At 42.2% G+C, this 57,671-nt stretch carries 49 protein-coding genes and 1 pseudogene (1 of these 50 running past the window's edge); 38 read left to right on the top strand and 12 right to left on the bottom strand.

Features of this window, described 5'->3' with window-relative positions:
- The 18 genes from G630_RS0103390 to G630_RS0103305 form a co-directional block, all read left to right on the top strand.
- Positions 1-967, top strand: the 3' portion of a protein-coding gene (locus tag G630_RS0103390; RefSeq protein ID WP_026497754.1) for an amidohydrolase. 365 nt of this gene lie to the left of the window's left edge; 967 of the gene's 1,332 nt are visible here — the last part of the coding sequence; the start codon falls outside the window, past its left edge; it ends in the stop codon at positions 965-967.
- A gap of 148 nt (positions 968-1,115) precedes the next feature.
- Positions 1,116-2,051, top strand: coding sequence for a cysteine synthase A (gene cysK, locus G630_RS0103385; RefSeq protein WP_022761468.1), 936 nt, complete (start codon positions 1,116-1,118; stop codon positions 2,049-2,051).
- Between the two features lie 264 nt (positions 2,052-2,315).
- Positions 2,316-3,506: a MalY/PatB family protein gene (locus G630_RS0103380; RefSeq protein ID WP_022761469.1), complete on the top strand. Its 1,191-nt coding sequence runs from the start codon at positions 2,316-2,318 to the stop codon at positions 3,504-3,506.
- Between the two features lie 86 nt (positions 3,507-3,592).
- Positions 3,593-3,745, top strand: coding sequence for a YezD family protein (locus G630_RS24105; RefSeq protein ID WP_022761470.1), 153 nt, complete (start codon positions 3,593-3,595; stop codon positions 3,743-3,745).
- A 20-nt stretch (positions 3,746-3,765) separates the two neighbouring features.
- Positions 3,766-4,959 carry a trans-sulfuration enzyme family protein gene (locus G630_RS0103370; protein ID WP_081667775.1) on the top strand — a complete coding sequence of 398 codons (1,194 nt, stop codon included), beginning with the start codon at positions 3,766-3,768 and terminating at the stop codon, positions 4,957-4,959.
- Positions 4,960-5,035: 76 nt separating this feature from the next.
- Positions 5,036-8,290 carry a carbamoyl-phosphate synthase large subunit gene (gene carB, locus G630_RS0103365; RefSeq protein WP_026497752.1) on the top strand — a complete coding sequence of 1,085 codons (3,255 nt, stop codon included), beginning with the start codon at positions 5,036-5,038 and terminating at the stop codon, positions 8,288-8,290.
- 289 nt (positions 8,291-8,579) lie between these two features.
- On the top strand, positions 8,580-9,125 hold the full coding sequence (locus G630_RS20530; RefSeq protein WP_196805209.1) for a hypothetical protein: 546 nt from the start codon (positions 8,580-8,582) through the stop codon (positions 9,123-9,125).
- Between the two features lie 33 nt (positions 9,126-9,158).
- Positions 9,159-10,067, top strand: a complete 909-nt coding sequence (locus G630_RS0103355; RefSeq protein ID WP_022761474.1) for a radical SAM protein — start codon at positions 9,159-9,161, stop codon at positions 10,065-10,067.
- Positions 10,068-10,077: 10 nt separating this feature from the next.
- A complete protein-coding gene (locus G630_RS0103350; RefSeq protein WP_022761475.1) occupies positions 10,078-10,440 on the top strand; it encodes a NifB/NifX family molybdenum-iron cluster-binding protein in 363 nt (120 codons plus the stop codon).
- A 22-nt stretch (positions 10,441-10,462) separates the two neighbouring features.
- Positions 10,463-11,305: a nitrogenase iron protein gene (gene nifH, locus G630_RS0103345; RefSeq protein WP_022761476.1), complete on the top strand. Its 843-nt coding sequence runs from the start codon at positions 10,463-10,465 to the stop codon at positions 11,303-11,305.
- A gap of 47 nt (positions 11,306-11,352) precedes the next feature.
- Complete coding sequence (locus tag G630_RS0103340) at positions 11,353-12,309, top strand: transporter substrate-binding domain-containing protein (RefSeq protein ID WP_022761477.1); 957 nt, start codon at positions 11,353-11,355, stop codon at positions 12,307-12,309.
- Positions 12,310-12,333: 24 nt separating this feature from the next.
- The gene (locus G630_RS0103335) at positions 12,334-13,803 is read left to right on the top strand and encodes a nitrogenase component 1 (RefSeq protein WP_022761478.1); all 1,470 of its coding nucleotides are present in this window, start codon (positions 12,334-12,336) and stop codon (positions 13,801-13,803) included.
- Positions 13,804-13,805: 2 nt separating this feature from the next.
- Positions 13,806-15,158 (top strand): nitrogenase component 1, encoded by a 1,353-nt coding sequence (locus G630_RS0103330; RefSeq protein WP_022761479.1) that lies wholly within the window; start codon positions 13,806-13,808, stop codon positions 15,156-15,158.
- 4 nt (positions 15,159-15,162) lie between these two features.
- On the top strand, positions 15,163-15,858 hold the full coding sequence (locus G630_RS0103325) for an amino acid ABC transporter permease (RefSeq protein WP_022761480.1): 696 nt from the start codon (positions 15,163-15,165) through the stop codon (positions 15,856-15,858).
- A gap of 3 nt (positions 15,859-15,861) precedes the next feature.
- Positions 15,862-16,563, top strand: a complete 702-nt coding sequence (locus tag G630_RS0103320; RefSeq protein WP_022761481.1) for an amino acid ABC transporter permease — start codon at positions 15,862-15,864, stop codon at positions 16,561-16,563.
- A gap of 37 nt (positions 16,564-16,600) precedes the next feature.
- A complete protein-coding gene (locus tag G630_RS0103315) occupies positions 16,601-17,353 on the top strand; it encodes an amino acid ABC transporter ATP-binding protein (protein ID WP_022761482.1) in 753 nt (250 codons plus the stop codon).
- Positions 17,354-17,459: 106 nt separating this feature from the next.
- Entirely contained in the window at positions 17,460-17,855 is a 396-nt protein-coding gene (locus G630_RS0103310) for a NifB/NifX family molybdenum-iron cluster-binding protein (protein ID WP_022761483.1), read from the top strand.
- A gap of 193 nt (positions 17,856-18,048) precedes the next feature.
- Positions 18,049-18,672, top strand: a complete 624-nt coding sequence (locus G630_RS0103305; RefSeq protein WP_026497750.1) for a GDSL-type esterase/lipase family protein — start codon at positions 18,049-18,051, stop codon at positions 18,670-18,672.
- An 18-nt stretch (positions 18,673-18,690) separates the two neighbouring features.
- Here G630_RS0103305 and G630_RS20525 read toward each other — a convergent pair whose 3' ends face one another.
- From G630_RS20525 to G630_RS0103280, 5 genes are read right to left on the bottom strand one after another with little or no spacing between them, the layout of a single operon-like run.
- Positions 18,691-19,479: an ATP-binding cassette domain-containing protein gene (locus G630_RS20525; protein ID WP_049946067.1), complete on the bottom strand. Its 789-nt coding sequence runs from the start codon at positions 19,477-19,479 to the stop codon at positions 18,691-18,693.
- Positions 19,480-19,486: 7 nt separating this feature from the next.
- Positions 19,487-20,476: an ABC transporter ATP-binding protein gene (locus tag G630_RS0103295; protein WP_026497749.1), complete on the bottom strand. Its 990-nt coding sequence runs from the start codon at positions 20,474-20,476 to the stop codon at positions 19,487-19,489.
- Positions 20,469-21,296: an ABC transporter permease gene (locus G630_RS20520; protein WP_022761487.1), complete on the bottom strand. Its 828-nt coding sequence runs from the start codon at positions 21,294-21,296 to the stop codon at positions 20,469-20,471. The genes G630_RS0103295 and G630_RS20520 overlap by 8 nt, the downstream gene beginning before the upstream one ends.
- Positions 21,293-22,210, bottom strand: a complete 918-nt coding sequence (locus G630_RS0103285) for an ABC transporter permease (protein WP_026497748.1) — start codon at positions 22,208-22,210, stop codon at positions 21,293-21,295. Before G630_RS0103285 ends, G630_RS20520 begins: the two co-directional genes overlap by 4 nt.
- 15 nt (positions 22,211-22,225) lie before the next feature.
- Positions 22,226-23,821 (bottom strand): ABC transporter substrate-binding protein, encoded by a 1,596-nt coding sequence (locus tag G630_RS0103280; protein ID WP_026497747.1) that lies wholly within the window; start codon positions 23,819-23,821, stop codon positions 22,226-22,228.
- Positions 23,822-24,021: 200 nt separating this feature from the next.
- Between G630_RS0103280 and G630_RS0103275 the strand changes: the two genes are divergently transcribed.
- The 6 genes from G630_RS0103275 to G630_RS0103250 all read left to right on the top strand — a co-directional run bounded on the left by G630_RS0103275 (position 24,022) and on the right by G630_RS0103250 (position 33,057).
- A complete protein-coding gene (locus G630_RS0103275; RefSeq protein ID WP_026497746.1) occupies positions 24,022-25,788 on the top strand; it encodes a hypothetical protein in 1,767 nt (588 codons plus the stop codon).
- Between the two features lie 67 nt (positions 25,789-25,855).
- On the top strand, positions 25,856-27,169 hold the full coding sequence (locus G630_RS0103270; RefSeq protein ID WP_026497745.1) for a hypothetical protein: 1,314 nt from the start codon (positions 25,856-25,858) through the stop codon (positions 27,167-27,169).
- Complete coding sequence (locus tag G630_RS0103265; RefSeq protein ID WP_026497744.1) at positions 27,162-28,892, top strand: hypothetical protein; 1,731 nt, start codon at positions 27,162-27,164, stop codon at positions 28,890-28,892. Before G630_RS0103270 ends, G630_RS0103265 begins: the two co-directional genes overlap by 8 nt.
- 37 nt (positions 28,893-28,929) lie before the next feature.
- Positions 28,930-29,928 carry a hypothetical protein gene (locus G630_RS0103260; RefSeq protein WP_155831923.1) on the top strand — a complete coding sequence of 333 codons (999 nt, stop codon included), beginning with the start codon at positions 28,930-28,932 and terminating at the stop codon, positions 29,926-29,928.
- A 23-nt stretch (positions 29,929-29,951) separates the two neighbouring features.
- The gene (locus tag G630_RS0103255; protein WP_044958633.1) at positions 29,952-31,445 is read left to right on the top strand and encodes a bifunctional metallophosphatase/5'-nucleotidase; all 1,494 of its coding nucleotides are present in this window, start codon (positions 29,952-29,954) and stop codon (positions 31,443-31,445) included.
- A gap of 118 nt (positions 31,446-31,563) precedes the next feature.
- Positions 31,564-33,057 carry a bifunctional metallophosphatase/5'-nucleotidase gene (locus G630_RS0103250; protein WP_026497741.1) on the top strand — a complete coding sequence of 498 codons (1,494 nt, stop codon included), beginning with the start codon at positions 31,564-31,566 and terminating at the stop codon, positions 33,055-33,057.
- 204 nt (positions 33,058-33,261) lie between these two features.
- Here the strand turns inward: G630_RS0103250 and amrS are convergent, their stop codons facing one another.
- Positions 33,262-34,101 carry an AmmeMemoRadiSam system radical SAM enzyme gene (amrS, locus tag G630_RS0103245; protein WP_155831922.1) on the bottom strand — a complete coding sequence of 280 codons (840 nt, stop codon included), beginning with the start codon at positions 34,099-34,101 and terminating at the stop codon, positions 33,262-33,264.
- A 2-nt stretch (positions 34,102-34,103) separates the two neighbouring features.
- On the bottom strand, positions 34,104-35,003 hold the full coding sequence (locus tag G630_RS0103240) for a LysR family transcriptional regulator (protein WP_022761497.1): 900 nt from the start codon (positions 35,001-35,003) through the stop codon (positions 34,104-34,106).
- Between the two features lie 150 nt (positions 35,004-35,153).
- Between G630_RS0103240 and G630_RS0103235 the strand changes: the two genes are divergently transcribed.
- The 6 genes from G630_RS0103235 to G630_RS0103210 all read left to right on the top strand — a co-directional run bounded on the left by G630_RS0103235 (position 35,154) and on the right by G630_RS0103210 (position 42,758).
- The gene (locus G630_RS0103235) at positions 35,154-36,827 is read left to right on the top strand and encodes an ion channel (RefSeq protein WP_026497739.1); all 1,674 of its coding nucleotides are present in this window, start codon (positions 35,154-35,156) and stop codon (positions 36,825-36,827) included.
- Between the two features lie 129 nt (positions 36,828-36,956).
- Positions 36,957-38,918, top strand: a complete 1,962-nt coding sequence (locus G630_RS0103230) for a leucine-rich repeat protein (RefSeq protein ID WP_026497738.1) — start codon at positions 36,957-36,959, stop codon at positions 38,916-38,918.
- Positions 38,919-39,120: 202 nt separating this feature from the next.
- Positions 39,121-39,678, top strand: coding sequence for a CAP domain-containing protein (locus tag G630_RS0103225; protein ID WP_155831921.1), 558 nt, complete (start codon positions 39,121-39,123; stop codon positions 39,676-39,678).
- Positions 39,679-39,899: 221 nt separating this feature from the next.
- Positions 39,900-41,075, top strand: coding sequence for an ABC transporter substrate-binding protein (locus G630_RS0103220; RefSeq protein WP_026497736.1), 1,176 nt, complete (start codon positions 39,900-39,902; stop codon positions 41,073-41,075).
- A gap of 23 nt (positions 41,076-41,098) precedes the next feature.
- A complete protein-coding gene (locus G630_RS0103215) occupies positions 41,099-41,983 on the top strand; it encodes an ABC transporter permease (RefSeq protein ID WP_026497735.1) in 885 nt (294 codons plus the stop codon).
- 1 nt (position 41,984) lies between these two features.
- Positions 41,985-42,758, top strand: a complete 774-nt coding sequence (locus G630_RS0103210; protein WP_026497734.1) for an ABC transporter ATP-binding protein — start codon at positions 41,985-41,987, stop codon at positions 42,756-42,758.
- A gap of 26 nt (positions 42,759-42,784) precedes the next feature.
- On the opposite strand, the gene G630_RS0103205 is transcribed toward G630_RS0103210, so the two are convergent.
- From G630_RS0103205 to G630_RS0103195, 3 genes are all read right to left on the bottom strand, one after another.
- On the bottom strand, positions 42,785-43,222 hold the full coding sequence (locus G630_RS0103205) for an aspartate carbamoyltransferase regulatory subunit (RefSeq protein ID WP_022761504.1): 438 nt from the start codon (positions 43,220-43,222) through the stop codon (positions 42,785-42,787).
- 108 nt (positions 43,223-43,330) lie between these two features.
- A complete protein-coding gene (gene pyrB / locus G630_RS0103200; protein WP_026497733.1) occupies positions 43,331-44,287 on the bottom strand; it encodes an aspartate carbamoyltransferase in 957 nt (318 codons plus the stop codon).
- 86 nt (positions 44,288-44,373) lie between these two features.
- A complete protein-coding gene (locus tag G630_RS0103195; RefSeq protein ID WP_022761506.1) occupies positions 44,374-45,402 on the bottom strand; it encodes a DUF5050 domain-containing protein in 1,029 nt (342 codons plus the stop codon).
- A gap of 146 nt (positions 45,403-45,548) precedes the next feature.
- On the opposite strand from G630_RS0103195, the gene G630_RS0103190 reads away from it, so the two are divergent.
- The 6 genes from G630_RS0103190 to G630_RS0103165 all read left to right on the top strand — a co-directional run bounded on the left by G630_RS0103190 (position 45,549) and on the right by G630_RS0103165 (position 53,317).
- A complete protein-coding gene (locus tag G630_RS0103190; protein ID WP_196805744.1) occupies positions 45,549-47,168 on the top strand; it encodes a DUF815 domain-containing protein in 1,620 nt (539 codons plus the stop codon).
- Positions 47,169-47,202: 34 nt separating this feature from the next.
- Complete coding sequence (locus G630_RS0103185) at positions 47,203-48,747, top strand: Ppx/GppA phosphatase family protein (protein WP_022761508.1); 1,545 nt, start codon at positions 47,203-47,205, stop codon at positions 48,745-48,747.
- Positions 48,748-48,807: 60 nt separating this feature from the next.
- Positions 48,808-50,976: an RNA degradosome polyphosphate kinase gene (locus tag G630_RS0103180; RefSeq protein ID WP_026497731.1), complete on the top strand. Its 2,169-nt coding sequence runs from the start codon at positions 48,808-48,810 to the stop codon at positions 50,974-50,976.
- Positions 50,977-51,030: 54 nt separating this feature from the next.
- Positions 51,031-51,615, top strand: coding sequence for a Maf family protein (locus tag G630_RS0103175; RefSeq protein ID WP_022761510.1), 585 nt, complete (start codon positions 51,031-51,033; stop codon positions 51,613-51,615).
- Positions 51,616-51,665: 50 nt separating this feature from the next.
- Complete coding sequence (locus G630_RS0103170) at positions 51,666-51,920, top strand: hypothetical protein (protein ID WP_022761511.1); 255 nt, start codon at positions 51,666-51,668, stop codon at positions 51,918-51,920.
- A 164-nt stretch (positions 51,921-52,084) separates the two neighbouring features.
- Entirely contained in the window at positions 52,085-53,317 is a 1,233-nt protein-coding gene (locus G630_RS0103165; protein WP_026497730.1) for a leucine-rich repeat domain-containing protein, read from the top strand.
- An 82-nt stretch (positions 53,318-53,399) separates the two neighbouring features.
- Here G630_RS0103165 and G630_RS24530 read toward each other — a convergent pair whose 3' ends face one another.
- Positions 53,400-53,564 (bottom strand): hypothetical protein, encoded by a 165-nt coding sequence (locus G630_RS24530; protein ID WP_022761513.1) that lies wholly within the window; start codon positions 53,562-53,564, stop codon positions 53,400-53,402.
- Positions 53,565-53,809: 245 nt separating this feature from the next.
- Here G630_RS24530 and G630_RS20515 point away from each other — a divergent pair, with 245 nt between their 5' ends.
- A complete protein-coding gene (locus G630_RS20515; RefSeq protein WP_049946066.1) occupies positions 53,810-55,921 on the top strand; it encodes a helicase-related protein in 2,112 nt (703 codons plus the stop codon).
- Between the two features lie 2 nt (positions 55,922-55,923).
- Positions 55,924-56,862, top strand: a complete 939-nt coding sequence (locus G630_RS0103145; protein ID WP_330363747.1) for a DMT family transporter — start codon at positions 55,924-55,926, stop codon at positions 56,860-56,862.
- A gap of 653 nt (positions 56,863-57,515) precedes the next feature.
- On the opposite strand, the pseudogene G630_RS25300 reads toward G630_RS0103145, so the two are convergent.
- Positions 57,516-57,671 (bottom strand): annotated as a pseudogene (locus G630_RS25300) (IS110 family transposase); the annotation flags it as partial.

Below are 57,671 nucleotides of genomic sequence, written 5' to 3'. Positions count from 1 at the left end.
CAAAGAGATAGCACAGTCGCTCGACGGACAGGTTGTATTCTTTGCGGTACCTGCGGAGGAATATGGGGAGGTAGAATTCAAGAACAAATTGAAGGATGAAGGAAAAATCAAATATGGCGGAGGAAAATGTGAACTTATTAGGATTGGTGCATTTGATGATGTCGATCTTTCGATAGCTCATCACAGCTCAAACGGAGATAAGATCAGCTTTAGCAGCAGAACCAATAATGGCTTTGTAAGTAAGGTAATAAAGGTTCATGGAAAAGCTTCTCATGCTGCCGCTGCTCCAGAGCTTGGAGTGAATGCTCTTAATGCTGCTTCACTAGGACTTGCAGCACTTGGTTATCACAGAGAGACCTTCAAGGATACAGATCATGTAAGGATACATCCGATTATGACAAAGGGTGGAGATCTCGTAAATGTAATCCCCGATGAGGTTGTTATAGAGACTCTCGTAAGAGCAGGAAACAACGAAGCCATAATTGATGCATCAAACAAAACTGACAGAGCGTTTTTTGCAGGCGGAGCGGCGCTTGGAGCAACTGTTGAGATTGAGACGATGCCGGGATACCTGCCAACGCTGCCGGTGGTTCCGGAGGAAGATCTTGTTGAGGCAGCAAAAATAGCAGCCGGCGATAAGTATAACGTGGAAGTGGCAGATGATAAAGGAGAGTTCAGCGGTGGCTCCACGGACGTTGGAGATCTCCAGCATATCCAACCGGTTTATACATTTAATACAGGTGGTATAGAAGGAAAATTCCATGGCGCTGACTTTGAAGTAGTGGACGAAGAACTGGCGTATATCGAGACAGCAAAAGTGTTTGCTCTGGGGGCATATAGGTTCCTTAGAGACAATGCCAAAACCGCGAAGAAGATAGTTGATGAATATGAGCCTAAGCTAACCAAAGAGAAATACGTAGAGCTTTTGGATTCCTTTATAAAAACAGAGATTAAGGAGTATAACTGATAGTTATCGAAGCAATAAGTAAAGTTTATTTCTGCCGATAATTATTACTTCATTTTACAAAGATGAGTGCCGTGTTATTATCCTTATATCAACAAACGACACATAAAAACGAAAGAAAAAAATATATTAAAAACGGAGGAGAAATATCATGGCATACATTAACCAGAGCGCACTTGATCTTATTGGGGGAACACCAATCTTACAGCTTAACGGCTACAGCAAAAAGGCAGGAGTTACAGATGCAACACTTCTTGCAAAACTTGAATATCTCAATCCTGCAGGATCCGTAAAGGACAGAGTAGCACTTAGTATGATAGAGGATGCTGAAAAGAGCGGAAAGCTTAAACCCGGCGCAACAATCATCGAGCCTACATCAGGTAACACAGGAATCGGTCTTGCAGCAGTTGCAGCTGCAAAGGGCTACAGAGCAATACTTACACTTCCTGATACCATGAGTGTTGAGAGAAGAAATCTTCTTAAGGCATACGGCGCAGAGATCGTTCTTACAGAGGGCGCCAAGGGAATGAAGGGAGCAATTGCCAAGGCAGAAGAACTTGAGAAAGAAATTGACGGAGCAATAATCCTCGGTCAGTTCGTAAATCCGGCCAACCCCGCTATCCATAAGGCTACCACAGGTCCTGAAATCTGGAAGCAGACAGACGGCAAGGTTGATATCTTTGTTGCAGGTGTAGGTACAGGCGGAACCATCACAGGTGTTGGCGAATACCTCAAGGAACAGAATCCTGATGTTAAGGTTGTTGCAGTTGAGCCCGCTACAAGCCCTGTACTTACTAAGGGCGAAGCAGGACCTCACAAGATTCAGGGAATCGGAGCAGGCTTCGTTCCGGAAACCCTTAACACAAAGGTTTACGATGAGGTTCTTGCTATTGAGAATGAAGATGCTTTCGCAGAGGGTAAAAGGTTTGCGGTTTCAGAGGGAATTCTTGTAGGTATTTCATCAGGTGCAGCACTTAAGGCAGCAACAATTCTTGCAGCAAGACCTGAGAACAAGGGTAAGAACATAGTAGTTCTTCTTCCCGATTCAGGTGACAGATACCTTTCAACACCGCTTTTTGCAGATTGATAAAAACAGAGTAGAGACAATTTATACATATCCAGCCAATATGTAGATAAGAATAGTACGTGTGAAAATCATTTGTTCACAGTACGCAAATTATGATATTCCGGTTCCAAATTTCCTTCCGGAAAAAAGAATTGCTCCGAAGCTCATCCGCTTCCGGAGCACTTTCTATATTCAATATATGTATATTAAACATAAAAGTTTATTATTCAAAAGCCTTCCCCCTTTTAGGGGGAAGGTGGCACGAAGTGCCGGATGAGGGTAAATATGACAACATACAACTTTGACAAAATAGTAGACCGCAAAAACACTTCCTCTCTCAAATACGATTTCGGTCCCGAAAGAAAAAAGAGAGACGATCTGCTTCCACTATGGGTTGCAGACATGGATTTTAAGCTTCCGGATGAAGTGATTGAGGACATAGAAGAAAGAGTAAGGCATGGCATTTTTGGCTATACAGATCCCAAAGATGATTACAAAACTGCAATAAGAAACTGGTATCTTAAGAGGCATGGTTTTGAAATAAAGGACAACTGGAATGTTATAACTCCCGGAGTCGTATATGCCATTGCAACAGCAATCAGAGCACTTACGGATAAAGGCGATGCCATCCTGATACAGCAGCCTGTCTATTATCCCTTTGCTGAGACGGTTAAACAAAACGGCAGAAAATTGGTAAACAACCAGCTTGTTTATAAGAATGGACACTACGAAATTGATTTTGATGATTTTGAAAAGAAGATAATTTCAGAGAATGTTAAGCTGTTTCTTTTTTGCAGTCCGCATAATCCGGTGGGCAGAGTATGGACCAAAGAAGAACTGACAAGAATTGCAGATATCTGTAAAAAACATGATGTATATGTTTTTGCAGATGAAATTCATTCTGATTTTGTTTACAAAGGATATAAGCATACGCCTTATATTTCACTCGGAGAGGAGTATACCGGGAAGCTTATTGTAGGAACTTCTCCTAGTAAGACCTTCAACATTGCAGGTCTTCAGATTGCCAATATTATTATCCCGAATGAGGAAACAAGAAGAGCATTTATATTTGAGAACGAGGCAGCAGGCTATAGTCAGTGCAATGCGGTTGGACTGACAGCAACCATTTCAGTATATACCAAGGGCGAGAAATGGCTTGATGAGTTAATTGAATATCTCGAGGGGAATGTTTCTTATGTCAGGGACTTTTTGAAAGAAAAGCTTCCTCAAATACATCTTATAGAACCTGAGGGGACGTATCTCATATGGCTCGATTTCAGCGAATTTACTGATAATCATAAGGAACTTGAAAAACTGATAGTTGATGAAGCACATCTGTGGCTTGATCCCGGAATCATTTTCGGAAGAGAGACAGCGCTATTTGAAAGAATAAATATTGCCTGTCCCAGGAAGATACTTGAGCAGGCGATGAATCAATTATATGAAGCAATCAGAAATCATGATAGCAGTCTATAAGCTTTATGAAATTGTGCAGGATATTATGGCAAGGTAATATCTTCTTAAATAAAAAATGTCTTGGAAAGACAGGTGAGGAGAGAATTATGGCAAAGGCGGATGTGGAAAAAGATTTGTTGGAAGACGTATGGAAAAGGATAAGGAATCAGGTTGAAAACCTGAAGTACGGAACTGTAACTATAACTGTACATGATGGCAAGATCACGCAGATAGAAACCAGTTCGAAAGAAAGATTCTGATTTTGAAGGGAGTGATTAGTATGGATTGCAGTGGGTGCAACAAGTGTACAGATGTAAATTGCAGCATAGAGACAAAGTGTCAGCAACTGGACAGAAATCTTTTGGATAAGTGGGGAGCTATCAGCTATCCAATATATCAGACAGCTACTTTTGCACACCCGGGACTTGGGGATACAACGGGCTATGATTATACCAGAATGCAGAATCCGACAAGAAAGCAATTGGAATCTATAGTTGCCTACCTTGAAAACGGGAAGGATGCTATTGCATTTGCCAGCGGAATGGCAGCAATAGCAACTGTAATGGAGCTTTTTAGCCCGGGAGATCACTTCATTATTGATGAGGATCTTTATGGTGGGAGCATCAGACTTTTTAATGAGATAAGTAAAAAGAACGGTCTTGAGTATACAGCGGTTAGTCTTAGCAGCGAGGATATAACACCTTATATAAAGGAAAATACGAAGGCTGTTTATCTTGAGACACCAACAAATCCTATGATGAATGTAACTGATATAGAAGAGCTCTCTAAAATAACTAAAGAAAAGGGACTATTACTTATAGTAGACAACACTTTTTTGTCACCTTATTTTCAGAATCCTCTTAACCTCGGAGCTGATATTGTTCTTCATTCCGGAACGAAGTTCCTTGGAGGACATCATGACACTATAGGAGGGTTCGTGGTTGTTAAGGATGAAGAGTTGGATGAGAGATTAAGATTTATCTACAAGACAACAGGTGCAGGACTTTCACCCTTTGATAGCTGGCTCATTCTTCGTGGAATCAGAACTCTTGCGGTAAGACTCGACAGAGCACAGGAAAATGCGCTGGCGCTTGCAAAATATCTAAAGACTAACAAGCACGTGACAAAGGTAATCTATCCGGGACTCACTGAACACCCGGGGTATGAGATTATGAAAAAGCAGGCCAGAGGTTTTGGTGCTATGTTGACATTTGAGGTGGCCTCTGCTGAGTTTGCGCATTCGATTTTAAATAATGTACAGCTTATTTATTTTGCTGAGAGCCTTGGTGGGACAGAGACACTTATTACCTATCCGGTTACTCAGACACATGCGGATGTACCAAGGGATCTTCTTGAAAAGAATGGGATCAATGACAGAGTATTAAGGCTTTCTGTAGGAATTGAAGGCATTGCAGATCTAATCTGTGAGTTTAATCGAGTGTTTGCGATTGCAGAAAAAGAGAACCAAAAATAATTAAATTTACTACTTGTTTTATTCTTCCATGGATAATAAAATTTTTAGAGAAAAATTTTAGGAATGGGAGAGGAACATGGCACAGAGAACAGATATCCACAAGGTACTAATAATCGGCTCAGGCCCTATTGTCATCGGACAGGCTTGCGAATTTGACTATTCGGGAACTCAGGCCTGCAAGGCGCTTAGGAGTCTTGGCTACGAAATCGTCCTGGTTAATTCCAATCCGGCTACTATCATGACAGATCCGGAGATGGCTGACAGGACTTATATTGAACCCCTTAATGTAGAGCGCGTTGCCGCTGTAATTGAAAAAGAAAGACCGGATGCCCTTTTGCCCAATTTGGGAGGACAATCTGGTCTTAATTTGTGTTCGGAACTTTATAAGGCGGGTGTCCTGGAAAAATATAACGTCAAGGTTATAGGTGTTCAGGTAGATGCCATTGAGCGAGGCGAGGACAGAACAGAGTTCAAGAAGACCATGGATATGCTCGGCATCGAGATGGCCAGATCCAAGGCCTGCTACAGCATCGAAGAGGCGCTGGCTGAAGCTGATGAGCTTGGATATCCTGTTGTTTTAAGGCCTGCTTACACTATGGGCGGAGCAGGCGGCGGCCTTGTTTACAATAAAGAAGAGCTTCAGACAGTCTGTGCCAGAGGTCTTGCTGCATCAATCATTCATCAGGTTCTTGTTGAGGAGTCAATCCTTGGCTGGGAAGAGCTTGAGCTTGAGGTTGTAAGAGATAAGGACAACAACATGATCACCGTATGCTTTATTGAAAACGTTGATCCTGTCGGTGTCCATACGGGAGATTCCTTCTGTACTGCGCCTATGCTCACTATAGATGAAAAGCTTCAGGAGGAGCTGCAGCGCCAGGCCTATAAGATTGTAGAGCACATCGGAGTTATCGGTGGTACGAACGTACAGTTCGCTCACGATCCGAAGACCGGAAGAATTGTTGTAATTGAGATCAACCCCAGAACTTCAAGATCTTCTGCACTTGCAAGTAAGGCGACCGGTTTCCCGATTGCCCTTGTATCAGCAAAGCTTGCAACCGGTTTAACACTTGCTGAGCTCCCTGATTCCAAGTTCGGAACTCTCGATAAGTATGTGCCGAACGGTGACTACGTTGTTGTTAAGTTCGCGCGCTGGGCGTTTGAGAAATTCCATGGAGTAGAGGATAAGCTCGGAACACAGATGAGAGCTGTGGGCGAAGTAATGTCCATCGGTAAGAACTTCAAGGAAGCTTTCCAGAAGGCGATAAGATCCCTTGAAAAGGGCAGATACGGCCTTGGAAATGTGAAAAAGTATGAGGATATGGATAAGGAAGAGCTGTTGCATCTTCTTAAGGATGCTTCTTCTGAGAGATATTTCCTTATATACGAAGCCTTCAAGAAGGGCGTGACAGTAGATGAGATATTTGACATCACAAAGGTTAAGCACTATTTCCTTACTGAGATAAAAGAGCTTGTTGATGAAGAGAGCGCTATTGTATCCGAATTTGCAGGAAAAGTTCCTACTAAGGAAGTCCTTGTCAAAGCTAAAGAAGACGGATTTGCAGACCGCTACCTTGCAGGACTTCTTGATGTTTCTGAAGATGATATCAGAAAAAAGAGAGAGGAGTTCGGATTCCTTGAGAGCTGGGATGGCGTACATGTATACGGAACCGAAGGCGCTGCTTATTACTACTCAACTTATAAGACTGATGCGCAGCTGGAGAATCCCAAGGATATGTCATCCACCAATAAGAAGATTATGATCCTCGGTGGTGGCCCCAACAGAATCGGACAGGGTATCGAGTTTGACTACTGCTGTGTACATGCAGCACTTGCTCTTAAGAAACTCGGATTTGAGACAATCATTGTAAACTGCAATCCCGAGACGGTATCAACAGATTACGATACTTCAGACACACTTTACTTCGAGCCTCTTACACTTGAGGATGTTCTTCAGATTTATAAAAAGGAAAAGCCGGTTGGAGTCATCGCACAGTTCGGAGGCCAGACACCTCTTAACCTCGCAGCTAAGCTTAAGGAAGAGGGCGTAAATATCCTTGGAACAACTCCCGAAGTAATAGATCTTGCAGAGGATAGAGATCAGTTCCGCATGATGATGGAGAAGCTTGAGATTCCTATGGCTGAGTCAGGAATGGCATCAAATGTAGAGGAAGCAAAAGCTATAGCCGCAAGAATAGGCTATCCTGTAATGGTTCGTCCTTCTTTCGTACTTGGCGGAAGAGGAATGGAGATTGTTCGCGACGAAGAGAGCATGGAAGGTTACATGAGAGCAGCTGTCGGCGTCACACCTGACAGACCGATTCTTATAGACAGATTCCTTCATAATGCACTGGAGTGTGAAGCTGATGCGATAAGTGACGGAGAGAGAGCGTTTGTTCCCGCAGTTATGGAGCACATAGAGCTTGCAGGTATTCACTCAGGAGACTCTGCCTGCATCGTTCCTTCAAAGCATATTTCTGAAAAGCATCTTAAGACAATCGAGGAGTACACCAGAAAGATTGCTGTAGAGATGAACGTCGTTGGTCTTATGAATATGCAGTATGCGATTGAGGACGACACTGTTTATGTACTTGAAGCAAATCCTCGTGCATCCCGTACTGTGCCGCTGGTATCCAAGGTCTGTGGTATCAGAATGGTTCCCGTTGCTACAGATATTATTACTTCTCAGCTCACAGGAAGACCTTCGCCGGTGCAGGGACTTATAGAAGCAAAGAAGAATACAGAACCCGAATATTATGGCGTAAAAGAGGCTGTATTCCCCTTCAATATGTTCCCGGAGGTTGATCCGGTACTTGGACCTGAAATGCGTTCAACAGGTGAGGTACTTGGACTTGCAAAAACTCCCGGAGAAGCCTTCTTTAAGGCAGAAGAGGCAGCCGGTGCGGTTCTTCCTCTCGAGGGTGCGGTTCTCATATCACTGAATGAGGAGGACAAGCCCGAAGCAGCAGAAATCGCCAAAGGCTTTGCTGATGATGGCTTCAGGATTTATGCAACAGGCAAGACCTATGAGACCATCGTAGAAGCAGGCATAGATGCCACAAGAATTATGAAAAACTACGAGGGCGGCAGACCCAACGTAGAGGACATAATTAAAAATGGCGAGGTTCTGCTTGTAATTAACACACCTATCGGAAAGGGTGCAAAATACGATGACGCATATCTTCGCCGCGCAGCCATAAAGGCACGTCTTCCCTACATCACCACAGTTGCTGCAGCCAAAGCCGCAGTACAGGGAATAAAGGAAGTTAAGAAGGGCGGATGCGGAAACATCAAGTCCCTTCAGGAGTACCATAATACGGACAGTAATAAATGATTAAAAATGCAGGGTAAAAGATTTTATTATACCCAGCCATAAGTAATACTTGATTTTCCCCGGTCGGTTACTATGTTAGAATTCATCTAACCTTAAAGATAACCGACCGGACAACCGGAGGTTTACAATCACTTCATTTCATTTGTGAAGCGTGTTGTAAACCTCCTTTTTTATTTCATGGGTCATGTCCTGTGAAATAAAAATGAATCCGCAGGTTTATGGAAGGAAAGGAAAAATGACAATCTCGGCAAGTTTTTTTAAAGGTTATGAAAATACAAATGATCCGAAAATGGATTTTAGAAGACGAGAAAGAGAAAAGGTGCGCTTCTATAAATCAGGGAAAATCAGGGCGGTGTATTTAAACGGACAGACTGATATAGAAACTGATTACGGGATGATACCTGCAGAGCTCATAACCTTTTACGAGAATGGAAGCATAAAAAGAATTTTTCCCAGGTATGGAAGAATAGGAGCCTATTGGTCGGAGAAAAACGAAGCCGAGATTACCGCGTATTTAGACTTGAAGGTGGGGAAAACGATCTACAGATCAAGACCACAGTGTCTGTACTTTTTCCCTGATGGAAAGCTTAAAAGTATAACCATTTACAACAGCGACACACTGATAATCAGAACAAAGTACGGAGACATCAAAACAAACATAGGAATTTCCTTTTACAGATCGGGAAAGATTAGAAGCATCGAACCGGCATTTAAGACAGAGATTGAATATAAAGGGAAAAAGATTAGACCTTTCAATTTTTTTGCAGACGGAATGCACGCCGATGACAATTCGCTGGTCTTTGATGAGGAGGGATACATCCTAAGCTACATCTGACAACCGGAGTTTAGACAGACAGGAGTAACACAAATGAACAATAGCACTAATACATTACTTGAACTAAATGATCCGCTGGAGCACATTTCAAACCAGCATCCCTGCTTTGGAAAGGGGCCCAATCTTAATAAAGGAAGAATTCATCTTCCGGTAAGTCCTTCCTGCAACATACAGTGTGCTTTCTGCAACAGGACAAGAAATAAGGATGAGAAAAGACCGGGAGTTACTTCAGAAATACTTACGCCCAATGAGGCGGCGGAAATACTTGATAAAGCCTTGGAGCTTTGCCCACAGATAACAGTGGCAGGTATCGCAGGACCGGGAGATACACTCGCATCCGATTATGCGATAGAGACTTTTAAGCTTATAAAGGAAAAGCATCCGGAACTTATAAACTGCCTTAGCACAAACGGATTACTTCTTGAAGAAAGGGCACAGGAACTCATAGATGCAGGAGTAAAAACAGTAACAGTAACCGTCAATGCAGTTGATCCCAAGGTACTGAAACATATATGCCTCTGGATTGTAAAAGACGGAGTTACCTATGTCGGGGAAGAGGGTGCAAGAATTCTCATAGATGCACAGCTTCGAGGAATCAAGAAGATAAAGAAGCTTGGAGCTATGGTAAAGGTCAATACAGTTCTTTGCCCGGGAATAAATGATGAACATGTCGAAGAAGTCGCCAAAACCGTGGCAGGACTCGGTGCAGACTTTATGAATATCATACCGCTTATTCCGACGCATAAGCTCTCACATTTAAAAGAACCAGATTGCATGATGCTTCATGAGGCAAGAACAAAAGCTGAAAAATATATAAGAGTTTTCAGGCATTGCCAGAGATGTAGGGCGGACGCAGCAGGTATTCCCGGAAAGCTCGAAATATCGGATCAGTTGTATGACATAAAGAAACTTAATGCGAAAAATACATTTTCACACGGATAAGGAGGCTGGCATGAAATATCAGGTGGCGTTGGCGTCCTATAGCGGAGAGAATATAGATCTTCATTTCGGAAGATGCGTAAAGTTTCTTATCGCAGAAATAACAGATAACACTAATTGGGAATATGTGGATGAAATAGATACCGGGCTTGCTTGTAACGGAGGATGTGACCATGAAAACATCGAGGCGGTTGCAGAGAAAATTAGTCATTGCAAATATGCACTTTCAGCGAGGATAGGCCCCGGTGCAGCAAGGATTCTTTTGAGCAAAGGCATAAAAGCTCTTGAGATAGAAAATGAAATAGATCAGGCCATAGAAAAGCTGATGATTTATGACAGAGCTCACAGTGATAAAGCTCTGGTAAAACACACATAAGAATGGAGGAGAGTTTGAAAAAATGGCAGAGTTAAGACAAATCGCAATTTACGGAAAGGGTGGAATCGGAAAGTCCACTACAACACAGAACCTGACAGCAGGACTTGTTGAAAAGGGACAGAAGGTCATGGTAGTAGGCTGTGATCCTAAGGCAGACTCGACACGACTTCTGCTTGGCGGACTTGCACAGAGAACAGTTTTGGACACCCTTAGAGAAGAGGGAGACGATGTTGATATCGACAGCATCTTAAAGGAAGGCTTTGGAGGAACAAGATGTGTTGAGTCAGGCGGACCTGAGCCCGGTGTTGGATGTGCAGGACGCGGAATCATTACTTCAATAGGTCTTCTTGAACAGCTTGGAGCGTATACAGAGGATCTTGATTATGTATTTTATGACGTACTCGGCGATGTAGTTTGTGGTGGTTTTGCAATGCCTATCCGTGAAGGAAAAGCTCAGGAAATCTATATTGTAGCAAGTGGTGAGATGATGGCTCTCTATGCAGCCAACAACATCTCCAAAGGTATCGCAAGATATGCTAAGACAGGCGGTGTAAGACTTGGCGGTATCATCTGCAACAGCAGAAATGTTGACAGAGAGCTGGATCTGCTTCGCGCGTTTTCTAAGGAGCTTGGTACCAAGCTTATCTACTTTGTTCCCCGTGACAACGTAGTACAGCATGCAGAGATTAACAAGAAGACAGTCATAGAGTATAAGCCGGAATCAAATCAGGCTCAGGAATACAGGAATCTTGCGGAGGCGGTAATGAACAATAAAGACCTTGTAATTCCCACACCCATGACACAGGAAAAGCTTGAGGAAATCCTTTCGGAGTTCGGTCTTATGGCTGATGATTATCAGATTTAAGTGAGGCAATAAAAACCTATATATTACAAACAATCAGGAGGAAGATTATGAAAAAGAGAAAAGTTTTGGCAGTATTAACAGCAGCAGTATTGGCGCTTCAACTTGCAGCATGCGGTAGCGCAAAGGCCAGTGAAAGTGCAGCGGGAAGTGACAGCGCAAAAGCAGAGGATGCAAAGACAGAGGACGCAAAGACAGAAGAGGCAGGCTCATCTGAAGGCGGTTCTTCAAACCACATTGTAATCGGCTGCAATATTTCAGTATCAGGTGTTAACGATTATCTTGATGAAGATGATAACCTCACAGGCGCTACAGTTGAGCTTATGAGAGCAATCGATGACAAGCTCGAGGATTATGAGTTTGAGTATGTACCCACATCCTTCGATGATGTATTTGTGGGAATCGAGGCTGGAACCTACCAGGGCGGCGAAGCTAACTGCTTCTTAACAAAAGAGAGAATTGAAAAGTATGCAATTCCAAGTGAAAACATTGGTGCAAGCTACATAGGTCTCCTTGTAAAGAAGGAACTGGGCGATCTTACAAGCTTTGAGGATGTTGCCAACAGACAGAAGAGCGAAGGACTTACCTTCTATTCAATGCAGGCAGGTAACGGACTTACATATCCTGTAGAGGTTTACAACGAGGAGCATCCTGACAATCAGATCGAGTTTGAGTACACATCAGAGAATACCAACAGCGAAGTAAATAACTGGATCATCAATGGCAGATATGATGTAGGTCTTGCACTTTATTCAAACTGGCTTACTAACTATGTTGCTGAGGATGGAGCTTATCACGATGCAGTCGATGATCTTGTTTGGATCCCGATTCAGATAGTTGGTGTTTATAATCTTTTCAACAAGGACAAGGTTGACCAGAAGTTCCTTGATGCTTATGACGCAGCACTTAAGGAGCTCAAAGAGGAAGGCAAGGCACAGGAAATCAGCAAACAGTTCTATGGATATGATCCATTTGAAGAGGATATAAAGGACTTAACAGACAATTAAAAAGGGGTTAGAGGTTAATAACTTATGGCTATCAATTTATCAACCGGAGCACCGGTTATACGTGAGCGCAGACTGAATGCGATACTCAGCTATAACGGAACTGCTTCAGATTTAAATGAAAAATCAAAAAATGCAGAATTAAAATGCTCCGGCAGACGCTATGGTCAGTGTAGTGACTGTCAGGAGGGATGTGCACAGTCAATGGCTTCCTTCGTAAAGGGCGGAGCAGTTGTGGCACATGCTCCAATTGGATGCTTTGCGGCAGGCGACAGTGTCAGAGATAATGCAGGACGCGCCGTTACTGCAGCAAGGAAAAGGGGCGAGTTTTCAAATACCGCTATCTGCACCAATATTCAGGAAAAGGATACCGTATACGGCGGAATGGAAAAACTGAGGAAGGCACTAAGAGAAGCCTACAAGAGACAGAATCCGTCAGTAATTTTCATAACGACCTCCTGTGCATCAGGAATCATCGGTGATGATGTGGAGTCAGTTGCTGAAGAGATGGAAGATGAGCTTGGTGTTCCGATAGTTCCCATCGCCTGCGAGGGCTTTAAGTCAAAGGTCTGGTCCACAGGGTTTGACGCAACCTTCCATGGTATTTTGAAGAAAATTGTGAGAGAGCCCAAAGAGCGCAAGAAGGATGTTGTAAATATCTTTAACTTTGAAGGAACAGATACTTTTACACCTCTCCTTGCAAAGCTGGGACTTAAGACCAACTATGTTGTGCCTCTTGCAACCTATGAGGAACTGGCTAGTCTCTCAGAAGCTACCTGCTCAGCGCAGATCTGTGAGACTCTTGCAACCTATATCGCTCATGGTCTTGAGGAAAAATTCGGGGTGCCTGAGGTAAAAGCACCTGCTCCCTACGGCATTAACTGGACAGATGGATGGCTTCACGAAATTGCGAGACTCACAGATAAGACAGATGTTGTTGAGGATGTGATTGCAACAGAGCATGCAAGAATTGCAGAGGAGCTGGAAGAACTTAAGAAGAAATTTGAAGGAAAAACGGTTTACATTCTTGCAGGCGATGCCTACACCTACAATCTCTCAAATCTTGTAAAGGATTTAGGACTTAAGATCGCAGGTGTTACAGCACTTCACCACGATCAGAAGGCAGATTCCGGAGAAATAAACATCTTAGAGAAACTCGTTGAATCAGCCGGAGACATCCAGAACTTTAACGTATGTAACAAGCAGCCCTACGAGGTGGTGAAAATCTTAAAGAAGGTTAAACCCGATTATCTTATCGTTAGACATCAGGGACTTACAGTACTCGGTTATAAATTGGGAATACCTACAATATTTGAAGGAGATGCAAACTATTCAATCGGATATGACGGAGTTATACGTCTGGGTAACAGATTATGGGAAGCTTATCTGACCAGAAAGTTCAATGAAAACGTTGCCGCACATTCGGAATTTCCTTACACAGACTGGTGGATGAATGAAGTTGATGATCCCTTCTATTTTGAAAAAGGAGGAAAGTAGTCATGAGTTCAATCATAGAAAAGCCAAGATTCTCCTGTGCTCTTGCAGCGCAGCAGACAGTACTGGCAATTCCCGGAGCAGCACCGATAATACATGCAGGACCGGGTTGCGCATCCAAAGCATCAGGTTTTGCGGGAGTTCAGGCAGGACAGCAGGGTGAAGGCTATGCCGGAAGAACCCATGTATCCTGTACAAATGCAGGCGAAAAGGAAGTTGTATTCGGCGGCGAAAAAAATCTTGAAGAACTTGTTGAAGGTGCACTTAAGGTAGTAAAGGCAGACCTTTTCGTAATTCTTTCAGGATGTACCGCGGGAATCATTGGTGATGACAGTGCAGGTGTTGCCGGAAGATTTTTAAGAAACGGCGATCCGGTTGTGGGTGTAGATACCGCCGGCTTTAGAGGGAATAATTACTTCGGACACGAGGTGGTGGTTAAGGCAATCGTTGATCAGTTCGTTGGAAAAGTTGAGCCTTCTGTAGAAAAGGGACTTGTTAATGTCTTTGCTTCGGTACCTTTTCAAGATGCTTACTGGAGAGGCGATCTTGATAATTTAAAGAACATCCTGGAGAAGCTTGGACTTAAGGTGAACGTGTTATTCGGACCTGCATCGGGTGGGGTAGACGAATGGAAGACTATTCCGAACGCGCAGTTTAACCTGCTTGTTGGTCCCTGGGTAGGTCTTTCGATTGTAAAGCATCTTGAGAAAAAGTATGGCACGCCATTTTTACATTATCAGACACTTCCTGTGGGAGCTCAGGAAACAAGTAAGTTCCTAAGAGCAGTTGGAAAGTTCGCAGGCCTTTCGGAAGACGCTGTGGAGCAGGTTGTAAATAAAGAAGAGAAGAGATTCTACGACTACTTTATTTCCTTTACGGACTTCGTTGCAGAGCAGAGAAATATCCTTCCCTATCAGCTTTACGTAGTAGGAGACAGCTTATATTCATCAGGAGTTACATCTTATCTGACTAACGAACTGGGATTTTTGCCGCAGGGAATCTATATCATTGACGATCCGTCCCAGGAACGCGAAGAGAAGATTAAGGCAGCATTTGATGAGAGTACTGAGAATGTAAGTGAAATCATTAAGTTCGAGGCCGATGGAGGACTTATCACCAGAGACATTGAAGAGAAGATAGGAAGCAGCAAAAAAGCTATTATTTTCGGAAGCTACTGGGAGAACAATATTGCCAAGAAAACAAATAATTATTTTGTTAACCTTAGTCTCCCGATTGCAACAGAGATAATCACATCATCAAGCTATGTCGGCTACGATGGAGGATTAAGGCTTATCGAAAAGATTTACAGCCTTGCCTTTAACAGAGGAAACTTATCATCAAGAACACACGTGGAGTAAATCTATGCGATTTAAATTAAGCACATTTTTTGAATATTTTGTAAAGCTTTTGCCTTATCTTAAAGTGACCTTTACTTATGCAGGGCTTTCGCTGCTTTTCGGAATATTCTTCGGATTTCTGTTTGCCTTTTTCAAGCTGGGAAAGAGCCGCATATTAAGGGGCATAGCCAATGTATATACGGCGGTTTTCCGCTCGATACCACCGGTTGTACTTTTATTCCTGGTATATTACGGGATACCAATGGTGGCTGAGGCGGTGACGGGCAATAACATGGGAAGAAAAGATCCGATTCTTTTCGTTATCATAACAGTGACACTGCTTGCTACCGCATCCCTTACGGAAATCATGAGAAGTGCATACAAATCGGTTGATAAGGGACAGTATGAGGCCGGAGTAAGCATAGGACTTACAGATATTCAGACCTTTTGCAGGATAATCTTTCCGCAGGCACTTCTGTATGCGCTTCCGAGCCTTGGAAATCTGGTGATCTATCTCATTAAGGAAGGTAGCCTTGGCTTTACGATCGGTCTGGTAGATATTTTCGGAAAAGCAAACACGCTGAATCAGAATACCTACAGTAATCACATTCTGGAGATATACATAGCATTGGCTGCCATGTACTGGGTGGTTGCAATTGCATCCGAAAAGCTTCTTAAATTTGCGGAGCAAAGAGTAAAACGAGAACTGGGGAGAACATAATACATGTCACTTAATACCGAATTTATTTACAATACTTTTTTTCTGGTGCTAAAGGGCGTTCCTGTTACATTTAAAATAGTCGGAGTCGTACTTCTGATATCACTCCTCTTTGGATTTTTGTTTGCTGTCATCAGAACTAACAGCAACGGAATCATATCGAAAATTCTGGGAGTATATGTTTCCTTTGCAAGAGGCACGCCGGTTATGGTGCAGATTTACCTGATCTATACAGCTCTGCCGACGGTGTTGGCACCGTATTTTAAGGAAAAAGGAATTGGTTTTGATGTCTACTCAATCAAGGGGATGACCTATGCATATTTCATTTTTTCCTTCGGAATGATTCCCGTTATGAGCGAGATGTTTCGCGGAGCGCTTGGGGCAATTGATAAGGGACAGCTCGAAGCAGCAAAGGCTATAGGCCTTAGCGTGCTTCAGGGCTACAGAAGAATCATTCTTCCACAGGCAATTGTTAATTCTCTTCCTGTTCTGTGCACCAATATCACCGGACTTGTAAAACTTAGTTCTCTGGCATTCGCGGTTTCGGTTTTTGAAATTATGGGAATTGCGAAAACGGAAGGAGCGAAGTTTACCTGCTATGTTGAGGCTTATCTGATCATTGCTGTTTTATATGTTGCGATTAATCTGGGAATAGAGGTGATCTTTAAGGTTATCGAGAGGAGAATCAGGCTATACCATCCGCTGTAGAAATCGTCCTATACAAAATTTTGAAGAGGTGGAATAAATGCTTAAACTAGAGAATGTACACAAAGCCTTTGGGAAAAATCAAATTCTGAAGGGTGTCGATATTGAAGTAAATAAAGGGGATGTCATAGTAATTCTTGGCCCCAGCGGGTCGGGAAAAACCACCTTGCTGCGAAGTATAAATTTCCTGGAGAAGGCGGACAAGGGAAAGCTTACGCTTGATAATAAGACTATGGATATGCATCACTCATCCAGAAAAGATATATCCTATGTGAGAAAAAATACAGCTTTCGTTTTCCAGAACTATTGTCTTTTTAATAATAAGACGGTTTTGCAGAATGTAACGGAAGGTCTTATAGTTGCCAGAAAGGTTCCGAAGAAGGAGGCTGTGGACATTGCCATAAGTGCACTTAAGAAGGTCGGACTTGAGGATAAGCTTGATCTTTATCCGGCACAGCTCTCAGGAGGAATGCAGCAGCGTGTAGGTATAGCTAGGGCCGTTGCAGTTAATCCCAAGGTTATTCTGTTTGATGAGCCGACTTCAGCCCTTGATCCAGAGCTCGTGGGAGAGGTGCTCTCTATAATTAAAAAGCTCGCAAAGGAAGGAACTACCATGATAGTAGTGACACATGAGATGAGCTTTGCAGAGGACGTGGCAAATAAGGTAATTTTCATGTCTGACGGAGTAGTTGTTGAACAGGGTTCACCCAAGGATATCTTCTACAAGCCCAAGGAGGAGAGAACCAAGCAGTTCCTGAAACGAATCCTCCCTGAGTCTGATTACGTGATATAAAAATACGATAAAGATTTTGAATAATAGATGAAGGTGGCTGATAATATAATTCTGCCTTCTCCCTCTGGGAGAAGGTGCCCCGAAGGGGCGGATGAGGGGATTAATCATGGTATACAAAATTGCAGTAGCATCGTCCGACGGCATTTATTCCGACCTGGAATTCGGCACCGCGGATCAGTTTTATATATATGATGTTGACGACTGTGCAAAAATTACATTCAGTGAAATAAGAGAATGGAAAAAAGAAAATACCAATGGGGAATTAAGAGAACCCTTGTCTTCGGAAGGATATGACTCTTCTGGTAACTGTGAACATCCCGGAAACAGATGCGGCAAAGGTTCTGAAGAAAAGGTGAAGCTATTGGAGGATTGCCGATGCATCATATGCACCCATATCGGTCCTAAGATGAGTAAACAATTTACTGTTCGGGGAATTTCTATTTTCGATATAGAGGGTGAATTAGAACCGATAATAAAACGTATAGCTGAATATTATAAGTGATGAAAACTGTAGCAGATTGTAACGACACGATCGCTGCAGTTTTTCTTTTGCAGGGTAGATTGTGGTATAGGATATTTTTATATCCAACTAAAAGTTTTGGATATTTTACATCAAGACCCGGGACAATCATAATAAATTTATGAAATGTAATTAGTCAGTACTCGGCATTTTTTAAAATTATGAGGTGTGAATTATGGCAAACATTCTTGCTTTTGGAGATTCAAATACATGGGGACTTATTCCGGGAACAAAGGAGAGATATCCCTGGGGGAAAAGGTGGACAAGTATAGTTCAGGACAAACTAGATGACGGAAGAATTATTGAGGATGGTCTTTGCGGAAGGACAACCGTTTTTGACGATCAGCTTCGCCCTTTCAGAAAAGGTGCGGAGATACTTCCTCTCAGTATAGAGAGTAATTATCCGCTGGATGCTGCAATCATCATGCTTGGAACAAATGACTGCAAAACAATTTTTCATGCAAATTCACATATTATAGGAAAGGGACTCGAACTTTGCCTTGATGAGCTTGAAAAATATATAGCACCTGAGAAAATACTGGTAGTTTCTCCGATAAAGCTCGGTGAGGAGGTTTACCTTCCCGAGAAGGATCCTGAATTTGATAAGGCCTCCGTTGCTGTCAGCAAAAACCTTAGACAGGAGTATGAGATAATTGCAAAAAGGCGCGGTAACCAATTCCTTGCAGCTTCCGATTTTGCAACGCCCAGCGCTGTAGATGACGAGCACATGGATGAGAAGGGGCATGAAAAATTATCCGCAGCTATTATTGAAAAACTCGAAGAAATGCAGATAGCATAACAAAAATGATATAAACGGTTATTCTGCATATTCTATTGTAGGTATGGCTGCAAGCAGGAATCTGGTGTACTCATGCGCAGGGCTCTTATAAATGCTCTGCGCATCTGCGATTTCACAGATTTTTCCATCCTTCATCACACATACCCTGTCGGATATGAAGTTGACAACAGACAGATCATGACTGATAAAAAGACAGGAAAGCCCCAGCTCTCTTTTGAGTCTTTTTAATAGATTCAGAATCTGAGCCTGCACGGAAACGTCGAGGGCGGACACTGATTCATCGCATATAAGGAGATCGGGACTAATAGCTATAGCACGTGCAATACCAATACGCTGTTTCTGACCTCCGGAGAATTCGTGAGGGTATTTGTTTGCAGCACTTTCTTTTAGCTCCACCATGTCAAGGAGTTCCAGAACGCGTTCATCAATTTCCTTATTATCTTTACATACATTCCAGATTCTTAGAGGCTCTGCTATGATGTCTCTTACCTTCATACGGGGATCCAGAGAAGAAGCGGGATCCTGAAAAACCATCTGAATTCTCTTGCGGTAAGGCCTGAATGCATTTTCTGAAAGATCACTTACATTTACCCCATCAAAAATAATCTCGCCTGAATCTGGTCTTATAAGGCGCATGAATAGCCTTGCAAGCGTGCTTTTTCCGCAGCCGGATTCCCCGACCAGTGAAAGGGTTTCTCCCTTAAACATGTCAAGATTAAGATCATTAACAACTATGCGCCTCTTTTTTCCGTCTATAGGAAAGCTTTTGGTAAGGCTTTTGGCAGATAAAATAACCTGTTCATTCATTACTTATTTACGCCCCCTTAATTGCAGTATGACAGCTGACAAAATGTCCTTCCGAAATCTTTGTTTCACTTGGACGTTCAAAAAAGCATTTGCGCTCGTCATCGCTGCACCTTAGGCAAAAATCACATCCGACGGTTTCCTTACCAAATTCAGGGATGTTTCCGGGAATCGTTGTAAGATAATCGGGATTGGAATTTATTCTTGGAATAGAAGAGAGCAGTCCTCTTGTGTATGGATGCATCGGATTTTTAAAAAGCTGAGTTACCTGTGCTCTTTCGAGGATTCTTCCCATATACATTACGTACACTTTATCGCATAACGAGGACACCACACCCATATTGTGTGTGATAACAAGAGCACTCATATTACGTGCGGTGCACATTTCTTTTATGAGCTTCAGAATCTGAGCCTGTATTGTGACATCAAGGGCAGTAGTCGGTTCATCTGCTATAAGAAGATTTGGCTCGCAAATCATAGCCATGGCTATCATGACTCTTTGCCGTAGGCCGCCTGAAAGCTGGTGAGGGTAAGCGGAATATCTGCTTTCAGGATCAGGAATTCCAACCTCTTCAAGTATTTTGACAACTTTGCCCCTGGCATCGGCACGGCTTTTTACCAGCTTATGGATTCGCAGAGCTTCCGCAACCTGATCGCCGATTCGCATCAGGGGATTAAGTGATGTCATGGGTTCCTGGAAAACCATTCCCATCTTTGGACCGCACATCTTCCGCAGCTCTTTTTCATTTAACTTTGTAAGCTCGGTCTCAGTGCCATTGGAATCCTTCCAGAGAATACTTCCTGTTACATGAGCGCTATGCGGGAGAATACCCATAATTGACTTTGCGGTCATGCTTTTTCCGCAGCCGGATTCACCGACAAGCCCTACTATCTGACCTCTTGGAATATCTATATCTATTCCTTTTACAATAGGAATTTCTTTTTTATCTTTTCTTACGGAAACAGTAAGGTTTCGCATTTTTAATAAAATATCATCCATAACTGTTCCTCCTCGGATCAAGAATATCCCTTAGCGCATCCCCGAGAAAATTAAATGAAAGCACAAGCAGCATGACCATGCCCGAAGGAGCAAGTGAAAGCCAGGGCATCAGGAAAAGATACTGTCGTGAATAACCTGTCATGAGTCCCAGAGATACTAAAGGCGGCTGAATTCCGATTCCCAAAAAGCTCAGTGTACTTTCTGCAAGAATCGAGGAGGGGATATTCAGAGTAAAAAGAACAATAAGTGTTGGGATTAGATTCGGGATTATGTGACCGAATATTATGCGAAGTCGTCCTGCACCGATTCCTACAGATGCTTCTATATATTCGTTTTCATAGATTTCCAGTGCAGCTGTTCTTACAACTCTTGTTATGCCGCCCCATTCGATGAGGACCAGCGCGATTACGACAGAGGAGAGGGAACCGCCAAAAGTATACAGGACAACCATTGAAAGAAGCATACCCGGAATTGAGAGCATAATATCTGCCGAACGCATGATGATAAAATCAGTGGCTCCTTTAAACGAAGCTGCGCATACTCCGGCTATGGTTCCAATAAGAACAGCCAGAGAGGTGGGGATGAGTGCTATGAAAAGAGAAATTCGTGTCCCATAGAATATCCTTGTAAAAACATCGCGGCCCAGCTCATCGGTCCCAAAGAGATGGCCATTCCCCGGTGGCATGAGTCTTCCCGCCAGATCCTGAGCTGTCTCATTGTAGTGAGAAAGGAGAGGTGCCAGCGTGGACAGAATCACCACAATCAGTATTATTGCGCCTGATACCAGCACAGTTTTGTTGTGAATAAGTGATTTTTTCATCCTAACCTCAATTTTGGATTAAGTATCGTACCTATGATATCAGCCAGAATACCTCCAACTGCGATAAGAAAAGCTGTGAACAGAACTGTGCCCTGTAATAGGGGCATATCTCTTGTCTGCAGAGCGGTAAGAGCAAGTTTTCCAAGACCGGATATGCTAAACACACTCTCGGTGATAACAGCACCTGATAACATCTCAGCGAGCTGCAGCGCCATCATTGTTATTACCGGAAGAATTGCATTTTTCAGAGCATGGAATACAACAGCTTTTTTGTATACAAGTCCTTTGGCTCTTGCGGTGTCGATGTAGGTCGCACCCAGCTGCTCCATAAGACTGGAACGCGTCAGTCTGGCAACGCTTCCCGCACTGTTCCAGCCAAGTGCAATAGCAGGTAGGATCAGGGAGACAAAGCTTCCGTCATATACAAGAGGAAGAAGCGATAAACGGAAATAGAACATATATTGTAAAAAAAGAGCCACCATGAATACAGGAACAGATATACCGAGGAGAGCGGTTCCGCGGAACAGGTAATCAAGGAACTTCTCGTTATACATAGCGGAGATAACGCCTGAGACAATTCCTATTGTCCATGCAAAGGCGATGGCCAAAAGCGTCAATCTGACAGTATAGGGAAAAGCCTGCAGGATAAGCGATAGCACAGGCTGCTGCATAGTATAGCTTCGCCCTAAATCACCTCTGAAGACTCCTAAAAGATAGGTTAGGAACTGTTCAGGGAGACTTTTATCAAGCCCCATGTTCTGCGTTAGCCTGTCAATATTGGCCTGGCTGACATGTTCATTTAATAAAACGGACACGGGATCGCCGGGTATGATTCTTAGCATAATGAATATCAGTGCGATTACACCAACAAGGACGATAACCACACCAAGTATTCTTCTGGGAAGTTCCTTCAAAACATAGTCTCCTTATTATTTCATAGTAACTTTATCAAAATAGATATCGTTCCATCCTGCCCAGTGGGGACTGAAACTCTCAATACGGTCACTTACTACAAAAAGATGTTTAAGAGAAAACAGCGGCACAAAGGCGGCATCATCCTGAGAGAGTTTTTTCTCAAGGGCTTCGTATTCCTTTAATCTTTCGTTCTCGTCAACAATGGTTTTTGCAGCAGCAACTCTCTCAATTACGGATTCATCACTGTAATTATTGGAGCGAAGCTTTGTATTGTCTTTACTTCCGAAGAAGGTATAGATGATATTGTCAGGATCATTGAAATCAAGAAGCCAAAGTGCAAAGTATGCTGACATTTCCCCACTGTTTCTAAGATCAAGGTAGCTTGCATGGTCCATGGTATTTATATTGGCATGAATACCTATGCTGTTCAGGTTCTCAGCTATAGCCTGGATAGTATTCTTTACAGAGTCGCTCGCTGTGGAGTCCAGGTATAAATCCATATCAAAACCGTCTGCATAGCCTGCATCCGCAAGAAGCTTTTTAGCAGCCTCGGGATCATACTTAAGCCAGCCCTGATTATTGTCACTGTGACCAATACAGCCTGTTGTGAAAATACCGTCCTCAAGCTTTCCATCTCCGTCGTATATGGTATTAAGAATAGATTCACGGTCAATAGCCTGGCAGATGGCTTTTCTTACCTGAACATTTCCTAAGGGTTCGATATTCTCGTTTAACATAAGGAAATTTTGTCCGATTCTGTCAGTTGACACGATTTTATCCTTGTATGTATCTGTCTTATATGTGGATTTTACAATAGCGGAGTCAAGGTACATGCAATCAAGTACATCAAGATCTCCCTTCTGGAAAGCCAGGTTCATGACCTGAGGTTCCATTATCTTCATTTCAACACGCTTGGCTGAGGGCTCAGGTCCCCAGTATTTCGGATTGGATTCAAAGACCAAGCCGCTGCCTCGATTCCATTCTTTTATAATGTAGGGACCTGATCCTATAGTCTTTTCGGGAACCACACCAAAGTCCTCGCCTGCTTCGGCGACAAGCTTTTCGGAATATATAACTGTGGATGGTGTTGATAAAAGTGCGGTGAAACCAGCAAAAGGAGAGATCAGTTTGATAGAGAAATTTTTCTCATCTTCTATAGTGATGCCCCTAAGAGAATGTTCCTTGCCATCAAGTAAATCCTGGGCGCCATCAATTATTATTGCGCAGTCTGTCTGGGCGCTGTCAGGAAGTGTGAGTATACGTTCAAAGGTAAACTTTACATCATGAGATGTCATCGGAGTACCATCTGAAAAGACAATGTCATCTTTTAATGTGAAATGGTAGGTCAGACCATCTTCCGAAATATCATACTTGTCTACAAGACTGTTCACTATTTCAGTGGAACCGTCATCATTCTTTTTCATGGCAAAAAGTGTATCAAAGACGTTCATGGGCACAATGTAGTCATTGGTTGTCTTATGAGCGTCCATTGTTACGATTTCAGCATTTAGTGCAAGGTGCAGAGTCTTATCAGCACTTTCTGATTTTCCGCAGCCGGATAGAACAAGAATCGCTATAAATAAAAATATCCACATATACTTTTTCTTCATTAAAAAGCCTCCTAAGGGTTATTGATATACTGATAATATTTTATCATCTTCGTGTGAGGCACTTATAAATAGAAAATAATCATATTATTAATTCACTATAAATTTGGGGAGTAAAATTGGTGTTTTTATTACAATTTCATTTTGAAAAGATATATGACAAAATAGTAATGGTATGGTTGGAATATTGATAAGGAGAGAACATGAAAAATCCCGGTATTGTTTTGTCCCTTATAGTTGTAACAACTGTGTTATCAATGAACGGATGCTCATTCGCAAGAAAATCTGATACTACTCAGGTTGACACACGGATGGACGCTCAGTCTGACGCTGAGCAGGAATCCGATGTGCGAACAACTGTGAAAGAGGAGGATTCTGCGCCTTCGAAGATGCCTGAGACAGAAAATAATCTCGATGAAGAACCCACAGAAGAAAATTTGGTCTATGGAAATGGCAGCTATTTTGTGAAGGTTGGAGACAAGGTCTATTTCCATGACTACAGCAGGGCAGCAGTGGGCGAATCAAGCCAGGGTGGACAGTTCCTTTATCTGGGTTCCGGAATATGCTCATACGATGAATCCTCCAGTGAAATATGTGAAATATCAGGTGAGCCATGCTCCGGAAAGCTATTTTTTATCGGCGACGGGTTTTATACCACTTCCGAAGATGAAACAGGACAGCTCCATATTGTCAGAGTATCCATGGATGGAGATCTTTTTAAAGTGGGTCCCGGTAATGTGGAAGGAATCTCAGAAGACGGAAAGCTTATAGCGCTTTGGAGTGATGATTCATCGCTTAAGCATCTTGATGTTCTGGATGATTCGGGTGTGCAGTATTGCAGGATTGATAAACCTGAGGATGGGACGCTATCATTCTGCGGTCTTTCAGACAAAGAGATAATTTATGAAAAGAATGAATCGGATGAAATAAAGCTCTGCAGTATGGATGCAGACAATAGGGAAGTGTTGCTTGGTACATTGTCCGACCTTGGAGTTTTCGGGAATCTTGAATGTGATGATTTTCTATATGACAAGGAAAGCGGAGATGTATTCTGTCTTTTTGCTCATTACGGAGGACCGGTTGATTCCATAGAGGATTATCTTGTTGTAAAGGCATCTCCCGGAAGAGAGAATAGCCTCGAACTTATAACACATGGATATGACAATGAACTGATGCCAAATCTTAGCTATAACGATGAGCCTTCGCTTAGGTTAAACGGCGGAGAGCTTTCATATGGATTTTTCGACAGCAATGAGCTATATCTTTCCCATTCTTATTTGGGTAGCCATATGCTTAGCCGCTTTGTGTACGGGAATTTATTGTGGTCCGATGATAAAGGACAGGAGAGGACTATAATAAAGAATTTTATTCCTAATATGGATAAAGATCACCTTGTAATGCAGACAGGAGAAGTTCTTGGTGATGACGCGTATATTCTGGTGGCGGAAGTCCAAAGGGATTCAGACAATGATCAAAAACTTTCCCAGGCATTTAAATATGAAAACATATATGTGATGAAAGTCCCGATGAAGGAGAATTCAGGTGTAGAGGTGATTTCCGGCGGTGATTTTGAAAGCTCTATTACCTTTGATAAAAAGGGGTATGAGCCTTATATCGGAAACTGGCGCATGGATGATTTTATCATTGAAGATGGCTATGAGCCCGCTCACAGTCGCAATATGTGGGTTGGAATTACTGACGAGCAGGAGCTTAGCTTTATAGATAATGAGGAGTACAGCGGTTTTCCGTTTATTCTTTCAACATCAAAGATAGGCGATGAGTGTCTGATTGTCGGATACAATGAAGTTCTTGGGCTTACATGTACAGGAAGACTCTCTGAGGATGACGGCGAGCAAAAGCTTATCCTGGAGGTTCAGGAAAAAATGGAAAGCATAGATGATCCCGGACCTTCCTCATGGAAAGGCTCTTTTCACAGGGTGTCTGATGAGGAATGGGCTACTGAATGGTGACTTAGTTTAACACAATATGGGGTGGATAGTCATGAAGAAGCGTTATCTTTGTTTGTCATGTTTATTGATGTTATGCGTATTGACAGGATGCAGTAGGACTCCAAATATATCCGGGACAGTTGAAAAAAGAAGTGTAACGGGTTCTGAGGACAAGGCTGAAAAAAGCAGCGTTGCTGGTTCTGACAAACTGCTTAAAAAAGACAGCATGATTGTTGGCGAGGATATTTCAGAAGATCAGATAGGAAAATTTTACTATACAGTAGAGAACATCAATTACGATGCATATTATCTGAGGTATCTCTTCTATGTTGAGGACGGGAAGCACATGTTTTTCTTTGAGGAGAGGGAGCGAAAGGATGATTATGGTCCAACTACTGAAGAGGATACGATAGCAGAGGCGGAATTTGAACTTTCTGACGATGAATGGTCAGACTTTGTCGGGATAATAAAGGGCGGCCAGGTTAGAACAAGGGGTGATAATCCGGAGGATGGTGGCAGTGGTCCGTGGACATATTTGTACTGGTCCGGAGATGAAGATAAGTATCAGGAGTATTCCTTCAAATTCCAAAGCGCTCGGAAAGAATTTGAAGAATTATGTGAAGCTCTGGCTGAAAAGGGGAGCCCTGAAAAAAAGAAAGAAAAAGAGATTAAAGATTTTAACGCCGCAGCGCATGACGCATTCGAAGAGTTTGTGCAGAGTCAGTTCACGCAGATAAGCAGTATGAAGGAGAGCTTCATTACAGTGCGTGATGACGAGGGTATTTATTATACGGAATATCCACCTCAGCTGTTTGGTTTAGTAAATCACTGTTTTGCAGATATAGACGGTGATGGAATGGATGAGATGATTATCTGCCAGCTCTCGGGTGATGATATTTACGAGAACCTGTGGGTTTCCACATACGAGTATAACGATGAAAACGGAGAGGTTGAAGATACGGACTTTTATGAATATGGGGAAAACATCCTGGAGTCCGATGATGGTAATACGTTCGTGTTTATGTATGAATATAACGAAAAGCCTGTCATAGCCATTACTACCATGGAATCATATTATACGAGAGCGGATGGGGTGAATCTGGTTTTCAAGGCTCTTACGTATGATGGCGATGGCTTTGAAGAGCTTGGTTCTGACGAATACGCCGGCTCCGATATGGAAGATCCCGGATTTGCGGATACTTTGAAAGAATGCGGAGTGGACATCGAATGGATCGATTTTATCGTGGATGATTTTAAAAAGGTTCAGGAAAAATTATTATCTGTCTGTGACGGTAAACTGATCACAGAGATTATTACTAAGACTGATGACATGGAATACGATGAGGAAGGCTATATTCCGGAAACGATATATCGTCATGTGGAGGTCTGCGGATATGAATAAGAAGCTTTTAATCATTGCAATGTCAGTATTGGCTTTGGTTTCTTTCACGGCATGTAGGGGTAGTGGCGGACAGATAATGGATGGCAGCGGTTCCTCTAAAAAGAAGGAGCCAGCTGTTGTCGTTACCAAGGATTTATCCAAGGACAGGCCCAAAACCATAGAATCCGGAGATATCAAATATTTTATGCTTCGTTTTGAGAATAATTACGGAAGCTATGGGCTTTCTGATGAATGGCCAAGCGGGTATTATGAGTGGCGAATTGAAAAAAGAGATGGCGTTTATGTGATGTCAATTCAGGATACCGTAGATTCCCATCTTGAGATGAACTACTTAGAAGAGGTTGAGGAAAGCTATGTTAAGGGGCTTGATGATCTCATAAAGGAAATGGGACTTTCCGAATACAACGGATATTACATGACGGATAACGGGAGCAGTAGGACTTATTTTCTTGATGCAAGATATGGGTCCGGTGAGGAGCTTACAATACAGGCTGAAGGAAAAGTGGCAGATACCTGTGTTTTCGACATTCCTCGTCTCATGGAATATGCGGCAATTAAGACAGGTAATGATGCTGACATAACGGAAAGTGAAGATAGTAGTCAGGATAATAAATTCGAAGGAACCTGGTATTCGCAGGATGATAGTAATGCGGTTCTTACTATAAAAAACGATGGCATAACATTTAAGGAGGCAGATATTGATAGTTCTGCTTCATTTGAGCCGGAGGCAAAAGAAAACTATGTTTCGCTTTCTGTCACGAGTGAACTGTTTTATCTCTACGAGATAAATTATTATCCGGGTGAAGATAGGATTGAAGCATATACCCAGCCGGAACTTGATGGTGATGGCGGCTATAAGCGCATTGAATTCAGAAGAACCGCATATGGGCCCGGGGATAAGGCAATGCTTGAATATCTGTATGGCGCATGGGAAATCATGGATGATGGGGAACTGATACAGGAACCGGGAATCCGCAGGGATATTCTGTATTTTCCGCTTCCGCAATATAAGACGGTGCGCTTTGTCCGGGCAAACGGTGATAAAAAGACCTTCAACATCGAGCTTACGGATGTCTTTGATGATACTGTAAAAACAGGTACCTACGACAGGCTAACCTTGTCTGCAAAATTTTCATCCGGAGAATACACATGGGATGAAGTAAGACCGGGACAATCATTCCAGATTCTGATCGCCAATAATCTCGGGATGGATTATCTGATGCTGAGGGAATTGGGAGATGAAAGAACAGGATTTGCAACAGACGGACTTCAATATGAGAGGAGTATGAGTGGCATATGGTTTTTCAAGAGGCCTGATTCGGATACATATGACGGTGAGTATGATACTGAAGGTACTACACCATCTACCGTAGGGAATGAAGAACAGGTACGCCTTAAAGATACTTCTTTTTATGCGATTAAATGGCTGGAGTTTGGTAACAGTTGTACTTTACAGCGCGTTGAAGTTCAGGAGACCAAGGCTGCCCTTGGAAGCAGCTCAGAAGACGCGCTGGGGTATTACCTTCCTGATGATGAGTATGCATATTCTGCTGTGAACTATGAATACAGCGGAATGGAGAATATGGCGCACGGCGGATATTTTGATCCTGCGCTTGTGCAGGTTGTAACAGATGAGAGCGGACAGATCGTTGAGATGTCAAAATATGAATATGCATGGGACGGAATGTACTATGAACATTCGGAGAAAATTTTTCAAAAGTAATTATATTATATTGATTTCTTTTCTGAGTGTTTGTCTTATGGGATGTCCATCTCCCAAAGACGAATCGAAACAGGCTAAGAAGCATGTAAAAGAGGCTATTCCTATTGCTGAGGAAGCAGTAAAGAAGGTTTATCCTGATGCAATAATCAAGGGGAATACTTTTTATGGTATTAGTGGAACTCAGGTGGGGCCGGATCATCTTGTGACAGATTGGGTGAGGGGGGAATATCTTGACGGCGGTAAAGAAGAAATCATGATCAATGTTCTGACAAAGGATATCTACGTTACTTCTGAATGGAACAAGATAAGCTCCTATGGTATGAAAGCAGCAAGAGATCTTTTTGGACTAGATAGTGCTAATACGGATGGCTATATCTACGGATACAAGGAAGAACCTTATTGTGCTGATGATCCTGATAAATACGGTAATCTTGAGATCTGGAATATGCTTCCGCTCGGAACTGTGGTTAGTGACGATTTTGCCCGGGATTTGCTGAATAACGAAGAATATAGCTTCTTATATGAGATTGTTGTTAACGAAGATGTGGATATGAAGATTTTTGAAGATACGGATTATACTTCATTGGGAAGTAATGTACATCTAAAAGTGGAACAGTTTGATAATGAAAATAAGTCTATAGCGACTTTTGATTCACAAATTGATGGAACCGATGGCGGATCATTGGAAAGGTTTGTTTTTGAATTCGGTTCCAGTATGGATATTACCAGGCTTCGTGTAGAGGTTCAACTTCGTGACGGTGAGTACTGGTATTCGACAAATAATAACACATACACGAAGTTAAGCGAGTCACAGAGGCAAAAGTTTTTTAACATGATAGACAAGTATCAGCTTTATTCTTCTAAAGACAATAAAACTGGCGATGTTGAAATCGATGGTTTTAATTACTCACTGGAATATGAGCTTACGGATGGAACCAGGGTGTATGACAGTGGGCAGATTGTCAGTCTTCAGGGCGGCTATTATGTCATGGATGAATTCGACAGCCTTTTCAATATGGGATATCACATCAAGTGAGCGTTTTAATGTAGGGGGATAATATGAAGCATAACGAAAAAAAGCCAAAAAAGAACTTGAAAAAACTAACACTTCTTCACTCGAATGATATGCACGGCGACTTCCTTGCCGAGAAGGCTGACGATAAGCTGGTTGGAGGCGTGTCACTTCTTTCAGGTTATGTCAGTAAGGTCAGACATGAGGAAGAAAATGTTCTCTATGCAATTGCAGGAGATATGTTCAGAGGCTCTATTATTGATTCTGAGTTTCACGGAATTTCGACAATTCAAATTATGAACATGCTCTCTCCGGACATAGTGACAGTGGGCAACCATGAGGTGGACTATGGTGTTGCACATCTTTTGTTTTTGGAGAAATGTGCGGAATTTCCTATAATAAATGCGAATCTTTATATCAAGACAAACCACACGAGATTATTCGATCCATGTAAGGTTATTGAAGTTGGCGGAATGAAGATTCTTTTCATAGGGATAATAACGGAGATTGCCCTTCAGCAGTGCAAGATGGATAAGCTTATAGGAACCTTCATAACACTTGAGGATGCAGCGGCTGAAATCGGAAGGATATGTAACACCTATAATGCAATCGATGTAGACATGACGGTTTTACTGACGCATATCGGATTTGAGGAAGATCAAAAGCTCGCGGAGCTCCTTGATCCTGCCTGGGGTGTAGATGTGATAATCGGAGGACATTCACATACATTTATGGAAGAACCCTTTGTAGTAAATGGAATACCGATTGTGCAGGCAGGAACAGGAACAGATGAGATAGGCCGCTTTGATATGGTGATAGATACAGATAAAAACAAAATAGACAGCTACACCTGGAAGCCTGTTCCAATCAACAATAAGACCTGCCCGAGAGATACTGCGATTGAGGACATGATCCTTAACTACAAGACTTCAACTGATGAAAAATACGGAAGAATACTTACCAAATTTGTTAGGAAGTTAACCCATCCGTCCAAGATAGAAGAGACAGAGCTAGGAAACCTTTTCGCAGATATGCTAAAGGACGCCCTTGGAGTTGATATTTTTCTTATGGCTTCCGGATCTGTGAGAAAAAAGGAGCTGGGTTCTGTTGTGACAAAAGGAGATTTTGACGGAGCTTTCCCTTATGATGATGCAGCCATTGTTACCTACTGGACAGGCGCTCAGCTAAAGCATGGAATAATGAGGATGCTGCGCGACGAAACTCTTACTGGAGAGCACACCGAGTTTTATCAGTTGTCAAAAGGACTTGAGGTTGAATATGATCAAAAGACACACTCATTTTTGAAGTTTGATTATGAAGGAGAGCCTATTGATGAGAATAGAGTTTTCTCTGTAGGACTCCAGGAATATCATTTCAAAAATCTTGTGGATTCTTTTGATCTTAAACCTGAGGACTTAAAGAAAAATCACTCCTACCGCGCAGTCGCAACCTCCTGTGCCGAGGTACTCGAGGAAATGCTACAAAACGGCCAGCATCAGGATGCAGTAGTGGAAGGTAGGATAAAGATTAATTTGCAATAGAAATTGTTTCAATGCCTTCCCCTGGGGGGGCGCTCGACGTCCGGGGGACGTCGGTTCAGCGCGGACCGAAGCGGAGCGAAGACAGGTGGCGCGAAGCGCCGGATGAGGGGGATTACAAATGAAGAATTTAAAGAAACTTACACTTTTACACTCAAACGATATGCACGGCGACTTCCTTGCAGAGCAGGTAGACCAACAGCTTGTCGGAGGCTTATCTCTTCTTTCGGGATATGTCAGTAAGATTCGGCATGAGGAGCAAAACGTCCTCTATGCCATTGCGGGTGACATGTTTAGAGGCTCAGTTATAGATTCTGAATTTCACGGCATATCCACAATTCAGATTATGAACATGCTCGCTCCGGACATTGTAACACTTGGTAATCACGAGGTGGACTACGGCGTATCACACCTTCTTTTCCTTGAAAAATGTGCTGAGTTTCCGATTATCAATGCCAATTTCCATATTAAGACGAATAATGCCAGGCTCTTCGAACCCTATAAAATTATAGAGATAGATGGGATGAAGATTCTTTTCATAGGAATCATAACAGAGGTTGCACTCATGCAGTGCAAGACGGACAAACTAATAGGAACTCTTGTGACTTTGCAGGATGCCGCTGATGAAATCGGAAGAATCTGTGATACCTATAATGCGCTTGATATAGACTTTACAGTTCTTCTTACACACATCGGCTTTGAGGAGGACCAAAAGCTTGCAGCAATGCTTGATCCGGCATGGGGAGTTGATGTGATAATAGGCGGTCATTCTCATACCTTCATAGAAGAGCCTGCCGTTGTAAATGGTATTCCGATTGTTCAGGCAGGTACCGGTACGGATCAGATCGGACGTTTTGACATCATGATCGATACGGATAATAACTGCATCGACAGCTATACCTGGAAACCGGTTCCGATTAATGAAAGTACCTGCCCCAAGGATCCCGGCATTGAGGAAATAATAAATAATTACAAGACGAGTACGGATGCAAAGTATGGAAGAATCATCACCAAGTTTGTAAGGCAGCTCACACATCCTTCACGTATAGAGGAGACTGAGCTTGGCGATCTTTATTCGGATGCTCTTTGTGAGGCTCTGGGACTTGATATTATGCTCCTCGGTTCAGGTTCCATCCGCACGGAGAAGCTTGGTCCTGTTGTTACAAAAAAAGACCTGGATGAGAATTTCCCTTATGATGATGGTGTATTTGTAACCTATTGGACTGGTGCACAGCTAAAGCATGGTCTTTTGCGCGTGCTTAGAGATGAGGCTCTTGCAGGAGAGCACACGGAGTTTTACCAGCTTTCTGAGGGACTTGAAATAGAGTATGACCAGAAGACACATTCATTCCTGAAGTTCAATTTTAAGGGTGAACCAATAGATGATAATCAGGTTTATTCTGTGGGACTACAGCAGTTCCACTACACGAATGTGAAGGACTCCTTTGATCTTGAAGTTGCCGATCTTGACAATAACAAGCAATCCAGACAGATCTGCACTTCCTGTGCCGGCGTAATTGAGGAAGTTCTGCAAAAAGGCCAGCATCAGGATGCAATTGGTAAGGGTAGACTTATTATTCATCTTGAGGATGGTACTACAACGGGGAAAAATTGATCTTTCTATAAAATCATACAAGATTATAAAATGTGTTCAAGTTCACAGAATTACCACATTTTGGTCACTTTTCCTTACGATTTGTGCTGTAGTATAAACACTGTAAGGAACAGTAAATAAGTTCCACCCCCTCATAAGAACACTTTCTTCATAGAAAAAAGCCGGGTTCTTCGTGACAAGAACCCGGCTTTCCCCTTTTTTATTTTAACAATTACCCGTATATACATATTTGAGCTGTTGCCCGGCAAGCTCGGCAAGATGATAGACTTTTGAAACCTCTGTAGCAGGCACATCTGTCATATTGAACCTCGGAAAATAACGACTTATATGAAGCGGAATGTCATCACGGATGCCTGCGATCCAAGAGGACAAGTCCATGATTTCCTCATCGGTATCATTGTATCCCGGGACAATAAGCGTAGTCAGTTCCACATGTGACTCTTTAGCGGCAGCTGTAATAAAGTTCATGACCATCTTTCTGTCGCCCTTTAAGATATTCCTATAGTAGGAATCGGTAAATCCTTTGAGATCAATATTCATCGCATCTATATAAGGAATAATTTCATCATGGATTTTTTCCGAAACGCAGCCGTTTGATACGAGCACAGTTTTAAGCCCCGCTTCATGAGCCAGTTTGGATGTATCTCTTACATATTCATAGCCTATAAGCGGTTCATTATATGTAAAAGCTATTCCAATATTTCCATCTTCCCTATACGAGGCAGCGATACCGACCAGTTCATCAGGTGCTATATATCTCGTCTGCGGAAGCGACAATATTGGATCAAATCCATAAGATATAGTGTGATTCTGGCAAAACGGACAGCGAAGATTACATCCGTAGCTTCCGACAGAAACCACCATTGATCCGGGATAAAACCTGGACAATGGTTTTTTCTCTATTGGGTCAAGTGCTATGGACGTGATAAGTCCGTAATTAGTGCATACAATCTCTCCGTCACGGCAGGTCCTTGCCATGCACATTCCGGTCATACCCTCTTTTAAATTGCAGTGATGATGACAAACTTCACATACAGGCATAATTTTTAATCCAAGTATTCTTCAAGCTTTTCTACAAAAGTTTCTCCCATTTCGCTGAGTTCGACGCCCTTTCTTGTTATATATCCGAAGGTGAGCGTCTCGTCTTCCTTAAGCTTTACAGCTTTTAGATCCGATTCATTAAGACTGTCTCCGAGCATTGCAGCTCCGACAGCATAGCCGTTAAGGCCGAGCATTAGTTCAATTGAAGTTGCTCGTTCGTTGGTACTGATGATCTTTTTATAATCATAGGTAGCAAGGGCTTCCTCTCTATAATAGAAGGAAGTATTATCACCCTGGTCGAATACCATGCAGGGATAGTCGGAGAGTTCCTCAAGTGAGAGTTCCTCCTTATCTGCAAGGGGATGATCCTTTCTCAAATACACATATGTATTACGTGTGAAAAGTTCGTGGAATTCAAGCGATGCATCTGTGAAAATCTTTTTGAAGGTATTTTTATTGAAATCCGAAAGAGCGATAACACCTATTTCGCTTTTCATATTCTTGATATCTTCGATTACCTCACTTGTCTGAGTCTCCCTTATGGAAAATTGATATTCATCAAGATCATATTCCTTTACTGTCTCGATAAAAGCATTAACTGCAATAGTGTAATGCTGCATGGAAACTGAGAAAGTGGGTTTATCGGATTTTGAGTTCAAATACTTTTCTTCAACAATCTCGAACTGCTCAACCGCATGTCTTGCATAGGCAATGAAGGAAGCCCCGGCGGATGTGGTAACGACGCCGTTATGAACTCTCTCAAAAATTTGAATTCCAAGCTCCTTTTCAAGATCTCTTACCGCACTTGAAAGACCGGGTTGTGAGACATAGAGTCTGTCCGCCGCCTTTCTCATGGATGATTCTTCATCAATAGCAATAACGTATTTTAGCTGCAATATGGTCATGTGTATCACCTCTTTGGTTTATTTCTACACATTACTATATCACAGCTGATTTGAATCGCAGAAGCAAATTATTGCAATAATACACGCCACAGAGTAAAGTAAAATCAGAAACATTGATTCCGCTTTGATAGTATTTCATAGAGGATTACTATGAATAATAAAAAGTCATTCAGAGACAGAATAAATGATCTAAAGCTTACACATGCAGTAAACAAAGGCTCCGGCGGTTCTGTTTTCAGGCGCATGTTTTTCATGATTCGCCGTTATATCAGAATTCTTCTGGGGTTTATTGCCGCTTACCTGGCACTGCTTTTTTTGCTGGTGGAAATCGAGAGAAGAGATCCCTCCGCCACGATTCATAACATTGGAGAGGCCTTTTGGTACTCCCTCGTTACCCTCACCACTATCGGATATGGTGATTTCTATCCTGTTACTCCCGCAGGCCGCCTGATAGCGTCCATATTCGTTATCTTAGGTATCGGTCTGCTCGGTTTCTTTGTGGGATTCATGATGGAATTTGTCTCCCGCATTAAGCCTATTATCCTTCTATCGATTCATACGGCCAAACCCTGGTATATTTTTACCGATAAATCCCAGTACTCAATGATTTTTGCTGAAAACATAAAATCCGTACGTCCTGACGCAGTTATCATCTATTCAGGCTGTCAGGATGACGGAAAAGGCTCAAAGGCAATTTCCGTTCAATGGTCTGCCGCAGAACTCCTTGAACGTAGAGGTTCTCTTTATGATGCTCATATTATGTGCTTAAAGGATAACGAGATGGAAAATTTCCTGGACGCCATAACGCTGTCCGATACCGGTGCCCCTATCGTGTGTCTGGCCAATTTTACACCGGCCCATCATCCTATGAATATCAGTTTCTTCTCACTAACTGACTGTACGGCCAGATTATTCTGGCAGCAATACCCTGTAAAAAAGAAAAACGAAACCATTCTTCTTATCGGTTTTGGCGCTGCAGGTTCAGTTCTTCTTGATCGTGCGCTTGAATTAAATGTCTTATACGAGGACCAGAGCATACACTATCATGTATTCGGTAATTCAGATGAATACTGCAGAAACCGTAAAAAACTCAGTGATATAGTAAGTATTAACGAACAATCCGATGGAAGAGACAGCATTATTTTCCATGACAGCCACTGGAACGCGGACGAAAAGCTCCTGGCAAAAGCTGATCGCATCATTCTTTGCGACGACTCTGAAAAGGATAATATCGCCGTTCTTCAGACCCTTCAGAAATTTTTTGCCTTCAGTGGTGAAATATATATTTATAACAGTAACGTCAGAAGTATTGCTACTCCTTTTGGACAAACCAGAGATATACTTACCCCTGCCTTTGTACTGCACAATACTCTGACTGATATGGCACTTTGCCGTCATGAAATGATGCGCTTCTATTTAGGCGGCGCTATCCCGTTATGGGAAGATTTAGACAGCCTTATTAAGGACATGAACTATATCACAACCGACCATATAAGTCTTAAGGTGCATATGATTCTTGGAGATGAGGCGCCCTGCCAGCCTTTCGATGACATTCCTTCTGCAACGTTGCGGAAGGCTTCTGCGGCAAGAAATGATATGTCCGATGAACAGAAGGCTGTTTTGAACAAGCTTGAACATGAGCGCACCTGTCGTTTCTATTTATTGCATAACTATTCTTATGCAGAAAAAACAAATGATAACACCAGAGAAAACAACCTTCTTAAGCCCTTTGATAAATTAAATGATTTTGAAAAACAGATGGTAGAGATCAGCTGGACCCTCATCGACGAGTTGGCCTCACATAAAGCTGCAAAGGGGCACTGATCTGTCCTACCTGAAAATAATAATATATGAAACAAAAAGTTCAAAATAATGGTATAATATGACCTATAGTATATGTATATATACTTTTTTCTTATGAGATTTAAGTTGAGTGCGGGGATTTAGTTTGTTATGAGTAGTTCAAAAACGAATAGTGTGAAAGCACTGGCCATTTCTGTGGCTCTTTTTGTGTTACCATTAATGGTGACGTCGATTTTTAAGGCGGATGTCAAAGCCGCTGCTACATATCCGACCGGGGATATGCATGAACCTCCGGCTATAACGGAGTTGATTCCTGATGACGACCCTTTGGAGAATTCTGCGCCTAAAGAAGACACTCTGGTCGGAAATACACTTATTCTTGGGGATGCTTTGAATGCTGCTCCAATTGAAACCGGTGAGCATTACAGGTATCTGTCGCCTGCAGAGAAAGCTATCTATTCAGCTTTATACAGATCTATTGTTTCTGACAATTTCATTCCTTATTCACAAAGAACAAATACTTATACATGGGATTGCCTTAATACCTATAAGACACTTGTTTACTCAGGCAGTTCAACCTTCCAGAATGCGTATGACCTTAGCACTAAAGAATACGAAAATGTGCTGAACAGGGCACAGGAGGCTCTCTATTTTGATCATCCGGAAAAAGTTGAATTCTATATGTGTCATACGTCCTATTATTGGTCAAAATATGAATCCGGTAATTTTAACAGTTATATCGTGATTACCGCAAATTATGACGAGTCAGCGTTTGAAAATATCGATAGCCAGATTACAACTGCACTTAATAAGTGGATCAGTGATCTGAAAAATCCAAGTAACAATTGTGTTAATCAGACTTGGGATGCACTTACCGAATTAAATGTTCATGATTATTATGTAGGAAATCTTCAATATGATCATGCCTGCGCTGCAGACAGGTCGACAGCAGGATATTATAACCTTTCACATACGGCATATGGAGCACTTGTTAACCATCTTGCAGTGTGCGATGGATATTCAGCCGGATATGAACTGATTTTGAAAAGACTTGGGATTGAATCCATGATTATCGCCGGATATGCGGGAGGCGGTCATGCCTGGAACATAGTGAGACTTGACGGGTCATGGTACGAGGTGGACACTACCTGGGCTATTTCAACTGAAGGTGAACTCAGACATGACTGGTTCAACAGGACGACGGCAGAGTATGAGAAGGGGGTGGGTGACAGTTCCAAGGCTCATCTAAGGAACAGCTCATCAGCTTTTGTCGGTTTCAGAATGCCCAAGGCTTACGGCACGCATTATACATATGATTACCTGTCACAGACTGATGTGAATTCATTAATACGAGATGAACAATATGTGGCGGTTACCGGTATCTCATTATCTCAGTCAGAGCTGGAGATGCAGATAGGACAAAGCATCGTTGCTGATGTGCAGATAATACCTGCAAATGCTACAGTGAAAGATTATGTAGTTAAATCAAGTAATTATGATTGCATAGAAGTGGATGAGCATATACTGCGAGCCATTGCCCCGGGTGAAGCGATTATTACGGTTACTTCCGCTGATGGAGGCCATAAGGCTCAGTGTAAGATAACAGTTCCATTACCCGAGCCTGAAAAAGTGGATGCACCTGAAGAGGTAGCGGATAAACAGGTTGATACAGTTGCACCCATAGATACGGAAAAAGGAGTATTTGAGATAACTCCTGATAAAAATACTGAAGTGACTTTTAAAGCAGGCAATAATAAAAAAGCTTCGTCTATAACGATTCCTTCCGCAGTGACAGATGAAAATGGCTGCATGTATACGGTAACAGAAATAGAAGATGGTGCATGCAAGGGGTATAAAAAGCTGAAAAAGGTTATCATCCCGGAAACGATTAGAACGATCGGAAAGGGGGCATTCAAAAACTGTTCGAATCTTTCAGTGATTAAGATAAAAGGAAATAATCTGTTAAAGGTGGGCAGTGGTGCTTTCAAGGGAATAAAAAAAGGCGCAAAGATAACAATTTATGTATCGACAAAGAAGAAATTTACCAGACTGGTTAAACTGATAAAAAAAGCCGGTGGATCAAAAGCGATTTTCAAGTTCAAAAAACAGTGATCATATTATGCTGGGAAACTTTAGGCTTCAAAGAATTATCCCAATGCCCTAAAATAGCGAGTTTGAAAGAAAAAAATAAAAACTTCAATCATAAATGTAATTTAATTTGATTTATCCATTGACAATTGTGATATACATGGTATTATTGTCTTGTAAGTAATTGATAAACATTTTTAGTTTTTGTTTATGGAAGGAATCAGTTATGAAGAAGTTCAGACGCGTAATAGCTACTATGGTTGCAGTTGTTATCTCACTCAACGTTATGGCATGTGGAGCAGAGAAGGTGGCAACAATTGATGACGTAGCAGCTCTCAGAGGGATCAACGAGGACACTGAGAATATTTATATCGACGATGAGGCTATCGCCCTTGCCGGCGAGGCACCTACAAGCGAAGGTGCTTTGGCAGCAGCTCAGGCAGCATTCGGTCTTGTAAATCAGAAGCGTACAGCTGCAGGACTTGGCGCTCTTTCATGGAGTGATGCACTTACTCAGGCAGCACTTGTAAGAGCACAGGAGATCGTTGGTACATTTTCACATAACAGACCTAACGGTGATGCGTGGTACACAGTAAACAGCAGCATCATGTACGGTGAGAATCTTGCAAAGCTTTACAACACAGGTGATTCGGTTGTAGCTGCATGGATGGCATCACCTACTCACGCAGCCAACATTATGGAGGCAGGTTTCAAGTCAGTCGGAATAGCTGTATACCAGGCAGACAACGGAAACTGGTACTGGGCACAGGAATTTGGATACTAATCCAAATCCAAGCAGATATGAACAAAATGCAGATATCGAGTTTACTCGGTTATCTGCATTTTTTTATATCTATTTGGCGCGGAGCACCAACGAGGAAATGCTTGCATTTTCGAGTCTGGGCTTTGGATTGCGCTTGTGGGTATTATGTTGTATGATAATAAAGTTACTTGCTGTGTTAATTTACAGTAGTGAAGTGCCTAGGGCACTGATAGGAGGAGATTATGAAAAAGAAAATGCTGGCAGCTATTTTGGCTGCATCGATGATGGCGATGACCATCACAGGTTGCGGTGACAATCGTAAAACAGCGGATGACGCAGGTGAGGCAGTAAGTACTGAAGCTGCTTCCAGTGAAGAGGCAGAGAGTACTGAAGCTGAGGATGCTGCAGAAGAAGCTTCTGATGCAACTGACGAAGCAGAGGCTGAGACTTCAGAAGATGCTGCAGAGACTGAGGATGAAGAAGCTACCGAGGAATCTAAGGATGAATATGTAATCGGTATTTCACAGTTCGCTGAGCACGGTTCACTTGACAACTGTCGCGAAGGATTCCTTCAGGGACTTGCAAATGAAGGAATTGTAGAAGGTGAGAATCTTACGGTTCATTTCCAGAACGCTCAGGCTGATACAGGTACTGCAAGCCAGATTTCCGATGCTTTTGTTGCAGACGGAGTTGATCTTATTTGCGGTATTGCCACACCCAGTGCAATGAGTGCATATAACTCCGCACTTGGAACAACTGTACCTGTTATCTATTCAGCTGTTTCAGATCCTGTTGCTGCAGAGCTTGCAAAAGAGGATGGGACACCTGTAGGAAATATTACAGGAACATCTGATGCACTTGCTGTTACAGAGCAGCTCGATATGATCAGAAAGATGCTTCCCGATGCTAAGAAAATCGGTATTCTTTATACAACAAGTGAGACTAACTCCGAGAGTACAATTGCTCAGTACAAGGAGCATGCAGAGGAGTATGGCTTTGAAATCGTAGACAGCGGTATCAATACTCTTGCTGATCTCGATATGGCAGCTGCAGATCTTGTAACCAAGGTTGACTGCATCAATAACCTTACTGATAATACAGTTGTTTCAGGCCTTCAGACAGTACTTAGCTATGCTAAGGAGCAGAAGATTCCTGTGTTTGGTTCAGAGGTTGAGCAGGTTAAGGTTGGCTGCGTTGCAGCTATGGGGCTTGATTACGTTAAGCTTGGAATCCAGACAGGAGAGATGGCAGCCAAGGTTCTTAAGGGCGAGAGCGAAGCTTCCGAGATGCCTTTCGAAGTAATTAGTGAGCCCAGCCTTTATGTTAATACTAAGGCAGCTGAAGAAATCGGAATGACTCTTGATGACAGCTTTGTTTCAGGCGCAGCTGAGGTATACGATAACATCGCTGCAAATTAATTTATAAGCGGATAGGAGTAACTATGGCACTTCTGATAAGTGTGCTGGAGCAAGGCTTGTGTTACGCAATCATGGCTCTGGGAATGTATATTACGTATAAAATATTGGATTTTCCTGACATGACAGTAGATGGCGGATTCCCTTTTGGAATCTGCCTTGCTGTTGTTATGATAAGAGCCGGGGTCCGGCCGATATTTACTTTACCGATATGTTTTGCGGCAGGCTGCCTTATAGGAGTCTGCACAGGCATAATCCATGTGGTGTTTAAGGTAAGGGATCTTCTTGCCGGAATTATCATGATGACCGGTTTGTATTCAGTGAATCTTAGAATTGCAGGAAAAGCAAACCTTCCCATGTATGATTACTACACAATTTTTGATAACAAGCTTATGAACTCTTTGTTTGGGATGATTCCCGGGCTTGCGGGTTTTCAGTCGGTGATTATTCTTTTTGTCATCACAATAATAGTGAAATTTATCCTCGACTGGTATCTTAAAACAAGGTCAGGACTTATGCTTCAGGCTGTCGGAGATAACGATGTTCTTGTTACATCAATGGGTGTCGACAGGGGTAAGGTCAGAATCATCGGCCTTGCTATTGCCAATGGCCTTGTTGCTCTTTCGGGTTCCATCTATGCTCAGCAGCAGAGATATTTTGATGTATCCATGGGAACCGGTACAGCTGTAATAGGTCTTGCCAGTGTTATCATAGGAACAGCTCTTTTAAAGAAAGTGTCATTTTTCAAAATTACAACGAGTGTTGTTATCGGTGCCATAGTATATAAGGCCTGCGTAGCGATTGCCATTAAATGTGGTCTTCAATCGACAGACTTAAAGCTCATCACAGCTGTATTGTTCCTTGTGATTCTCATTATCACCAGAGACAAGAAGCGGAAAGTGGAGGCCTGATATGCTGGAACTGAAATCAATTTATAAAAATTACAATCCCGGCACTGTCAATGAGATGTGCCTCTTTGATGACTTCAATCTGATAGTTCCGGATGGACAGTTTGTTGCTGTAGTTGGAAGTAATGGTTCAGGCAAGACCTCAATGCTCAATATCATCTGCGGATCGATTCAGGCCGACAGAGGAGAAATACTTGTCAATGGTGAAAATATCACCAATGAGCGTGACTATCAGAGACATAGAACAATAGGCAGAGTTTACCAGGATCCATCAAAGGGAACATGTCCGTCCATGAATATTCTGGAGAATATGTCCATCGCTGATAATAAGGGCAAGATTTTCGGACTTCAGGCAGGCGTTAATCATAAGCGAAAGGATTATTACAGAGATCTTCTGAAAAGCCTGGGACTTGGCCTTGAGGATAAACTGTATACAAAGGTTGGTTCTCTTTCAGGTGGTCAGCGCCAGGCTGTGGCGCTTCTTATGAGTACGATGACACCGCTTGAGTTTCTTATTTTGGACGAGCACACTGCTGCGCTCGATCCTAAAACGGCGGATATCATTATGGAACTTACGGATAAAATCGTCAGAGAGAAAAAGGTTACAACCATTATGGTTACTCATAACCTTCGATATGCTACGGAGTATGGTGACAGACTTCTGATGATGCATGAAGGATCAATAATTCTTGATAAATCAGGTGAAGACAAGAAAAAGATGAAGCCTGAAGAAATAATGCATTTGTTCAATGAAATCAGTGTTGAATGCGGTAACTGAGATTATAAAAAAGGCGCTAAGAGCAATCAGCTCTTAGCGCTTTCTGTATATTTCTCATCGCAGTATTTACAGCGATATATTTCTTTTTCTTCATCAGCCAGGTAGAAGATATGCGGAAGCTCCTGCTCGATTGAAGAGATGCATCTGGGATTGTGACATTTTATAACATTCTTTATCTCGTGAGGAAGGAAAAGGGCTCTCTTTTCAACAATCTCACCTTCTTTAATTACATTTACGGTTATGTTATGGTCGATGAAAGCCAGAACCGCAAGGTCCAGAGTATCGATATCGCACTCAACCTTCAGAATATCCTTCTTGCCCATAACATTGCTTCTTGCATTTTTTATGATGGCAACGGTGCAGTCCAGTCTGTCGAGTCCCAGATGATGATAAATCTGCATGCTGCGTCCGGCTTTTATATGATCTAAAACGAAACCTTCTTCGATTTTTCCTACATTAAGCATATTGTATCCTTTCTTTGTTAATTACTTGCCTTCCCCCTAGGGAGGTAAGTAAGAGCCATACTTGCCTTCCCCCTAGGGGGAAGGTGGCACGAAGTGCCGGATGAGGGGTCACCACTCTCGTAACAATCCATGATTCATATGTGCATCGGTCTTATCAAGGAGAGTCAGTATCAAAGCCATTCTCACATACAATCCATATTGAACCTGCTTGAAATATGCAGCTCTCGGATCCTTGTCCACTTCAACTGAAATCTCGTTTACTCTGGGAAGCGGATGGAGGATATGCATATCCTTTTTTGCTAACTCCATTTTTTCCTCATTGAGTATGTAGAAATCGCGCAGGCGAATGTAGTCCTCTTCATTGAAGAAACGCTCTTTCTGCACTCTGGTCATGTATAACAGATCCAGTCTTGGCATTACGTCTTCAAGCTTTATTACTTCTTCATACGTTATGTTGTTTTCCTTTAACATTTCTGTGATGTAATCCGGAACACGAAGTTCGTTAGGAGAGATGAAAATAAAATGGATATCCTTGTAACGAACAAGTGCATTTATAAGAGAATGGACGGTTCTGCCGAATTTAAGATCGCCGCAGAGACCAATAGTGAAACCTGAAAGAGTTCCGTGTAAGGAACGAATTGTTAGCAGATCTGTAAGAGTTTGGGTAGGGTGGTGATGACCGCCGTCGCCGGCATTAATAACAGGAATAATGGAATTCGCCGCAGCTACCATCGGAGCCCCCTCCTTGGGATGACGCATGGCACATATATCGGCAAAACTGGAAATAACACGGATAGTATCGGCGACACTTTCGCCTTTTGAAACGGATGAACTGGAGGCATCGGCAAAACCGATTATCTGACCGCCGAGTCTGAGCATTGCGGTCTCGAAACTGAGTCTTGTTCTGGTACTGGGTTCGTAGAAACAGGTTGCGAGGATATTACCGTCGCATTTGTGCGCATAGGCGCTCATGTTGCGCTCGATATCACCGGCTGTGTCAAATAATTCTTCAAGCTCCTCTACAGTGAAATCAAGCGGTCGCATCATGTGTCTTAGATTGTTCATCATAGATTCTGCACTCCCATATAAAACGGATTAGTTTTTTTCTTTAATCAATTATATATGTTTGTGCCAAGTTGTCTAGACCATTTTTACTTGTTCAGAGGAAGGAATGTGCTGACAACGTCGGAGCCGTCAACAGGAACGTGATACATTACATTCTCAACATCAAATGGCTTGAAATACAGATACTTCGAGGTGAGACTGAGAGCGTGGAAAATACCTTCAGCGATCACGGCATTGTTAGAGCCGTCAAGCTTCATGACTCTTAAAGTCTGATTGCCGGGTTCTGAAGTGGCGTAGAAGATATTGAATTCGTTCATGTTGTAAAAATCCACTCTGGAGTCGGTAAGTACACTGGTTTCGCCGCTGGAGAGATTTGTGCGGCAGAGCCTGTAATGATGAGCAGCATCGATGTAATAAACAAAACCATTCTGAACAATGGGCTGCCAGATATTACCACTCAGAAGAATGCTGGAAGTATCTTCTGAAAGAGTGTCCATAACGTGAAGATCGTGATCAAGATCAACACCGCTGTAATAGATTTTTCCGTCGAGGGCGCATGAGGGGTCAAGCTTTTCAGCTGTAACAAGGCTCTGGTTTCGCTCATCAATTCTTATTTTGTTCAGTCCTGCCTTATTACCGTTGTCAACGTTATAGTAGAGATAACTACCTACAAGCTGAACGGAGGAGATATATTCTCTGTCAAGAACCTCCTGCTTTTCACCGTCAAGCTGGCTTCGATATAAGCCATAGAAAACGGATACATTTCCAAGTCCTTTCAGCTTGCTGTTTGATACATTTTTCTTGGAGTAATCAAGGTAAAAGTAAATGTATTTACCTGCACCTACGATATGACTTGTATTCATGGAAGTAAGCTGCTTAACATCTGTTTCATCCGGATTCATGGAGTAGAGACAGTCATTTCCGAGAGGGTTTGAAAAATAAACCTTTCCGTCCATCTCAAGGAAAAGTCCGCCATTATAAAGATTGCCGGGAGTATTGCCCACGACATTTTCATCATTCATAGGAACACGTTTGGAAATAAAGTAAATTAACAAGCCTACAGTAATGGCTGTGATAAAGATTGAAAAAAATATAAGAAAGGTTCTGCTTTTCATAAAAGATCACCTCATAAGGGCTAAAACACGATGCAAATTTTATAAACTATATTTTATAAAGTATAACACGATTTTTAGCATGAATACCATTAACTTTCCCTTAAATTATGGTACAATTCTAATAACAAAATTAGGAGATTTTAGGTATGGATTTAAATGAACTTCGAAGTGATATAGACAAAATTGATTCAGAACTTATTGCTCTGTTTGAAAAGAGAATGACTGTCAGCGAGAAGATAGCTGATTACAAGATACAGGCTAAAAAAAGCATTTTTGATAAGGACAGGGAAAACCTGAAACTTGAGAAAGTAAAGTCACTTGCTACGAGCGACGAGAACAGGGAGCCTACAGGAGAGCTCTTTGAAAAGATCATGGAGATAAGCCGTAAGAGGCAGTATGAGAGGCTCTCAGCTAACGGCGTGACAGATGAAAATGCAAAGACCGATCCCGCATACAGGGAGCTTAATTCAAATAATAATTCATTGATACTATTTAGAAATGCGACAGATCAGCAGACTTATCTTCGCGACAATCTTGTAATTCTTTCGGATAAAAAACTTGCGGATGCTCATTTTTCTAAGGAAGAGCAGGAAGAGCTTATTCATTCCATGATGAGTATTCTGATTGAAGAATCTGCAAGACGTGGTTTTTACGGGAATCTTTGGCATACCTTTCTGGCACTTCTTCTTGTTTCAGATGAGAATGCATACAGCATGGCAGACGAGATGCGAGGAGACATGGGAGGAACGATAAAGGAACTTGCTCTTCATGATCTTTCCTGTTTTAAAAAATGGTTTGATATCGATTTTTCGGATATGACGGAAAGACTTCATGTGCCTGAGTTTAACTCTTTATTCACCTATGAGGTGGGGAGTGCTGAGAGTAAAGTGTTCAATACCAGAGTAAGGGACAGAATATGTGAACTTGCAGTTGATCTTGCCGGATGCTCTAATGCAGAGGAGATGCTTAAGGAACTGACATTATTCTACAAACACTACGGAGTCGGTAAATTCGGACTTCATAAAGCATTCAGGGTGAGACATGAAGATTCCGGCGCTGTCATAGAGCCAATCAGAAATATCAGACATGTGGAATTGAAGGATCTTGTAGGCTACGAGATTGCCAAACAAAAGCTGATTGATAACACGGAGGCTTTTGTTTCGGGGAAGAAGGCAAATAACTGTCTTCTTTACGGAGATGCCGGCACCGGAAAGTCATCAAGTATCAAAGCCATTGCCAATGAGTACTACGACAGGGGCCTTAGAATAATCGAAATCTATAAGCATCAATTCAAGGATTTGAATGATGTTATTGCACAGATAAAGGGACGTAATTACAAATTTATTATTTATATGGATGATCTCAGTTTTGAAGAATTCGAGACTGACTATAAGTATCTGAAAGCTGTCATCGAGGGAGGACTGGAAAAGAAGCCCGAGAACGTGCTCATCTATGCAACCTCCAACAGAAGGCACCTGATAAGGGAGAGTTTCAAGGATAAGCCTGCTGTACTTGATGATGACCTTCACAGGAATGATACGGTTCAGGAAAAGCTGTCACTGGCTAATCGCTTTGGTGTGACTATTTATTTCGGGGCACCCGAGATGAAAGAATACGATGAGATTGTCAGGGTACTGGCTGATCGGAACGGAATCGATATGCCTGAGGCTGAGCTTATTGCTGAAGCTCGCAAGTGGGAGATGAATCACGGTGGGCTCTCCGGCAGAACCGCTCAGCAATTCATCGATTATCTATTGGGTAAATGAATCATATCGGGCAATTGAAAACAGGGGGTAATATATGGCGACAGATGTATTTGCGGCAGTAGACATGGGCTCCTACGCTTTGGACATGAAAATATTTGAAATGTCGCAGAAAAAGGGAGTTAAGGAAATCGATCATGTGAGCCACAAAATCGACCTGGGAACGGAAACATATGCGACAGGTCAGATTTCTGCTACTCACATGGATGAGCTTATCAGAATTCTTACTGATTACAACAAGATCATGGAAGGCTATGGAGTTACGCGTTATCAGGCCTATGGAACGAGCGCGATGCGTGAGACCAAGGATACAGATACTGTCCTGGAACTCCTTAGACAGCGCACAGGGCTTGAAATAGATATTCTGAGTAATTCCGAGCAGAGATTTCTTGATTATAAATCGGTTGCTCTTAATAACGAACGATTTTTTAAATTCCTTGAAAAACCAACTGCTATTGTTGACGTCGGCGGAGGTAGTATCCAGATATCTCTTTTCGAGAATGATACCCTTGTGACTACTCAGCAGCTGCGGCTTGGTGTTCTTCGTCTATATTCCACTATGCAGCATATTCAGCCCGGTCACAGCAAGTTTCCGATGCTTGTGCAGGAACTCGTTGAATCCCAGCTGAATGTCTTTGCAAAGATGCATCTTAAAGACAGAAAGATAGAGAATGTTATTTTAATTGACGATTACGTATCACCTGTTCTGCAAAGAATAAACCTTGGTATGGAAGAAAAAGGATACGCATCGGCCAAGGAATTTGTGTATTATATGGGAACTTTGGCCAACAAATCTCTTACTGATATTTCCAAAAAGCTGGGCCTTCCACAGGATAATCTGATGCTCATGTATGTATCGGGACTTCTTGTGAGTAACATTGTTGCGATGCTTAAGGCAGAGACTATCTGGGCGCCCGGAGGGACACTCTGCGACGGTATCGCCTTCGAGTATGCCGAGAGGAAAAAATATATCAAGAGCTCCCATGATTTCGAGCAGGATATTGTTGCATGCGCACAGAACATTTCGCGAAGATACATGGGAAGTAAGCAGAGAAGTGAGACACTTCAATCAATAGCACTTAGTATTTTTGACAGCATGAAAAAGGTCCACGGATTGGGGAAAAGAGAACGACTGTTATTGCAAATCTGTACAATCCTTCATGACTGCGGAAAATATATAAGCATGGTTAATCTCGGTGACTGCTCCTACAACATAATAATGTCTACGGAGATTATCGGAATATCCCATCTGGAGAGATCGATAGTTGCCAATGTAGTAAGGTTTAATCATGACGATTTTGAATATTATAAGGGTGGAGGATACAGATTCCACGGAATAGACCACGACGCGTATCTTACCATCGCTAAGCTCACCGCTATCTTGAGAATAGCCAATGGCCTTGACAGAACTCATAAACAGAAGTTTAAGAATGTCAGAGTTGCAGTAAAGGACAAGGAACTTGAAATAACGGTTGATACCATGGCTGATATTTCCCTTGAAAAAGGTTTGTTCGGAGCAAGGGGAAGCTTCTTTGAGCAGGTATACGGAATAAAACCTGTAATACGACAAAAACGCTTTTGATGAATAAGACAGCAGTTACTTTTTACACATGATTGCCCATAGGGGCTTATGAGGGATAATATGGCAGCAAAAAAGAAAAATACAACTACAAATGAAAGCGGTATTCCTAATTTCTATAATGATGAGTACTACATTAACAGAGAGCTTAGCTGGCTTGCGTTCAACAGCAGATGTCTTTCCGAGGCAAAGGATAAAGCTACACCTCTCTTTGAAAAGCTGAAATTCCTTAGTATTACATCCAGCAATCTGGATGAGTTTTTCATGGTTCGTGTGGCTTCCCTTAAGGATATGATAAATGCCGGTTATAAGAAACCGGATATAGCAGGAATGTCACCAAAGCAGCAGTTGGATGAGGTCACCGATGCTGTTCATGATTTTGTTGTAGAACAGTATAAAATATACAACCGGCTGTTATTGCCGGAGCTTAGTGCAAACGGTGTTGAAATTGTAAAGGATTATAAAAAGCTTGCCCCTGAGGAAGCAGACTATATAGACAGGTATTTTGATGATTTCGTATATCCTGTTCTTACTCCGATGGCGGTGGATTCGTCGAGACCTTTCCCGCTTATCAGAAATAAGACATTGAATATCGGTGCGCTTGTCAAAGGTAAGGACAATGATGATGAGATGGAATTCGCCATGGTTCAGGTGCCTTCGGTTCTGCCCAGAATAATGGAAATTCCCGAGATCAGCGGCGTGAGAAAAATAATACTTCTTGAGCAGATTATAGAGAGAAATATTCATAAGCTTTTCCTTAACTATGATATCGTGTGCTGCCATCCCTTCAGAGTTGGAAGAAATGCAGATCTTTCAATTGACGAGGATGAGGCAGAGGATCTTCTGAAGGAAATTGAGAAACAGCTGAAAAGACGCCAGTGGGGACAGGCGATAAGACTTGAGATTGAGAAGGGCTTTGATAAGAGACTTCTTAAGTTGCTTGTTGACGAGCTTAAGGTTGAGCAGCGAGAGGTCTATACTGTAGACGGACCGCTTGATCTGACCTTCCTCATGAAGATGTATGGCATAGAGGGCTTCGACTATCTCAAAGAACATGGCTATAATCCACCGGCTCCGGTTATTCAGCTTCCGGCTGACAGGGATATCTTTGAGTGCATAAGAGAGGGTGATATTCTGATGCACCATCCCTACGAGAGCTTTGATCCGGTAGTAAGATTTGTGGAAACTGCCGCTTCAGATCCTGCGGTTCTTGCCATTAAGCAGACCCTTTACAGAGTAAGTGGTAATTCGCCTATTATTGCTGCTCTTGCGAAAGCGGCTGACAACGGCAAACAGGTATCTGTACTGGTTGAGCTTAAAGCCCGTTTTGATGAAGAGAATAATATCGTTTGGGCGAAGATGCTTGAGAAAGCAGGCTGCCACGTTATTTATGGATTAAAGGGACTGAAGACCCATAGTAAGATAACACTTGTTGTTAGAAAAGAAGAAGACGGTATCAGGCGTTATGTTCACCTGGCAACCGGTAACTATAATGACTCAACTGCAAAGCTGTACACTGACGTCGGTATGTTTACCTGCGCTGAAGCCTACGGCGAAGATGCTACCGCTGTATTTAACATGCTTTCCGGTTATTCTGAACCGGTAGTATGGAACAAACTGACACTGGCACCTTTGTGGCTTAAAGACAGAATTCTTGATCTGATCAAGAGAGAAGCAGATCATGCCAGAAACGGTGAGCCTGCGCATATCGTTGCTAAGATGAATTCAATATGTCATAAGGATGTTATCGCTGCACTCTATGAAGCAAGCAATGCCGGAGTAAAAATCGATCTTATTGTGAGAGGTATATGCTGCCTTAGGACCGGAATTCCCGGAATCAGTGATAATATAAGAGTTCGCTCCATAGTAGGTAACTTCCTTGAACATAGCCGTATATTCTACTTTGAAAACGGCGGAAGTCCTGAGTATTACGCATCAAGTGCTGACTGGATGCCAAGAAACCTAGAGCGCCGTGTGGAGATTATGTTCCCTGTTGAAAATCCCGCACTTCGGGAAAAACTATGGCATATTCTCGACTGCGAGCTTCGGGACAATGTTAAAGCTCATGTCATGAATGAAAAGGGCGAATATATCAAGGTAACAAAGAGAGGCGCGGATTCCCTTAATTCCCAGAAGCTTTTCGGTAATGAGGCAACCGAACTTGGAAAGCCTAAGAACATTACTGAAAGCAGAGTCTTCGAACCGGAATACAGGGACGACCACGGACTATAATATGCCTTCCCCAAAAGGGGGAAGGTGTCAGCGCAGCTGACGGATGAGGGTTAAATGAAATATATACTTGCATCAGGGTCCCCCAGAAGAAAAGAACTTCTGGGCTCCCTGGGGATAAATTTTGAAATAATACCCGCGACGGGTGAAGAAATCATAACGAGCGAAGTACCTTCGGAAGTTGTTACATCGCTTTCGAAGCAAAAAGCTAAAGAGATTTTTCATAAAGTTTTAAGAGATAATAAAGACACTGTCGTTGTAATTGGTTCAGATACCGTTGTATCATATAAAGAGAAAATACTTGGTAAGCCAAAGGATAGGAAGGATGCCGGGCAGATGATTTCGGACATCGCCGGAACAACGCATGAGGTGTACACCGGAGTAAGCGTTGTATACGGAGATAATTCCGATGAAAAGGAATTCACTTTTTATGAATGCACAAAAGTAAAAGTGTTCCCAATGTCAGAGGATGAAATAGAAGCCTATCTTGATACGGATGAGCCCTACGACAAGGCCGGAGCCTATGGAATCCAGGGGCTATTCGGAAAGTTTGTGGAAGGCATCGAGGGTGATTATAACAACGTGGTGGGACTTCCGCTCTCAAGGCTTTATCAGGAATTAAAAGCAAGAAACCTTATATAACCACTTTAAGCACGGGTACTTATTATCACCTGTGGGAAAGCGAGCTATGTATGCACGAATATGATGATGCGGTTTTAAATTGTTTTTTGGAAAATCAGGGACAGCTTTTTTCTGAAAATGTGGCTGAGTCTCCGGAGGAAGCAGAGGCCTTTCTTGAAGATTGCATGGCTGTAGTTGTGGATTCACCTGAGGAAGTAGAAGAATACTTTGAAGAAGCAGGCCTTGATCCCGGTGATGGGGATGTCATGGAAGCGTCAGAAGTGTTTGACATCGGTGATGGCAGATACCTTATTGTTGAAGGATAATATAATAACCAAAAGTTAATAAATACTTTAGGGAATATGCATTGTTTGTATATTCCCATTTTTTTACAATTAAATATGTGAAAGTGTTGTGATTTTGGCTGCTAAGTTACGATTAGCGTCTAATGCAGAAGGAATGTTTTTCACAGAAAAGGAGTTGATGGAAGATGAAAGAAGCAACAAGTAACAAAAAAGCTATAAAACGATTAGTAAGTAGTGTTATGGCATTGGCTGTGGCCCTCTGCATGTGCATGGTTGCTATGCCGATGAGGGCATTGGCTGTAGGCGAGGCTTTTATGATTGATAATACAGGCAATGTGAATGGTGCAACAGCTGATATTGGGAGTGGACAGCTAAAAGAAGGAACAAGAGCTGAACATATTGAGTATGATTTAAGTACAAGTACATTAACAATTAAAAATGCTCAGTTTAGTGATTTTGGATTTTCCGTATCAGGACAAACAATAAAGGTCATAGGAGATAATTCTACAGATTATTTAGGAATAACAGACGTGCCGCTAACAATAGAATTAACAGCAGGCTCTAATTTGACAATTGGATCATTCCGTATAGCAGGTACGGAAATATCATTAGGTGATGCCCAGCAACAAAATAAAATAATAATAAAAGGTGGCAAAATAGAAGGTGGAAAAATTGTTGCTACCGAACCTACTGAAGAAAAAGTTGACGATGGAATAAAAGTCGGCGATGAAGTCCAGGAGCCCGATAAGACACCCAAAGAATCCCCTACCTACAAAGTAGTTTCTACAGATGAAGATAATCGTTCAGTAACCTACGAGAAGCCTGCTGAAAATGCCAGCGGAAAAGAGACGGTTAAGGCTACGGTTACACTTGCGGATAAGAAAGAATATAAAGTAACAGGCATTGGTGAAGGTGCATTTGCTAACTTTGGTGGAAAAGATAATATCACCGGAATTGTTATCAGTGACAGCGTAGAAGAAATCGGAGCCGGTGCTTGTAAGGACTGTAAAAATCTTGAGTCAGTCAAGATTGGAAGCGGAGTAAAGAAAATCGGAGCTAATGCTTTTGCAGGCTGCGCAGCGCTTACCACTGCAGATCTTACCGATAACGTTGAAGAAATCGGTGCTTCGGCATTTTCAGATTGTGCTAAGCTTAAATCACTTACAATCGGTAAGAAGGTTAAGAAGATCGGTGCCAAGGCTTATTACAACTGCTCAGGATTAAAGAACATTAAAGTTAAGTCAACTTATCTCACCAAGAAGTCCAAGGTTGGGAAAAAGGCATTTTTCAAAATCAATAAGAAGGCTAAGGTTAAGGTGAAGATGAGCAAGGGTGATGCAAAGAAATTTAAGGTAAAGACAATCAAAGTCTTCAAAAACAAGAGCATTGGATATGTTAAGACATGGAAGGTAAGCTGATTTTCTGAATTGAAGAAATAAATAAAGCCGGTAGGCGTACTTGATAATCAAGCTGCCTGCCGGCTCTTTATTATATTAAGCTTCACCATACAAAGGTTACCGCATTAGCTACATCTTCAGTGATTGTGTTGTCTTTAACCAGCTTCTTAAGCCAGATGTCAAGGTTATCAGCCTTGTGGTTTGTCTGGATAAAGTGGATGCTTTTGCCTTCTACATTTGTTGAAAGAAAGAGTTCATACATATACATTGGTGAGAAACCTCCATTAAATAATTCTCTGTTTTTCTTTCATTCATCTTGGCCATTTGAATGTTCTTTTTCGCTTACAGAAGATATATCGATGGTCACCCTGAAAAACTTTAGCCTGTTTTTTAATGTTTTTTTTATTTTTTTTATAAGCTGTTTTGTGAAAATTATTTTCAAAAACAGCAATAGAAAATCCATATATGGTATCATGCATATAAACTAATATGACATATACATAGGAGTATTGAATGGCTTCTAAGAAGTATCAGAACAGGTTTGCCAGGAAAAAAGCAAAATTTAAAAATGAGATCAGAAATGCAGATGCAGCGTTCCCAAGGCAGGAGTTTGATGCCTATTGGGATAAGCATATAGCTGAAATAGGAAGGGACGTTCTTTTATTTTGCAGAAGCGCCCTTCGAACGGAGAGATTCCATGTTGACGGAAAGACGGCATATGGAAAAGTACAAAAGCAGGAGCTCTATAGAGGTAATATTGAAAAGTTCTGTAAACAGCTTTCGGGGAAAATGCATCCTTCGCTTCTTACTGAATTTTTCCCGGGAATTCCGCATGCAATTTACGAGCATTTACTTGAAGCACAAGATCCAGCCATAGTCACCTTTGTCTCTAAGACAAGAGAAAAAGCAGCTTCAAGGCTCATAATTAAGTATCTGAGAAAGACCAGGAAAATATGGGACTTAGTTACATATCTTCAGGATAATCTGACGGAAGAGGATGTGCTTATTGATCTTGGTAAAAATCCCAGATATAAATATTTGACTAAAAAGCTCATGCAGGCCATACAGGCGCAAAAGCTCCTCTATGAAAATATCCAGACTTCAACACCTGATGACCTTACAACGCTCTTTCCGCTTGCAAGGCAGATGAAGAGAAAGTTCATAATCCATATCGGACCGACAAATTCAGGAAAAACTCATCAGGCGATGGAAGAGTTAAAGAAGGCCGGGAGCGGAATTTATCTTGCACCGCTTAGACTACTCGCTTATGAGCAGTATGAGAGGATGAATAAAGACGGTGTTCCCTGTTCAATGATTACCGGTGAAGAGCGCATATTGATGCCGGGATCATACCATCAGGCATCCACCATTGAGATGCTTGATATCAAGGAAGAATGGGATATGGCTGTAATAGATGAAGCCCAGATGGTTGCCGATGAGCAGCGCGGAGGCTCCTGGACAACAGCTATTCTCGGAGTGAGGTCTAAACTTATTCATCTTTGCGCATCTCCTGATGCTGAGGATACTCTGATACAAATGATAGAATCCTGTGGTGATACCTATGAGATAACCTACCATGAGAGAATGACACCGCTTGTTATGGATGAAAATGCTGTGGATTTCAGCTTTCCCGAGGATGTACAAAATGGTGATGCGCTGATTGTTTTTTCAAGAAGAGATGTACACAGCGTAGCGGCAGAGCTTCAGGATAATGATATAAAATGCAGCATTATCTACGGGGCACTTCCTTATGATGTCCGTCACAGGGAAGCGGAGAAATTCGCGAGCGGTGAGACAGGTGTTGTAGTTGCTACGGATGCGATAGGAATGGGCATGAATTTGCCTATAAGGCGCGTTGTTTTTCTCCAGACAGTGAAATATGACGGAAAAGATGAGAGACCGCTCAACTCCTCAGAGGTAAAGCAGATTGCCGGAAGAGCCGGAAGATATGGGATTTATGACACAGGATATGTGACCTCATATTATGACTATGAAATTATAAAGAAGTTGTTGTTCAAAAAGACTGTTCCAATAGACAGGGCTATGGTCAGCATCCCGGAGGAGTTTTTATTAAAAGACGGTAAGGTATCCACAATTCTTGAACTGTGGAATCAGATACCGGCTAACGATTTTTATGATAAGGGAGACATCTCCGAAAAAATAAAAATTGCAAAGGCGCTTGAACAAATCGCCGATGACCGTGAACTGATAAGAAAGTTTATAAGAATTCCGGCAAGCCCCGACAACAAGGATACTTTTCCCGTATATCTTGAATATTACAAGGAGCTTTCAGAAGGCAAGATGCCTGACCTTAGGAAAACGATTAAGGCGTACAGGGCTGATAATGTTGACGAAGATGATAAGGAGGCCCTTCAGGTACTTGAGATAAGCAGTGCTATCTACGACTTTTTATATTCTTTCACGAGAATATTCGGAGAAGAGGAAGCGCTCTCGGTAATATTATCCGGAAAAAGAAAGATATCCGAAAAGATTTTCACAATTCTGGATAAGCAGAATCTAAGCCTCAGAACCTGCATATACTGCGGTAAGAAGCTAAAGTGGTCCTTCAAGTTCAACATGTGTCAGGAATGTTATCGAAAAAGACAATTACTTAGAAGACATTAATAATGAGTGCTATGAATAATAAAAAATCCATATGGGCATGGTTCCCCGTAACTTTGTTAACAGCCTTTTTTTGCTGTGTGTTATGGGGGAGCGCTTTGCCGGCAATTAAAATAGCATATGAACTGTTCAGGATAGGCCCTGATGATACTGCATCAAGGCTTATGCTTGCTGGAGCTAGGTTTTTTCTGGCAGGAATTATGACGATAGCATTCGGGTCTATAATCAACCGGAAAGTACTTGTTCCCGGAAAGGGTTCGACAAAGTATATTGTAGTGCTTTCCATGGTCCAGACCGTGGGACAGTATTGCTTCTTTTTTATGTCACTCGCTCATATCACCGGCGTGCGCGGATCGATAATAAATGCGTCGGGCAATTTCTTTGCGATTATTGTAGCGGTCTATCTGTTTCATTTTGAGAAATTTACACTGAGGAAATTTATTGGGTGTGTGGTAGGGTTTTGCGGAATACTTCTGATCTTTGGCGGAATAAATGCCTTTGGAAGCGAAGCGGTTACACTTCAAGGCGAAGGTGCGATGCTTACAGCAGCGTTTTTCTATGCGCTTTCATCGTGCTTTATCAAAATATATTCAAAGGAAGAAAGCCCGGTTGTTCTTAGCGGATATCAGTTCATGCTTGGCGGAGTAATTCTGTTTACAATCGGATTTTTCATGGGCGGGCACCTCATATTCGGAAGCGCAGCATGCGTGCTTAATCTTATATATATGGGATTTATTTCCGCCGGCGCTTATACCTTATGGGGAATTCTACTAAAGCATAATCCCGTTAGCAGAGTTTCAATCCTTGGATTCATGAACCCTGTAATGGGTGTTGTTCTGTCTGCGATACTTCTTGGCGAGAAAAATGAGGCATTCTCTGCCAGAGGAATCGTAGCTCTGGTACTCGTAGCGGCAGGCGTCGTGATAGTTAATAGAAAAGAGTAAGATGAAAGTAACTACAGCAGAAAAATATGCCCCTGAGTATGATGTGGATAAGATTTTGCCAGAGCTGAATTAAATCAACTATTAAGAATACTTTCTCTATTGCTTAATACATATTTTAGATTATATCCTGTAAAATAAAGGTATGACTTGCATTTGTGATATGAGGGGTATTTGTATTGAGTGAAAAAAAGGTATTGACAGGCAGGATGAATGAACGGAACGGAACACCCGTCAACTGCAGCCAATCAGCCTTCGCTTATAGCCCGGCTTCTTGGGTAGTTTTGAGATGGGCGCTGTTACCCAAATCAGAGATTGTGACAGCGCTTCTGGTACAGCACGATTATTGTGCCCTTTTGGGGGCTAAAATAGAATATATTAATGATGGATAACCGTCGAATAAGACAGGGGTTAGAGCCCTGTCTTATTCGACGGCTTTTTGCGTTGTGTAACATGGCTTTGCGGCAGCCATAACAGTCGTGAATAAGAAGTAAAGTCCAGCGGTGAAATGTCAACCCAGGAATGAATAAAATTCGCATTATTTTTATGTCATTCGCAAAAGGTTAAAAACACCTACCTAAGCCCCGCCGATCTGCGTAAAAAAAGAGGATTACATGGCCGGGCGTAGACGGAAAATCCTCATCTACAGGGATGAGTTACCTTTCTACGTATAGACGATTGTCTTTCAGCAGTCGAAAGACTAACCGCACAAGTTTACGGGCAGTTAACGCAAGTGCACGTTTATGCTGGTACTTATTCACCTCATTATATTTGAGGTGGTAGAAGCGGCTGTACTCTGCATCGCATCTTAC

It is taken from the genome of Butyrivibrio sp. WCD2001 (genome assembly GCF_000424485.1).
Lineage (GTDB): Bacteria > Bacillota > Clostridia > Lachnospirales > Lachnospiraceae > Butyrivibrio.
Note: the sequence above shows the minus strand (reverse complement) of the source record. Positions and strands in the feature narration are given on the sequence as shown.

Coding starts and splice junctions, on each gene's coding strand:
- cysK (WP_022761468.1), top strand. CDS start 1,116: ATGGCATACATTAACCAGAGCGCACTTGATCTTATTGGGGGAACACCA.
- G630_RS0103380 (WP_022761469.1), top strand. CDS start 2,316: ATGACAACATACAACTTTGACAAAATAGTAGACCGCAAAAACACTTCC.
- G630_RS24105 (WP_022761470.1), top strand. CDS start 3,593: ATGGCAAAGGCGGATGTGGAAAAAGATTTGTTGGAAGACGTATGGAAA.
- G630_RS0103370 (WP_081667775.1), top strand. CDS start 3,766: ATGGATTGCAGTGGGTGCAACAAGTGTACAGATGTAAATTGCAGCATA.
- carB (WP_026497752.1), top strand. CDS start 5,036: ATGGCACAGAGAACAGATATCCACAAGGTACTAATAATCGGCTCAGGC.
- G630_RS20530 (WP_196805209.1), top strand. CDS start 8,580: ATGGATTTTAGAAGACGAGAAAGAGAAAAGGTGCGCTTCTATAAATCA.
- G630_RS0103355 (WP_022761474.1), top strand. CDS start 9,159: ATGAACAATAGCACTAATACATTACTTGAACTAAATGATCCGCTGGAG.
- G630_RS0103350 (WP_022761475.1), top strand. CDS start 10,078: ATGAAATATCAGGTGGCGTTGGCGTCCTATAGCGGAGAGAATATAGAT.
- nifH (WP_022761476.1), top strand. CDS start 10,463: ATGGCAGAGTTAAGACAAATCGCAATTTACGGAAAGGGTGGAATCGGA.
- G630_RS0103340 (WP_022761477.1), top strand. CDS start 11,353: ATGAAAAAGAGAAAAGTTTTGGCAGTATTAACAGCAGCAGTATTGGCG.
- G630_RS0103335 (WP_022761478.1), top strand. CDS start 12,334: ATGGCTATCAATTTATCAACCGGAGCACCGGTTATACGTGAGCGCAGA.
- G630_RS0103330 (WP_022761479.1), top strand. CDS start 13,806: ATGAGTTCAATCATAGAAAAGCCAAGATTCTCCTGTGCTCTTGCAGCG.
- G630_RS0103325 (WP_022761480.1), top strand. CDS start 15,163: ATGCGATTTAAATTAAGCACATTTTTTGAATATTTTGTAAAGCTTTTG.
- G630_RS0103320 (WP_022761481.1), top strand. CDS start 15,862: ATGTCACTTAATACCGAATTTATTTACAATACTTTTTTTCTGGTGCTA.
- G630_RS0103315 (WP_022761482.1), top strand. CDS start 16,601: ATGCTTAAACTAGAGAATGTACACAAAGCCTTTGGGAAAAATCAAATT.
- G630_RS0103310 (WP_022761483.1), top strand. CDS start 17,460: ATGGTATACAAAATTGCAGTAGCATCGTCCGACGGCATTTATTCCGAC.
- G630_RS0103305 (WP_026497750.1), top strand. CDS start 18,049: ATGGCAAACATTCTTGCTTTTGGAGATTCAAATACATGGGGACTTATT.
- G630_RS20525 (WP_049946067.1), bottom strand. CDS start 19,479: ATGAATGAACAGGTTATTTTATCTGCCAAAAGCCTTACCAAAAGCTTT.
- G630_RS0103295 (WP_026497749.1), bottom strand. CDS start 20,476: ATGGATGATATTTTATTAAAAATGCGAAACCTTACTGTTTCCGTAAGA.
- G630_RS20520 (WP_022761487.1), bottom strand. CDS start 21,296: ATGAAAAAATCACTTATTCACAACAAAACTGTGCTGGTATCAGGCGCA.
- G630_RS0103280 (WP_026497747.1), bottom strand. CDS start 23,821: ATGAAGAAAAAGTATATGTGGATATTTTTATTTATAGCGATTCTTGTT.
- G630_RS0103275 (WP_026497746.1), top strand. CDS start 24,022: ATGAAAAATCCCGGTATTGTTTTGTCCCTTATAGTTGTAACAACTGTG.
- G630_RS0103270 (WP_026497745.1), top strand. CDS start 25,856: ATGTTATGCGTATTGACAGGATGCAGTAGGACTCCAAATATATCCGGG.
- G630_RS0103265 (WP_026497744.1), top strand. CDS start 27,162: ATGAATAAGAAGCTTTTAATCATTGCAATGTCAGTATTGGCTTTGGTT.
- G630_RS0103260 (WP_155831923.1), top strand. CDS start 28,930: ATGGGATGTCCATCTCCCAAAGACGAATCGAAACAGGCTAAGAAGCAT.
- G630_RS0103255 (WP_044958633.1), top strand. CDS start 29,952: ATGAAGCATAACGAAAAAAAGCCAAAAAAGAACTTGAAAAAACTAACA.
- G630_RS0103250 (WP_026497741.1), top strand. CDS start 31,564: ATGAAGAATTTAAAGAAACTTACACTTTTACACTCAAACGATATGCAC.
- G630_RS0103240 (WP_022761497.1), bottom strand. CDS start 35,003: ATGACCATATTGCAGCTAAAATACGTTATTGCTATTGATGAAGAATCA.
- G630_RS0103235 (WP_026497739.1), top strand. CDS start 35,154: ATGAATAATAAAAAGTCATTCAGAGACAGAATAAATGATCTAAAGCTT.
- G630_RS0103230 (WP_026497738.1), top strand. CDS start 36,957: ATGAGTAGTTCAAAAACGAATAGTGTGAAAGCACTGGCCATTTCTGTG.
- G630_RS0103225 (WP_155831921.1), top strand. CDS start 39,121: ATGAAGAAGTTCAGACGCGTAATAGCTACTATGGTTGCAGTTGTTATC.
- G630_RS0103220 (WP_026497736.1), top strand. CDS start 39,900: ATGAAAAAGAAAATGCTGGCAGCTATTTTGGCTGCATCGATGATGGCG.
- G630_RS0103215 (WP_026497735.1), top strand. CDS start 41,099: ATGGCACTTCTGATAAGTGTGCTGGAGCAAGGCTTGTGTTACGCAATC.
- G630_RS0103210 (WP_026497734.1), top strand. CDS start 41,985: ATGCTGGAACTGAAATCAATTTATAAAAATTACAATCCCGGCACTGTC.
- G630_RS0103205 (WP_022761504.1), bottom strand. CDS start 43,222: ATGCTTAATGTAGGAAAAATCGAAGAAGGTTTCGTTTTAGATCATATA.
- pyrB (WP_026497733.1), bottom strand. CDS start 44,287: ATGAACAATCTAAGACACATGATGCGACCGCTTGATTTCACTGTAGAG.
- G630_RS0103195 (WP_022761506.1), bottom strand. CDS start 45,402: ATGAAAAGCAGAACCTTTCTTATATTTTTTTCAATCTTTATCACAGCC.
- G630_RS0103190 (WP_196805744.1), top strand. CDS start 45,549: ATGGATTTAAATGAACTTCGAAGTGATATAGACAAAATTGATTCAGAA.
- G630_RS0103185 (WP_022761508.1), top strand. CDS start 47,203: ATGGCGACAGATGTATTTGCGGCAGTAGACATGGGCTCCTACGCTTTG.
- G630_RS0103180 (WP_026497731.1), top strand. CDS start 48,808: ATGGCAGCAAAAAAGAAAAATACAACTACAAATGAAAGCGGTATTCCT.
- G630_RS0103175 (WP_022761510.1), top strand. CDS start 51,031: ATGAAATATATACTTGCATCAGGGTCCCCCAGAAGAAAAGAACTTCTG.
- G630_RS0103170 (WP_022761511.1), top strand. CDS start 51,666: ATGCACGAATATGATGATGCGGTTTTAAATTGTTTTTTGGAAAATCAG.
- G630_RS0103165 (WP_026497730.1), top strand. CDS start 52,085: ATGAAAGAAGCAACAAGTAACAAAAAAGCTATAAAACGATTAGTAAGT.
- G630_RS24530 (WP_022761513.1), bottom strand. CDS start 53,564: ATGTATATGTATGAACTCTTTCTTTCAACAAATGTAGAAGGCAAAAGC.
- G630_RS20515 (WP_049946066.1), top strand. CDS start 53,810: ATGGCTTCTAAGAAGTATCAGAACAGGTTTGCCAGGAAAAAAGCAAAA.
- G630_RS0103145 (WP_330363747.1), top strand. CDS start 55,924: ATGAGTGCTATGAATAATAAAAAATCCATATGGGCATGGTTCCCCGTA.